This window comes from Intestinimonas sp. HCP28S3_D6 (assembly GCF_052065695.1).
Classification (GTDB): domain Bacteria; phylum Bacillota; class Clostridia; order Oscillospirales; family Oscillospiraceae; genus Intestinimonas.
Genome location: NZ_JBQHTM010000036.1, coordinates 1 through 41,567, shown reverse-complemented (window position 1 = coordinate 41,567; position 41,567 = coordinate 1). Strand labels below are relative to the sequence as shown.

Below are 41,567 nucleotides of genomic sequence, written 5' to 3'. Positions count from 1 at the left end.
TATCCGTAAATGTTTCCTGTTTCTTCATCCCCATACACCACCATTGCGTTGATAGTGTTATTATCCCACATCCGGAGCCTTTATGGTAGTGCGGATTAAATCAGAGATTCCATAGACTTCCTGGCCGAGGCCAGGCCGAAGGCCTGCTGCCCCAGGGGCTCACCCTGGACGCCACTGTGATGCCCCGCGGGGAGGCCTCCCTACTGCTGGACACTGCTCTCACCATCATCACCACCATGTACACCTCCAATATCCACGGCCACATGCCCCCCATACGCCCCCTCCGGCCTCGCCATCGAGGTGGGCGGTGTGGACATCGCCATCGTGGGTCTGACCGACGATGTCAGTAAGGCTACCACCCACTTCTCCAACACCCAGGACATCGAGTTCCACAGCCAGTGGGAGGCGTGCCAGGACGTGGTGGCCCAGACCGACGCTGAGTCCCTTTCCCCGTGTCTCTTTCAGGCGTGTCCGCTGTACAGTGGACACGCCTGTTTTTTATGAGAAATCCGTTGCTTTTTTGCCGAGGGCAGGGTAAAATATAGAATTGCATGAAAACTAAAGGAGTGACAAAACCATGACCGAGGAACACAAGTCCGCCACCGGAGCCGAGACTCCCGTAATGACCCAAAACTTCATCCATGATTTTATTGACGAGGACCTGGGGCAGGGTGGGCAGTTCCAAGGCATGACCGTCCACACCCGTTTCCCTCCGGAGCCCAACGGCTACCTGCACATTGGCCACGCCAAGGCCATCTTTATCGACTTCGGCACCGCCGAAAAGTACGGCGGCCTGTGCAACCTGCGCATGGACGACACCAACCCCACCAAAGAGGACGTGGAGTACGTGGAGGCCATCCAGGAGGACATCCACTGGCTGGGCTACGACTGGGGCGACCGGTTCTACTACGCCTCCGACTATTTTGAGAAGATGTACGAGTACGCCGTGGAGCTCATCAAGAAGGGCCTGGCCTACGTCTGTGAGCTCACCCCCGAGGAGTTCAAGGAGTACCGGGGCGACGTGAACACCCCCGCCCGCTCTCCCTGGCGGGACCGTCCCATCGAGGAGTCCCTGGATCTCTTCGCCCGGATGCGCGCCGGTGAGTTCCCCAACGGCAAGTACACCCTCCGGGCCAAGATCGACCTGGAGAGCGGCAACTTCAACATGCGGGACCCCGTCATCTACCGCATCAACCACATGCACCACCACCGCCAGGGGGACAAGTGGTGCATCTACCCCATGTATGACTTCGCCCACCCCATTGAGGACGCCCTGGAGGGGATCACCCACTCCCTGTGCTCCCTGGAGTTTGAGGACCACCGGCCCCTCTACGACTGGGTCATTGCCAACTGCCCCGTCCCCGCCAAGCCCCGCCAGATCGAGTTCGCCCGCCTGGGTATCAACTACACCGTCATGTCCAAGCGCAAGCTCCGCCAGCTGGTGGAGGAGGGCCGGGTCTCCGGTTGGGACGATCCCCGGATGCCCACCCTGTGCGGTCTGCGCCGCCGGGGCTACACCCCCCGCTCCATCCGCAACTTCTCCGAGCGCAACGGCGTGAGCAAGGCCGCCTCCACTGTGGAGTTCGCCTTCCTGGAGCACTGCCTCCGGGAGGACCTCAACGACGTGGCCCAGCGCCGGATGGCGGTCCTCCGCCCCGTGAAGCTGGTCATCACCAACTACCCCGAGGGACAGAGCGAGACCTTTGAGGTGGAAAACAACCCCAACCGGCCCGAGGACGGCACCCGTGAGGTCACCTTCTCCCGGGAGGTCTACGTGGAGTCCGAGGACTTCCTGGAGACCCCCGTGCCCAAGTACAAGCGCCTCTACCCCAACGGCCCCGAGTGCCGCCTGAAGGGTGCCTACCTGATCCAGTGCACCGGCTGCAAGAAGGATGAAAGCGGAAACGTGGTGGAGATCTACGCCACCTATGATCCCGACAGCCGCGGCGGCGATCCCGCCGACGGACGGAAGGTAAAGGGCGCCACTATTCACTGGGTGGACGCCGCCACCGCCGTGGACGCCGAGATCCGGCTCTACGACAACCTCTTCTCCGACGCCGACCCCGACGCCGGCGACAAGAACTTCCTGGACTGCCTGAACCCCAACTCCCTGGAGGTCCTCAGCGGCGCTAAGGTGGAGCGCTGCCTAGCCGACGCCCAGGCCCCCGCCTCCTTCCAGTTCCTGCGCCAGGGCTACTTCTGCGTGGACAACAAGGACTCCAAGCCCGGCCATCTGGTTTTCAACCGCTCTGTGAGCCTGAAGGATTCTTTCAAATTCTAAGCGGCAGCGAACGGCGGACGGCCAGAGGCCGCCCGCCGTTTTTATTCCGCACTTGGAGGTCATAAAAGATGAAGCAGTATCTCTTCCGCAACGACTACTCCTTCGGCGCCCATCCCAAGGTCCTCTCCGCTCTGGCCGAGACCAACCTGGAGGGCAACATCGGCTATGGAGATGACGCCTACTGTGATCGGGCCAAGTCTCTGATCCGGGACTTGTGCCAGTGCCCCCAGGCCGAGGTGCAGTTCCTCATCGGCGGCACCCAGACCAACTTTACCGCCATCGCCGCCTTCCTGCGGCCCTGGGAGGGCGTCATCGCCGCCGACTCCTCCCACATCAACGGCCACGAGGTGGGCGCTGTGGAGGCCACCGGCCACAAGATCCTCCAGATCCACACCGGTCCAGACGGCAAGATCACCCCGGCGCAGATCGCGCCCATCCTGGAACGGCACAAGGACGTACATCTGGTCAAGCCCCGGCTGGTGGAGATCGCCGACGCCACCGAGAGCGGCATGGTCTACACCAAGGCTGAACTCACCGCCCTCTCCGAGTACTGCCGGGCCAATGATCTGCTCCTCTTCCTGGACGGCGCCCGGCTAGGCTCTGCCCTGGCCTCCTCCCAAAATGACCTGACCCTCCCCGATCTGGCCCGGCTCACCGATGCCTTCTACATCGGCGGCACCAAGAACGGCGCCCTCATGGGCGAGGCCCTGGTCATCACCAACCCCGCCCTCCAGCCCGACTTCTTCCGCATCAAAAAGCAGTTGGGCGCGGTGCTGGCCAAGGGCTGGCTGCTGGGGGTCCAGTTTGAGGCCCTGCTGAAGGACGGCCTCTACTTTGAGATGGCCCGCCACGCCAATGCTATGGCCACCCGTCTCCAGGCCGGGCTGAAGTCTCTGGGCTGGACTCTGTGGGTGGACTCCCCCACCAACCAGGTTTTTGCCGTGGTGGATGACGCCACCAAAGCCAAACTTGACACTCTGTGCGCCTACGAAGACTGGTGCCCTGCCCAGGAGCCCGGCCACACTGTGATCCGCTTCGTTACCTGCTTCGCCACCGCCTCTGAGGACGTGGACGGCTTCCTGGCCGCCCTGCGCTGACAGACAGGAGGGACCCAACTGTGGATATTATGTACTATCTGAAGATCAAGATCCCAAACACCATCTACCGCATCGCCCAGCTACTGGAAATTCTGGTCAGCGTCCTGGTGATCCTCGCGATCCTGTTCTCCTTTGCCACCATCTTTCACCAGTTGGGCCTTATGGCCACAGATCCCAGCAGCGTGGACGGCCTTCAGTCGTTCCTGTCCACTACCTTTACCGTCGTCATCGGCATCGAGTTTCTGAAGATGCTCAGCCGGCACAACCTGAGCTCGGTAGTGGAGGTCCTCCTCTTCGCGATCTCTCGCCAGATGGTCATTGAGCACACCTCTCCTGCGGAAAATCTGCTGATGGTGGCCGCCATTGCCGCCCTCTTCCTCATCCGCAAATTCCTTTTCATCCCCGGATTGGACGATAAGCAGACCCTTACCGTTCCCCGCTCCGATGACCCCATAGAAGAACACATCGGCGCTGGTCGTCATTGAACAAAAGAGCACGCCCCATCACTCAGATGGGTCGTGCTCTTTTTCTGCTTCCTCCGGCGGAGTCTCCGGAGGGACAGACTCTCTTTTCTCCACTCTGGAGAACCGCACGCACTGGAGCAGCACCCACAGGGCACACAGCGCCGCCGCCGCCAGCGGCATGGCCCAGGAGGCCTGACCCAGGGGCTCATAGATGCTCCCCAGAGTGGTGGAATAGGGGATGAGCCGCTGGGTGACTGGCGACCAGGCGATCTTATATACTCGGAGGCCGATCATTCCCCAGCACAGGGCAGTCATGCACCACACCGCCGGAATCCACCGCCGGTGTCCTCGGCCCAGCAGGGGCAGAGACCCCAGCACTGCCAGGATGGCCAGATAGAGGGAGAAGGCCGACTCCTGCCCCTCGTAGAGCGCCACCGGCAGATCCGGCCGCTCATAGAAGAGCCAGAAGGCGGCCGCCAGCCAGGGAACCAGCCCCGGCAGCAGCCGGCGGATGGGTGGCCGGGCCAGTACAAGCCGCAGACGGCACGGATCGCCTCCGCTGCTCCAGCGGAAGACCAGGTGCTGAATCACGGCGGTCAGTCCCACGGCGCCCACCAGGATGGCCAGAACCCCAAACAGGACCGATCCACCCTTTCCGCTCAGTAACAGTCCCTGAACGGAGGCACCCAACATGGCCTGCGAGGAGCCAAACAGCGTCAATGCCACTGCGGCGATGACCGTCTTGGTCACAAAGGTGAGATTCACCGCCAGACACATCAGGGCATTGGAGATCTGAAACCAGCGGCTGTGATAGGTGTAATACTTTTGCAGGTAGACACCATAGGCCATGCAGCCCAGGTAGGCGCAGTAACACAGCACCATGGGCATAAAGAGATCCAGCAGATAGAAGAGAACGCCGCCGCCCAGGGCAAAGGCAAAGGACAGCAGGCTCTGCCAGTCGGCCCGGCTCAGGGACCGGATGGGCTTCTCCCCGTCCAGCAGGTCGTCCACCGCCACTCCCAGGGCCCGGGCCAGGGGTACCAGCAGCGGGACATCCGGATACCCGCTGCCGCTTTCTCACCGTGAGACCGTCTTGTTGCTCACCCCCAGCATGTCGGCCAGCTCCTGCTGGGTGAGGTTCTTATCCCGCCGGTACTGCTTCAATCGATCTGAAAAGCTCTGTTCCATTTGGGTCTCGCCCCCTTTCTTTGGCGTCATTGTACCATGGAATCGGCTCCCGACGCCACCCCACCGTCCGGGAATTCTGTCTCGCATACCGGGAATGGCCCTAAAAACACAAGACCCCGGGCCAAAGATACGGCCCGGGGTCACCGGTTCAAAACAGGTCCTTCTTCTTCAGGATCACGGCAATGACACCAATGATGACGCCGGTGATAATCAGCGGCACCCACCAGAACTGGTCCAACGGCAGCCCGCTACCGTTGATATTCATGCCATAGAAACCAAAGACAATGTTGGGGATGGTCAGCAGGATGGTGATGGAGGTCAGCACCTTCATGATGACGTTCAGGTTGTTGGAAATCACGCTGGCAAAGGCGTCCATCATACCCGAGATGATGGAGGAGTAAATGTTGGCCATCTCAATGGCCTGACGCACCTCAATGAGCACGTCCTCCAGCAGATCGTGGTCCTCCTCGTAGAGGGTGATGATGCGGCCGCGGAGGATCTTCTCCAGCGTCACCTCATTGGCCTTTAGTGACGTGTTGAAGTAGACCAGAGATTTTTCCAGGTCCAGGAGCTGGATGAGCTCCTTGTTCCGCTGGGACTTGTAGAGCTGGCGCTCCATATAGTTGTAGATCTTGTCGATCTGTTTCAGGTACTGGAGGAAGCGTTTGGCCACCTGCAGCAGCAGATAGAGAATGAAGCTGGTCTTCTTCTGGGTCTCCGCATTCTTCACCAGGCCGTCCTGGAAGTCCCGGATGATGGGGGTCTCCTTCAGGCAGACGGTGATGATGCACTTCTCCGCCACGATGATACCCAGGGGCAAGGTGGAGTAGACCACCGCGTCCCCCTTCTCCACCGCGGGGAGGTCAATGATGATGAGGGTCTGCCCGTCCTCGGTATCGATTCGGGAGGTCTCCTCCTCATCCAGTGCAGCTCTCAGAAAGCCTGGGTCAATGCCCAGCAGCGCGGTGACGGTGGACATCTCGTCCTCCGTGGGATAGGTGAGGTTCACCCAGCAGCCGTCCTCCGCCTTGTCCAGTTTGGTCATCTGACCGTTGATGGTCTTGTGAATGGTCAGCATTGGTATCACGCCTTTCCCGGTACGGGAAAATGGGTATAAAAATCCCGCACCGCCTCATTTTGCCGCCCCTGCGGGTCTCCCCGCCCGGGCTTGAACGGCGAATCAGGCGTGCGGTCCTCACCGGCTAAATCGGTCAGACGCAGAGCCAATACGCCGTGCTACGTACATGATGTCTTCGACTCAAAGGGTCACCGCTCACGGCGCATATCACTCCTTCGGTTTACGGATCGTCTTTCCCACAGTGGAAAGACATATTTATGCCAAATTGTGGGATATATGCCCACGAATAAACCATTTTACAGTTTATTCAGCAGGTATTATTATAAGCCCCTTTCCTTCGGATTGCAAGCCCTTTTGGATCTGATACCCTCCTTTCCCTAGCAAAATACTGCTGCTAGTGACAGCCGCGCGATTTTGACAGAAAAGGCCCGGAGCCATACGGCTCCGGGCCCTATTGATCCACTTTTTACTTGTCCCGGTTGAAGATCTTGAAGATATCCACAAAGGGGTCTTCCTCCGGCTCCTCAGAAAGGGGCTCCAGTGCGGGACGGTCGTTGGCTCCGCCCGGCGTCTTGGCCCCGCCTCCAGCCCGCTCCTTGCTGGCAGCATCACGGCCACTGGAGAACACATTGTTAGATAGACCACCAGCCCCCTCTTCAAAGCCGGTGGAGATGACGGTGACACGGATCTCATCCTCCAGCTCCTCGTCGAAGGCGGCGCCGAAGATGATGAGGGCGTCGGGGTGGGCGGCCTGCTGCACCAGGTTGGCAGCGGTCTCCACCTCCTCCAGGCCGATGTCCATGGAGCCGGTGACGTTGACCAACACACCGTGGGCGCCGTTGATGGAGGTCTCCAGCAGGGGGCTGGAAATAGCCATCTTGGCGGCCTCCTCGGCCTTGTTCTTGCCCGCGGCCCGGCCCACGCCCATGTGAGCCATGCCGGCATCCTTCATGACGGCGGTGACATCGGCGAAGTCCAGATTGATGAAGCCGGTGTTCTTGATGAGGTCGGAGATAGACTGCACCGCCTGGCGCAGCACATCGTCGGCAATTTCAAAGGCGTTCTGGAAGGTGATCTTCTGATCGGTGGCAAACTTCAGACGCTCATTGGGGATGATGACCAGGGAGTCCACCTTGCCCCGGAGCTCCTCGATGCCAGCCTCGGCCTGGAGCATCCGGCGGCGGCCCTCAAAGGCGAAGGGTTTGGTGACCACACCCACGGTGAGCAGTCCGGCCTCCTTGGCGATGTCGGCCACGATGGGTGCCGCGCCGGTACCGGTTCCACCGCCCATACCGGCGGTGATGAAGACCATGTCGGCGTCCTCCAGCGCCTTGGCGATCTGGCCCCGGCTCTCCTCGGCAGACTTGCGGCCCACCTCCGGATTGGAGCCGGCGCCCTGTCCGCCGGTGAGCTTCTCGCCGATCTGGATCTTATAGGTGGCGCTGGAAGTGGTCAGCGCCTGCTTGTCCGTATTGACCGCGATAAAATCTACGCCCTGTACGCCGGAGCGCACCATGCGATTGACAACGTTGCTGCCGCCGCCGCCCACACCGATGACCTTAATGGTGACGACGCTCTCAGGCCCTGTATCCAATCCAAAAGCCATGCCCGTTCCTCCTATGTAAACAACTAGTGATAGTAAAGCTATGCAGACTGATTCCAATATACTGTATTGTATCTCTCTTTCCCAGTTAGGTCAATAGCTTGCGCAAGATTTCGTTCCACTTTCCCCGTCAACTTCCGGCCGTTTTCGGGATAAATCGGGGCTGATCCAGGGTGAGATCCACCACTCCTGTCTCATTTGATTGAATGATGCCCTGAGCCAGGGATTCGGTGAGTACCCGGGTCTGCCACATGAAATCGTCGCTCATGCGCATCTTCACCGTGAGACGCCCATCATAGACCATGGAGATCTCGGCGGCGGAGGTGAGATCAATGGAGGATACCTCGCCCAGAATGTCCCGCTGCTCCAGAGCGGAGAGCAGGTCCATCAGGCTCTCCAGCTTGAGGCTCTCGGCATCCTCCACCGCCAGAGTGGTCCCTACAGCGGGGAGCAGGGCGGTGAGTCCAGAGACCTCCGCCACACCCGCCTGCTCCGGCTTAGAGACCTGCTCCAGAATCTTGCCCTTGGCGTCTATGATCCACCAGCCTTCATCCCCTTGAATGACGGCGGCCGGTGTACGCTCGGTGACGTTGATGACCAGTCCGTCGGGCAGGGCGTGGCGGATATTCACCTCATCCACATAGGGGAGGGTGGAATAAATCTTCTGCGCCGTCCGTGAGCTCCCCACCAGGAACAGATTATCCCCCTTCTCCACCCCGGAGGCATCGATGATCTCCTGGGCAGTGTACCGGCTCACGCCGGTGACAGTGATGTCCTCCACCCGGAAAAAGACCACACAGCCCGCAGCAATCACCACCAGGATGATGATGAGGGAGAGCACTTTATAGAGGAAACCGAAGCGTCCCCGGTTTCGCCGTTTTCTTTTGTTGGAACGCCGTGATGCCATGGGTCCGCCTCCGGATTCGTTCTCTTTCTTCCTTGTTGGGTCAGTATACCACACAAAGGTAAGGAAATCGTTAAGAAATCCTTACAACTTGGGCAAGCCTCCCCCGCCGTCCTCCAGACGGCGGATGCGGGCGCCCAGGCCCCACAGCGTCTCCTCCAGCCCGTGGTAGCCCCGGTCGATGTGGCTCAGGCCCTCGATGTGGCTCACACCCTCCGCTCCCAGGGCGGCCACCACCAGCGCAGCGCCGCCCCGCAGGTCGGCGGCCCGCAGCGGCGCTCCGTGGAGTCTCTCCACACCGCACACCACCGCCACCCGGCCCTCCACCCGGATCCGGGCACCCATGCGGCAGAGCTCATCCACATGGCGGTAGCGGCTTTCAAACATATTTTCTACAAAAACGGTGGTCCCCCGACTCCTACACAAGGCCGCCATCACCGGCGGCTGGGCGTCGGTGGGGAAGCCCGGGTAGGGGGCCGTGCGGATGGGCCGCACCCCCTGGAGAGGGCCGTCCCGGCGGATAGAGATCCGCTGTTCCCCGCTGCGGACCCGGCAGCCAGCCTCCGTCAGGATGGCGGTGACGGTGGAAAGCTGACGGTAATCGGTGCCCAGGATCTCCGCCTCTCCCCCAGCGGCCGCCACCGCTGAGAGGAGCGTGGCCGCCACGATCCGGTCAGGCATGACGGTATGTTCTCCGCCGTGAAGCGTCTTCCCGCCGGTGACGGTGACCGTGGAGGTCCCCGCCCCCCGGACGTCGGCCCCCAGAGCGCGCAGGAAGCCCTGGAGATCCACGATCTCCGGCTCCCGGGCAGCATTGTTGATGACGGTGGTCCCCGCCGCCCCGCAGGCGCAGAGCATGGCGTTCTCCGTGGCCCCCACGCTGGGGATGGAGAGGTCGATCTGACAGCCCCGAAGTCCGCATTTTGGCAGGGCGCAGTGGAGGGCGCCACCCTCCTCCCGGATCTCCGCTCCCAGGGCCCGGATGGCCGCCAGGTGCAGGTCGATGGGCCGGGGCCCCAGCTCACAGCCCCCGGGCATACTCAGCTCCGCCGCCCCGGTACGGGCCAGGATGGCCCCCAGAAAGATTACCGAGGAGCGCATCTCCCGCATAAGGGCATCGGGCACATCGTTCCGGGTGAGCCCGGAGGCATCCACTGTTACCGTGTCGCCGGAGCGCTCCACCTTGCAGCCCAGGTGCTCCAGGATGGCTATGGATGCCCGCACATCCGAGAGATCGGGACAATTATGTACCACACTGACGCCGGGGCACAACACCGCCGCCGCCAGAATGGGCAGGACGCTGTTTTTGGCCCCGTGGACTATGGCCGTCCCTTCCAGCGTTCTGCCGCCTTCCACTTGATAAATGCTCATGACCGTCCACCCTCCGCATGTTGATGGTTTCAGGCCATACTATGCGTCCGGGCGGACGGGTGACAGCAAAGGACGTTACTTCCCCTCTTTCATGAGGGACATCAGGGTCTGATAGATCTCCTCGGCGGCGTCGGTAACCGAAAGGTCGGTCAGGGCCTTGGACATGGCCGCGCGTTTTTCCGGGTCGGCCAGCAGATCCTTGACCTCCCGGTAGAGAGCGGCGCCATCAATCTCCGGCTCCAGCAGCACCACCGCCGCCCCGTGGTGCTCCAGCACCCGCGCGTTCTTCTCCTGGTGGTTGTTGGTCACGTTGGGAGAGGGCACCAGCACACAGGGCTTGGCGATGGCGGTGAGCTCCGAGATGGTGGAAGCGCCCGCCCGGCACACCACCAGATCGGCGGCGGCCATGACAAGGGGCATGTCATAGATATACTCCCGCACCTCCGCCCCGCCAGTGAGGTCCACCCCACGCTCCGCCAGAGCGGCGGTGAGGCTCTTATAGTTCCGCCCAGCGCCGTGAATGTGGTGGAAGAGGAAGCCCTCCGCCGCCTCCGCCTGGAGAAAGTCGGCCATATACCGGTTCATGACGTCGGCCCCCAGACTCCCCCAGTAGGAGAGGACCAGAGGTCGGTTGTCGGCCAGCCCCAGAGCCTCCCGGGCCTCCTTACGGGTGTGATCGAAGAAGTCCCGGCGCACCGGCGTTCCGGTAACCACTACCCGCTCCGGGTGTGGATAGTGCTTCCGGGAGTCCTCAAAGCCCACCATGACCCGGTCCACCACCTTGGACAGGAGCTTGGTGGTGAGGCCGGGCACAGCGTTGGACTCGTGGACGGCGGTGGGGATGCCCCGCCGGGCGGCCTCCTTCACCACGGGGTAGGAGGCGTAGCCACCGGTGCCCACCACCAGGTCGGGCTTGAAGTCGTCCAGGATGGCCCGGGCCTGCCGCCGGGCCTGGGGCAGGGTGACCACTGTCATAACATTGTGCTTGATGTCCTTCCACTTCCACGCCCGGTGGATGGTGTTCACGTGGACGGTACGCAGCTCATAGCCCTCGTGTGGCACCAGGGTCCGCTCCATGCCGTTGTCCGCCCCGGCGAAGAGGACCTGACAGTCCTGGTGCCGGGACTGAAAGAGCCGCGCCAGGGCGATGGCGGGGTTGATGTGGCCGGCTGTGCCGCCGCAGGTAAAGAGGATCTTCACTTCAACACCTTCTCATCCGGCTTTGGGAGCCGGGATCTGTCTGGATACGCTGAGGACAATGCCCATTTCCACCAGCTGAATCACCAGGGCGGTGCCGCCGTAGCTGAAAAACGGCAGGGAGATGCCGGTGGGGGGAATGAGGTTGGTGACCACGCCGATGTTCAAAAAGACCTGAACGGCCACCTGTGTGGTGATACCCACAATGAGGAGGGCGCCGAACCGGTCCCGGGCGTGGAGGGCCAGCCAGTAGCCCCGGATGATGAGCAGGGCAAAGAGGAGGAGGATCATGGCCGCGCCGATGAAGCCCAGCTCCTCACACACGATGGGAAATACATAGTCGTTCTGAAGTTCGGGCAGGTAGAGGAATTTTTGTCTTGAATTTCCAAGTCCAAGGCCCAACAGGCCACCGGAACCGATGGCATAGAGGGACTGGACGATCTGGTAGCCGTCTCCCTGGGTATCGGTCCAGGGGTTCTGCCAGATGGCAATACGGTCGGCCATGTAGTCGGTGGTGTTGACCACCAGCCACAGGGCGGCCGTCATAAAGACGCCGCCCGCCACAAACCAGCCCATCCGAATGCCGGCGGCAAAGAGGATGGAGGCGCCGATGGCCAAGATGAGGATGGTGGCGGAGAGGTGGGGCTGGAGGAGCAGCAGTCCGGCGATGATGACCAGCACCACACCGTAGGGCACCAGCTCCAGAAAGCCAATACGATCCAGCAGCTCCAGGAAGTGACCGGAGTAAGTCCGCTTATTGAAATGGCGCTTCTTCTCCGTATTTCGCTTGGAGAGCCGAGCGGAGAAATAGAGGATGACACCCAGCTTGGCGGCCTCGGAGGGCTGCCACCGGGGCAGCGGGCCGATGGCCCGAATCCAGCGGTTGGCACCGCCGCCGCTGGCGCCGATGCCGGGGATCTTCACCATGACAAGAAGTATGATGGAGCCCACCAGGGCAAAGACGGAGAGCCATCGTAGGGTCTGGTAGTTAATCTTGCTCATGATATACATGATGACTACGCCGCCAACGGCAAAGAGACCCTGGCGCATAAAATAATAGGTGGGGTCATCCATGTTGTAAAGGGCATCGGCGTAGGAGGCGGAGAACATCATGATGACGCCGATGGCGGTGAGCAGCAACACCAACATGAGAAAGGGCAGGTCCAGTGGGCCCCGTGCCAGCTGTTCCTCCACGGTGAGGTCACGTTTGAGTTTTCGGGCCATCGGATCTCCTGCCTTTCAGGGAAAATTGAGGATTTTAGAAGAGGGTTGCGTCCAGGAAAGCGGCGTACCGGTCCATCACGCCCACAAAGGCCAGGGCACAGAAGAGAAGGGACACCAGGGCAAAGACGGCCACTACCTTCTTCTCACTCCACCCACACATCTCGAAGTGGTGATGGAGGGGGGCCATCTTAAAGATACGCTTGCCGTGGGTGACCTTGAAATAGGTGATCTGGATGATGTCGGAGAGAGTCTCGGCGATATAGACAATGCCTACCAGGATGAGGACCAGAGGCATGTCGAAGGCAAAGGCCAGGCCGCACACGGCGCCGCCCAGGAAGAGGGAGCCCGTATCGCCCATAAAGACCTTGGCGGGGTAGTGGTTATAGATGAGGAAGGCGCACAGGCCGCCGAAGAGGGCGCCGCCGAAGACACCCAGGTCGGCCACACCCCAGTACCAGGCCACGGCGGAGAAGAAGGCGGCCACGGGCAGGGTAACGCTGGAGCTCAGTCCATCCACACCGTCGGTGATGTTGACGGCGTTGACAGTACCTACCATGACGAAGGCAGCAAAGGCCATGTAGACCACCCAGGGCAGCTCAATGGTGATCTGAAGGAAGGGGATATAGAGGTGGGGGGCCAGGTAGCCGAAGTACCGCAGCAGGGCAGTGAAGGCGATGGCCGCGGCCAGTTGGAGCAAGAACTTGGGACCGGCAGTGAGACCGGTGTTCTCCCGCTTCTTCACCTTCTCGTAGTCGTCCAGGTAGCCGATGACACCGAAGACCAGGGCAAAGCAGAAGACAAAGAGGGCCCGGAAGTCCCCCCGGAGCAGGTCGGACCAACCGATGAGGATGATGGTGGCCAGGATTCCGAAGATGAACATCAGTCCGCCCATGGTGGGGGTCCCCTGCTTGGACATGTGCCAGGTGGGGCCGTCTTCCTTGATAGACTGGCCGGCCTTCATCCGGCGCAGCACGGGGATGAGGAACTTGCCGGCCACGGCCGACAGCACAAAGGAACAGAGCGCGGCGATCAGAATTCTCATATTTTCAACCTCCTGGGGAAAGTCCCGAAAGGGGATTATATCACGGCCCACGGGAAACCACAACCGGAGAAATCCACAGATTGCGGACATAGAGCCTCATTTTTTCCCAAACAGCCTCTGCCGGGCGAAGTGATCGGCCACCACTTCCCGCTCATCCAGGTGGCGGTGCTCCTCCCCTACCTCCTGGTAGGTCTCGTGGCCTTTCCCCGCCAGCACCACCACGTCGCCGGTGGCAGCCAGGTCCAGGACCCGGTGGATGGCCTCCACCCGGTCAGGCTCCACTACCACGGGGGTGGTCGTCCCCTCCATGCCCCGGAGGATGTCGCCGATGATGGTCTCCGGGTCCTCGGTGCGGGGATTGTCGGAGGTCACCACCACCAGGTCGGCCAGGTCCGCCGCGATGGCCCCCATCACTGGCCGCTTGCTCCGGTCCCGGTCACCGCCGCAGCCGAAGAGGCAGAGTACCCGCCGGTCGGTGAGGTCCCGGACGGTGGTGAGGATGTTCTCCAGAGCGTCTGGAGTGTGGGCGTAGTCGATGATGACGGTATAGGCTGCCGGTACCGGCACCACCTCCACCCTGCCCTTGACCCCCGGGGCCGACCGGAGGGCAGTGACGATCGCCTCCATGCCGATGCCCAGGTTCAGGGCGCAGGCAATGACGCCCAGGGCGTTGTAGATGGAAAAGCCGCCGGGGATGGGTAAAAAGATCCGGCCGATGGTATTTTGGGCCACCGCCTCAAACTCCACATGGCTGGGATAGAGCCGCAGGTTCTTGGCCACCAGGTCGGCCCGGTCCTTCCGTTCGGAGTAGGTGAAGACGGGGCAGGGCACATGTCCGGCGTACCATCTCCCCGCCTCGTCGTCCAGATTGAGGATGGCCAGATCGGTCTGGCGAAACAGCAGGCCCTTGGCCGTCCGGTAGGCCTCCATAGTGCCGTGGTAGTCCAAGTGGTCCTCGGTGAGGTTGGTGAAGATCCCCACGGCGAAGCGGATGCCAAAGGTCCGCCGCTGGTCCAGGGCGATAGAGGAGGCCTCCATCACCACGTGGGTACAGCCGGCGTCGGCCATGGCCCGGAGGAGAGCCTGGAGCTCGTAGGACTCCGGGGTGGTGCGACTGGAGGGGAGCACCCGGTCCCCGATCAGGTTCTGGTTGGTGCCGATGAGGCCCACCCTGGCCCCTAGGGCGCTTTCCAGCACCGCCTTCAAAAGGTAGGTGGTGGTGGTCTTGCCGTTGGTGCCGGTAACGGCCACGCAGGTAAGCTTTTCCGCCGGATGGCCGAACCAGTTGGCCGAGATCAGCGCCAGGGCAGCCCGGGGGTCCTCCGCCACCAGCCAAGGGCCGGGGAAACCAGGGGCCCGGCGGCAGAGCACCACCGCCGCGCCTTTTTCTAGGGCCTCAGTGATGAAATCCTGACCGTCGGCCTTGTAGCCCGGCAGGGCCGCGAAGAGGTTCCCTGGCACCATGGTGCGGGTGTCGTAGCTGATGCCGGTGATCTCCGTGTCATCTTTCCACGTCCCGCCCGTCAGGGGCACTCCCTTCAACAGCTCCTCCAGTCGCATGACGCGCCTCCCTCACTTAATGGATGTTGGAGATATTTCCGTTGGCGGCGTAATCCTGCACCGCAGTATCCATGAAGTGGACCTCCACCACGGTGCCCGGGTCGACCATGGTCCCCGCCGCGATGGACTGCTCCGTGGCGATGGTGGTATCGGAATAGTCAGTGACGCCGATGGGCCGCATATACAGGCCCAGCTTTTCCAGTGCCTGCTCCGCCGCCGACGCTGTCATGCGGGTGAGGTCGGGGACGGAGACCTGCTCCGTGGGCTTTTCGGCGCCCAGGTAGAGGACCACCTCGCTCTTGCCCGGGATGGAGACGCCCTGTGCGGGGAGCTGGTCGGTAACGGCGGTGCCGTCGCCCACTACCCGGTAGCCTAGACCCTTGGACTGCAGGAGCTTGATGGCGTCGGCCTGGCTCAGGCCCACGGCGTTGGGCACCACCACATCGGCGTAGGAGCTGTCGCTGTATACCTTCTCCACACCCAGGTAGTCCAGGATGTCGGCGATAAGGGAGCCGGCGGACAGGGCTCCCATGTTGCCGCCGCTGATGTAGAAACCGTGGGAGGTATAGTCGCTGCCCGGAACCACGGGGGTGGGGCTGTCGAAAGCGATGAGGACCACGATCTGGGGGTCGTCGGCGGGAGCCACACCCAGGAAGGAGACGATGAGGTCGCCGGTGTCCTCGTCTCGCTTCTCGGAGGTACCCGTCTTGCCACCGATGCGGTAGCCCTCCACATTGGCGTTTTTACCGGTGCCGCCGTTGACCACGCCGTAGAGCATCTCCCGGACCATGGCGGAGGTGGATTCGCTGACCACCTGCCGGACCTCGGTGGGCTCGGTCTGCTCCACCACGTTGCCGTCCTGGTCGGTGAGGGCCTGCACCACATAGGGCTGCATCAGATGTCCGCCGTTGACGGCGGCGCTGGCGGCGGTGATGAGCTGGATGGGGGTGAGACGGAAGGTCTGGCCGAAGGAGGCGGTAGCCAGGGAGACCTCGCCGTAGATGCCGGTGAAGTAGTCGTGGGTCCACACCAGGTTGGTGTTGTCGGCCTCCCCCTGGATGTCGATGCCCGTCTTGCCGATGATGCCGAAGTCCAGCAGGTACTGGTAGAACTTCTCCGCCCCCAGGGCCTGCCCGATCTCGATGAAGGCGGGGTTGCAGGAGTTGGCCACCGCCTGGGCCAGAGTCTGGTCCCCGTGGCCCTCGTGCTTGGAACAGCTGATGCGCCGGTCAGCCACGATCTTATAGCCTGGGCAATAAAAGTGAGAATTCTGGTTGACCACGCCCTCCTCCAGGGCGGCGGCCAGGACCATGATCTTGAAGGTGGAGCCGGGCTCGTAGGTGTCGGTGACCACCCGATTGGTCCACTGGGTGTACTGGGCCTCCTGAAGTGCCTCGGCATAGGCGTCCTCATTGGCGGAGGGATCGTTCTTGACCTTTTCCAGATAGGCCGCCAGGACGGGATCGGTGACGCTCCTGGGTTGGTTGAGGTCGTAGTTGGGGGAAGAGGCCATAGCCAGGATGGCCCCCGTCTTGGGGTTCATGACAATGCAGAAGCCACCGTTTCGGACCTCATAGGAGGTGATACCGTCGGCCAGGGCCTTTTCACAGTAGCTCTGAATGGTGGCGTCAATGGTGAGCTGGACGTTGAGGCCGGGCTGGGCATCCACATAGCTCTCGTAGCTGGAGAGCATCTCAGTGCCGTCGTTTTTCTTGGCGGTGACCACCCGGCCCGGCTCCCCCGCCAACAGGTCCTCATACTTGGCCTCGATGCCGTAGGCGCCCCGGTTTCCATCATTGACATTGACCCAGCCGATGACCTGGGCGGCCAGGGAGCTGTAAGGATATACCCGCTTGGTATCGGGTAGGAGATAGACGCCGGGATAGAGGCCATTTTCCTCCTGGAAGGTGCGCACGGCAGTGGAGATATCGTCGTCCACCCGCCACTGGAGCACCTCATACTGAGAGCCGGTGTTCTCCATGCGCTTGAGGATGGTATCGGTCTCCACCCCCAGGATCTCCGCCAGGCCCTCGGCCACGAACTCCTGATAGCGACCGGCCATGGCGGCACTCTCGGCATCGGTGAGCTCGTCGCCCTTGGCGGCCTTCTTCTCCCCCGACTCGGCCTTGGTCTCCTCTGCTGCCAGGATGTCCTTCGGGGAGATGACCACATTGTAAACGTCGGTGGACACCGCCAGGATATTCCCCTGGGAGTCATAGATGGTACCTCTGGGGGCGGTGACCAGCATATCCCTGGTCTGCTGGCTGATGGCCTTCTCCTGGTAGAAGCGGTAATCCACGATCTGGATCTGCCACAGCTTCCATAGCAGGGGAACAAAGGCCAGCACCCCGAACACCGCCATCAGGAAGATGGTGCGCCCCAGGATGGTGCGATTCTGGCGGCGGTCGGCGCCGCCTGTGCTGTTTTTGCGCTCTTTCTGTGCCATGCTGGTCTCCTTATCCTCCGGATGATGAACAAGGGCGTAAGAAAAGCTCTGTTTTCTTACGCCCTTTTGTTCTCTCTATGGCCCGCTTCTCTCCCACTGTATGCGTGGGCTCAGCGGAAATATGACAGTGCGCTGTCGATCATCCCCTGCACCGTAGCCAGGAAACCCGTGCCCGTGCTTTCCTGGTCGTAGTGGACCACACTGTCGGCTTCGGAGAGATCCAGGGTATAGATCTGTCCCGCCGCAGGCTTGACCATGCTCCCGTCAGCGGTCACCTTTTCCTCAATGGTACTGGGGTCAAAGGCCAGCTCGTACTGGGCCATGAGCTTGGCCTCCTCACTCTGGAGGTCGGAGAGCTCGCTCCGCAGGGAGACCACCTCGTCGCTGACCATGGTGAGCTGCACGGTGCTGAGCATGAGCAGCACGGCAAAAACGCCCACCGCCAAGAAGCCCACCACCGCGAAGACGGAGATCTGCCCCGCCTCCCGGACCCGTACCTTGGGCCGGGTGAGGGCCCGCTCTCTGGGACGGACCTTGGGCTGGGGGCGAAGGACCTCGGACCCGCCCCGCTCCTGAGGACGGGCGGCGGGCTGGGCATAGGCCAGGTTTCCATAGGTACCACGCGGGTGGTCATATCTGCTTTTTCTCCTGGCCGCAGCGCTCGCCATGCAGGTCACTCCAATCTCTTTCGTGTTGGGAGCGCAGCGCTCCCTCCCGCCCCTTCAGGGGCGCCTCTCTATCGCTTCTCCGCCACCCGCAGCTTGGCACTGCGGGCGCGGGGATTTTCCTCAATCTCTTCCGCCGTGGGCAATATGGGCTTCCGGGGCGTCAGCGTGATCTGCGGCTTCTTGCCGCACACGCACACTGGGAAGTCCGGGGGGCAGGTACAACCCTTGGCGAATTCCGCCAGGGCGTTTTTCACGATACGGTCCTCCAGGGAGTGGAAGGAGATGACGCACAGCCGGCCTCCCGTGGAGAGCCGGGGCACCGCCGCCCGGAGCATCCGGTCCACCGAGGCCAGCTCATCGTTGACGGCAATGCGGATGGCCTGAAAGCTCCGCTTGGCCGGGTGCTGCTTTTCCCGCAGGGCCTGGGCAGGCATGGCGCTGCGGATCACATCCACCAGCTCCAGTGTGGTACTGATGGGCGCCTCTGTCCGCCGGCGCACGATAGCAGCAGAAATTTGAGGGGCATACCGCTCCTCACCATACTGCCACAAAATCCGTCTTAACTCTTCCTGAGACCACTCATTCACCACCGTGTGGGCAGTGAGGGTCTCTGAACGATCCATCCGCATGTCCAGCGGCGCGTCGTGCATATAGGAAAAGCCCCGCTCCGGGTCGTCCAGCTGAGGGGAGGACACCCCAAGATCGAAGAGCATGCCGTCCACTCCGGAGATTCCCCGCTCGTCCAGCAGTTCGGCCAGATCGCCGAAGTTGCCATGGATGAGGGTCACCTTGTCCATGTGGCCGGCCAGCCTGTCCTGCGCTGCATCCAGAGCCGCCTGGTCCCGGTCGATGCAGATCAGCCGGCCGGTAGTGAGGCGGGAAACGATCTCCCGGGAGTGACCTGCCCGACCCAGGGTCCCGTCCACATAGGTCCCCTCGGGGCGGATCTTCAGCCCCTCCAGACACTCCTGTAAGAGCACTGGCTTATGGATATAGGTCACGGCGGCACGCCTCCCTCTGTCTTACAGCTCCAGGGAATCCATGAGCGCCGCCATCTTCTCGGGCGTCATTTCCTCCTCCTCGGCGTTCCAGCGCTCCGCGCTCCAAATCTCCGCCCGGTCGTGGACGCCGATGATCACCACTTCCTTCCCCAGGTCAGCGTACATCCGCAGCCTCTGGGGGATGACAATGCGTCCCTGGCTGTCCGGAACGCATTTCACCGCGTTGGCAAACAGAGAGCGCATGGCTTTTGACTTGCTAATGGGGAGGGAGGAGAATTTCTCCGTAAAGCGGTCCCAGCTCTCCTGAGGATAGATGGCCAGGCAGGTATCCACCCCCATGGCCAGATAGAAGGTCTCGCCCAGCTCCTCCCGGAGCTTGGCAGGGATAAACAGCCGGCCCTTGGCGTCGACACTGTGTTCATAGGTGCCGGTCACGCTGCCCAAGCTGTGCCCCTCCCCCCATTTCGCTCTACTTTACTCCATTTCGCTCCACCAGTAGTTTCAGTATAATGGTTCCGCCCTAAAATTGCAAGGGTTTATTCCCTCTTTTTTCTCCGAATATCCCAGATATTTCGGGAAAAACCGACCATTTTTTGTAATAAAACATTTGTTCTATTGCGGTTTTGAGCCTGCTCTTTCAGGTCCTTTTTTTGGCATCATTTTGAAAAAGGGTCCGTTCTTTTCCAGAGCGGTGGTTTCTCGGTACATTTTTGCACCGTTTGTGGAAAACTTTTTCCCATCACAGAAGAGGGCAAAAAAGCGGCAGGGCAAATCCACAGATTTGTCCTGCCGCCGTTGATGGAAAATTTTTTATATAAAACGGGACAGGTCCTCGGACCTGTCCCGCTGCAAAGTGCTCTTATTTACTCATCGGCCTCGGCGTCGTAGACGGTGCGGCCACCCTGAGCGGGGGCGCCGCCTCCGGCGGCAGGCTGCTGCACACCAGCCGCCGCCGCCCGGAACCGGGCACGGGAACGCTTGATCTCGTCATAGGCTTCGCTGACGGCCTCCTCGGTACGGCGGAGGGCATCTTCACAGTACTCGTTGGCGGCCCGGCGCAGCTCCCGGCTGCGGTCCTCGGCCACCTTGATCATCTCGTTGGCCTTCTGCTTGGCCTGGGCGGTGAGCTCGTCCTCAGCCAGCATCTGCCGGGCCTTCTCCTCAGCCTGCTTGCGGATGAGCTCTCCCTCCCGCTTGGCGGAGGCGATATAGTCCGCCCGGGCGGCCAGGAGCTTCTTGGCCTCACCCAGCTCCACAGGGAACTGAGCCTTGATCTCATCCAGCAGGTCCAGAGCCTTGTCCCGTTCAATGATGCACTTATCACTGCTCAGGGGCACACCCTTCGCCTCGTCGATCATGGAAAAGAGCATATCCACCAATTCTTCTACGCCGGTCGCCATCAGACGTCCCTCCTGCTGTCGTTCATTTTCTTTTTCACGTCCTCGATGATCTCCCGCGGGATAAAGTCGGACAGCTCTACACCGTAACGCACCATCTCTTTCACCACGGTGGAGCTCAGGTAGGTATACTTCTCGTTGGAGGGCAGGAACATGGTGTCCACATTGGGGTTGAGCTTCCGGTTTACCACCGCCATCTGTACCTCGCTCTCAAAGTCGGACACGGCCCGGAGCCCCTTGACGATGACCCTGGCCCGGCGCTGCCTGGCGTACTCGGCCAGGAGTACGGAGGATGCATCCACCTCCACATTGGGCAGCTGGGAGACCACCCGCCGGATGAGTTCCACCCGTTCATCCGGAGTGAAAAGCCCATTCTTCTGGGAATTGACCATAACACAGACAATAAGCTTGTCAAAACACAGCGCCGCACGCTTGATGATATTCAAATGCCCCAGAGTGATGGGGTCGAAGCTGCCGGGGTAAATGGCGGTCTTCATGTCGTTTGCCCCCTAATGCGGGAATGGGCTCACACGTCCCTGCGGTAAACGGTGAGCTTGATCTTGCCATAGCGGTAGTCCTTCCCCTTCCGATAGGGCTCAGAAAGCGTGGGCAGGATGGTTTCCGCGGCACTTTCGCAGACCATTATACCATTTTCCGACAAGATGTCAATTCCCGCCGCCGTCTCCAGGGCTTTTTCCAGCAATCCACTGGCATAGGGCGGGTCCAGGAGAATGAGGTCGAATTTCTCCCGGCAGCCAGTGAGGAAAGAGAGGTAGTCCCCCTGGATCACCTTGGCCTGGTCGGTGAAGCCGCATAGGGCCACGTTATCCCGGATGAGGAAAGCGGCCTCCTTTCGCAGGTCCACAAAGGTACAGCTGGCCGCGCCCCGGCTCAGGCACTCGATGCCCAGCTGGCCGGTGCCGCCGAAGAGGTCCAGCACCTTCCGTCCCTCGATGTCAAACTGGATGATATTGAAGAGAGACTCCTTCACCTTGTCGGTGGTGGGGCGGGTCTCCCTGCCCTGGAGCTCCTTGAGCTTCCGGCCCCGGGCCGTTCCTGTGATGACGCGCATGGCGTTCACCCTCCTTTTCGATGCTTCATTGCGGCAGCGGCCCCGCGCCGTCCCAGCGGTAGTGGGTGGCGGTGGCCTCCGGCACATACAGATAGTCCCACTGGTGGTCGGTCTCCCGCATGTGCTCACTCGTCACGTTGAAATAGCGGTGGTGGCCCACCGAGTTGATGTTCCCGTTGCCCACGGTGGGGTCATCCCAGGTCACATCTACGCAGTACCACTCCCCGTCCAGCTTGACCATGTTCCACGCATGGCTCTCCAGGGAGTCAAAAGCAGCCCCCACCACGGTAATGCACTCCACATCACACAAATCCATGAGAAGCTGGAAGGTGGTGGAGTAGCCTAGGCAGTTGCCATAGCCCCCCACCAGGATGCCATAGGGGTCCCGGTAGCCGGTACGGCCGCTGTGGACCGGGTTGTTGTGCACCGTCTGGTCATAGCTGCCCTGCTCCACGATCCAGTCATGGACGGCCAGCTCCTTCTCAAAGTCGGTCATGCCCTCGGTGATGAGTTCCCCCAGTACCTCCCGGCATTTTTCCAGAATGACGGCGTCCTTGTCAGAGAGTCCGTCCGCGTCCCCGATCTCCCAGGCCGCCTTGATGGCGGAGGTGTCGTAGATCTCCATATTGGTGTCATTGGGTTCCATGAAGGGAACAAAACCGCTGGTATCCAGGTCTGGATTCAGGATGGGCCGCCCGGTCTCTGCCGGCGTCTCCGGGGGCGCCGGCGTGGGGTCGGGTTCCGGCGTCGGGGTGGGCTCCGCCAGCTTCTCGGTCTCCGGCGCCATCACCGCCGTGGCCTCCGGCTCCTCAGAGGACACGGGCAGGGCGGTCTCCTCTTCCACCGGCAGTGGAAATTCCCCCGCCAGGCAGGCGTCAAAGCTCTCTTTTGCCGCCTCCGGGTCGTCGCAGACCAACAGGGCGGCATAGCTCCCCCGCTGGAGGACCACCGCCCGCTCCAACCGGTCGGCCTCCTCGGGGGCATAGCCGAAGAAATCCCCCTGCCGCTCCAGCCGGTAGTTTTCCAACGTGTCCGCCGCCGTCTCCGCCGATGCCTCGTCGGCGAGCCGCACCACGGTGACCTCCCGGGCGTCCATCCCCCCGGCGGCATACACCGCCCCCTCTTTCCAGGTCTCCAGTCCGCAGAAGGCGGAGAGGTGGTCGGTGAGATCCTCTCCCTCCAGAACGGGCAGCCCGACCAGGTCATCCTGGCTTTCCACCACCGCACGGGCCAGCTCCGCCACCGTGACATCGGCGGAGACGGGGGTGGCCACCTCCTGTCCGCCGCAGGCGGTGAGGGCAAGGCACAGGCACAGGGCCGGCCAGAGGGCTTTTTTTCCAGCTATGCTCATGGGATGTTCCCCCCTGTTTCTGCCGCCGTTTGGGGATGAAAATGGTCGTAGACCGCCCGGGCGGTATTTTTGGGCACCGCCTCCTCCAGCGCCGCCAGTGAGGCCGCCTTGATGTTTTTGAGGCTCTTGAAGTGCCGCAGGAGCTCATTGCGCCGCTTCTCCCCCACCCCGGGAATCTGGTCCAGGGCGGAGCCCTTCACCCCCTTGGACTGCTGGAGGCGCTGGAACTCGATGGCAAAGCGGTGGGTCTCCTCCTGGATGCGGCCCACCAGTGCAAAGACCGCTGGGATCTGCTGGATGCCGATCTCGCTGCCTGCTGGATCCACCAGGGCCCGGGTGCGGTGGCGGTCGTCCTTCACCATACCAAAGACGGGGATGGAGAGCCCCACCTCCTCCAGCACCCGGACGGCCACCTTGGCGTGGTTCTCGCCGCCGTCGATGAAGAGGAGGTCGGGCAGGTCGCCGAACTTCTCGTCTCCGTCCAGGTACCGGCGGAACCGGCGGGTGAGGACCTGCTCCATGGAGCCGTAGTCGTCGGCGTGGACCATATCCTTGAGCTTGAAGTGGCGGTAGTCCCGCTTCAGGGGCCGTCCATCGATAAAGACGGTCATAGAGGCCACAATGTTGGTGTCCCCGGTGTTGGAGATGTCATAGGCCTCGATCCGTTTGGGCGGCTGGGATAGGCCCAGCATCTTCCCCAGGGCCTCCATGAGCTTGGACTGCCGCTCCTCACGGGAGGTGGCCCGCTCCACCTCCTCCACGGCATTCTTGTTGGCCAGGCGGATGAGGTCCATCTTGGCCCCCCTCTGGGGCGTCATGAGGGCTACCCGGTGGCCGCAGGCCTCGGAGAGCATCCTCGTCACCGGCACCTCGTCCTCAATATCGCAGGGGAGTAAAATCTGCCTGGGCAGGGCGCCCCGCCCGCCGTAGTACTGCTTGACCAGGGCGGAGACGGTGTCCTCCTTGGCCTCCTCCACCGGGGTCTCAATGAGGTCCATGTCCTTGGCAGCCAGGGCGCCGTCCACAAAGTGGAGGACCACAAAGCAGCTTTTGGCCTCCCCCCGGTGGAAGCCCACCACGTCGGTGTCGGACAGGCTCCCCGCCACCACCTTCTGCCGCTTGCCCAGCAGCTCCATGGCGGCGATGCGGTCCCGGAGCTCGGCGGCCCGCTCGAAGCGCAGCTCCTCGGCGGCCTGCTCCATCTCGGCCCGGAGGTCGTCGCAGACCTCCTCGTACTTCCCCTCCAGGAGGCGGACAGCCTGGTCGATGTTCTCCCTGTAACGGCTTTGGTCCATCTCCGGGCGGCAGTAGCCGTCGCACTGGCCCATGCGGTAGTAGAGGCAGGGCCGCTCCTTGCCGATGTCCCGTGGGAACTTCTTGCGGCACTTGGGCAGGCGCAGGGCGGACTGGATGGCCTCAATGATGTCCTGGGTGGCCCCCCGGCTGCCGTAGGGGCCAAAGTACCGGGCGCCGTCCTCCGCCGGCCGGTTTGCCAGGGAAAACTTGGGGTACTCCTCCTGGACGGTAAGCCGGATATAGGGGTAGCCCTTGTCGTCTTTCAGGAGGATATTGTACCGGGGCTGGTGGCGCTTGATGAGGGAGCACTCCAGCACCAGGGCCTCGAACTCGCTATCGGCGATGATGACGTCGAAGTGGTCGATCTGGCTCACCATGGTCCGGGTCTTCTCCGTGTGAGAGGCCAGATCGGCAAAGTACTGGCTCACCCGGTTCTTGAGGGCCTTGGCCTTGCCCACGTAGATGACCTCGTTTTTGGCGTCCTGCATGATGTAGACGCCGGGCTTCAGCGGCAGGCTGTGCGCCTTTTCTTTCAGTTCTTCAAAGGTCAAAGGATAATCACCGCCTTGGGCTAAATCATGGTTTGGATAGCCTGCCGCGCGAGCAGCAGCGAGCCGCGCCGTCAGGCGCGCACAAGTGTTTTGGGCTCTGCCTAAAACCTTGCCGCAGGGGCAATTCACTTGCCCCGAGGATGTGAAATCGCCCCCCAGGGACCCAAAAGCGCCTGCGCTTTTGGGAACAGGCTGTGAGCCTTTTCTTTCAGTTCGTCAAAGGTCAAAGGAAAATCACCGCCTTGGGGCTAAATCATGGTCGGGACAGCCTGCCGCGCGAGCGGCAGTATCAGGATCGTGTCAGCTTGCGGCGCTTCTTTTCCCAGAACCGCCGCTGGTACTTCAGGTTTGCCATCTCGGTCACCCGCCGGCTGGTGGAGAAGTTGCTGGCGCCGCCTACCACGCCGATGAGGGTCATGCCCTGGAGAAACTTGGGCACCAACATGGCGCCAGCCAGGGCCTTGGCCGCCTCCCGCATCTGGGCCTCCAGGTCCACCCAGGGGAACTGATCCCGATCCAGACGCCTTCCCAGCTCGTCTGCCCGGGCGCTGTACGACTGCCGGTCCGGACCGTCAGCTAAGGCGGCACACAGGACTAGCAGGATATAGGAACGCTCCCCTTTGGTGTCATAGGCAAACCCATACCGCACCGCCGTGTGGTAGATGGCCCGGAGCAGAATAGACATGAGAATTGGTATGTCGGGCAGGCCCATCCCCAGCAGCCCTAGCACGCACCCCTCCGCCGTCGCCGCCGCCGTGGTCAGTGTCCCGCTGAGAACGGCGCTCCGGTGAAAGGCGCCCATGCTTCTGGCCCCCGGCGCCTTTTTGATGGCGTACTCCTTGAGATACCGCTCTCCCAACAGCTTTCGGGTCGGGATGGTCCGCCCTAGCAGGCCGGTCCCTCGCTGAAACAGCACCTGGAAAGCGGTATAAAAGGCGATATCCATGGTCTGGATCAGCTTATCCGGCACCCGCTTTTCCGCCCAGGACATGATACGCCCCTTCCGCCGGGCCGCATCCCGCCGGAACATCTGCTCCTCCCGGCGCCGGAGCCGCTCCAGCTGCCGGTCATATTCCCGTGACAGCTCACCCAATGGTATCACTTCCATAAGATCAAAAAAAGCGCCGCATTGCGGCGCTTTTTCTGCAGAGATCGGGTTACTCCGAGAAGTTACTGGAGATCAGCTCGATGAGCGCCTCGACGGCTTCCTTCTCGTCGGGACCGTCCGCGATCAGGTTGATGGCGGTGCCCTTCACGATGCCCAGAGAGAGGACACCCAGCAGGCTCTTGGCATTCACCCTGCGCTCGTCCTTCTCCACCCAGATGGAACTCTTGAACTCATTGGCCTTCTGGATGAAAAACGTAGCCGGCCTAGCGTGGAGACCCACCTGATTGTTCACAACAGCCTCTTTGATATACAATTTGTGTTCCCCCCTCAAACAATGCAATGTTTGCATATCTAGCATACCAAATTTCGGTGAAACCGTCAATGACATTTTGCACAAATTCACGGAGATTCGCAAGAAAAATTCGCTCTTGTGCTCAGTGCGCCGTCAAAATAGACTCATTTTCCCCATTTCCCAGAAAAAACATGGCACTTTTATCCAACTTTAGTCCTTCTCTCTCAAAAAGTCCTTTTTTGGAGAAACATTCAGCGCAGTTCCACCACAGTCACGCCGTCCTCGCCCTCACCGAACCGGCCGGGACGGAAGGATTTGACGTACTTGCTCCGCTTCAGGTGGTCCCGCACCGCCTTGCGAACGGCGCCGGTGCCCTTGCCGTGGATGACCGTCACAGTGTCCAGCCTGCCCATGACGGCGCTGTCCAGAAAGCGGTCCAGCACTAGCAGGGCCTCGTCGGTCATCATGCCCCGCAGGTCCACCTCGGGGGAGGCCCCCAGAGAGCGCAGCTTGTGCTCGGCCCGCTGGGCGATCTGGACGGCCTGCTTCTTGCCGCCGTCGGCGTCCTCCACTACCCGGACCTCCTCTTGCTTGGCGGTGATCTTCAAAATGCCCGCCTGGAGCTGGAGGGAACCGTCCTTGCTAACGGAGATGACGCTGGCCCGGGTGCCCATCTTTACCAGCTCCACCGTGTCCCCCGCCTTGGCGGGCCGGGTGGGTGGCGGTGCGGGCAGGTCCTCGTGGGACCCCAGGGCGTCCTCGGCCTCGTTGAGCTGACGGCGCAGATCGGACCGCCGCTGGTTCTGCTCCAGCCAGTCGGCCTCCTTCTCCTGGCGGCGGCGCATCTCGTTGAGCTCGGCAAAGACCTTGTCAGCGGTGTCCCGGGCCTCCTGGATGATGGCCCGGGCCTCGGCCTGGGCCTTCTCCACCGCCTTGGCCTTCTCCTTCTCCAGCTTCTCCCGGTACTCACGGGCGGTCTTGGCCGACTCCTCCATCTCCCGGCGGAGCTTTCGGGCCTCGTCCTTCTCCTTCTCCATCTGCTGGCGCTGCCGGTCCAGCTGGGTGAGGACGTCCTCAAAGCGGACATTCTCGGCGTCGATGCGGGCGGCGGCCTTGTCGATGATGGCCTGGGGCAACCCCAGGCGGCGGGAGATGGCAAAGGCGTTGGACTTGCCCGGCACCCCGATGAGGAGCTTATAGGTGGGGGCCAGGGTCTCCACATTGAACTCGCAGGAGGCGTTCTCCACTCCCTTGGTGGTCATGGCGTACACCTTCAGCTCGGCGTAGTGGGTGGTGGCGCACACCAGGGCCCCCCGCTCCCGGGCCGACTCGATGATGGCGGCGGCCAGGGCAGCGCCCTCCACCGGGTCGGTACCCGCCCCCAGCTCGTCGAAGAGGATGAGGGAACCAGGGCCGCACTCCTCCAGAATGCCCACTATGTTCACCATGTGGGAAGAGAAGGTGGACAAACTCTGGGCAATGGACTGCTCGTCGCCGATGTCGGAGAGGACGTGGTCAAAGACCACCACGGTGCTGTCATCGTCGGCAGGGATGTGGAGGCCGCACTGGGCCATGAGGGTCAGCAGGCCGATGGTCTTGAGGGTCACCGTCTTGCCGCCGGTGTTTGGGCCGGTGATGACCAGGGTGTCAAATTGGTCCCCCAGGTAGAGGTCATTGGGCACCGCCTTCTTGGGGTCCAGCAGGGGGTGGCGGGCCTTCCGCAGAGTGATGCCCTTCTTGGCCAGCTTGGGTTCGGTACAGCGCAGCTTGTCCGAGAGCCGGGCCCGGGCGAAGATACAGTCGATGAGGATGAGAAGGTCGTAGTCCTGGGCGATGTCCTCCTTGTGGGCAGCGCACTCGGCAGAGAGTTCTCGGAGGATGCGCTCGATTTCCTTCTCCTCCCGGGACTGGAGCTCCCGCAGCTCGTTGTTGGTCTTGACCACCGCCATGGGCTCGATGAAGAAGGTGCCGCCGGAGCCGGACACGTCGTGGACCAGGCCGGGGATCTCGTTCTTGCACTCCGACTTCACCGGCACCACGTACCGTCCGGAGCGCATGGTGATGATGGACTCCTGGAGATACTTAGCCTGGGAGGAGGAGATGAGCTTTTGGAGGATGTCCCGGACCTTGGAGGAGGAGGCCCGGATGTGTCGCCGGATATCGGCCAGCTCGGGGCTGGCAGCATCGGCGATCTCCTCCTCGGAGAGAATGGACCCGCTGATTCGGTCCTCCAAATACCGGTTGGCCTGGAGGGAGGAGAAGAGGTGGTCGATGCAGGTCTTGGCATTTCCCTCCCCGGTGGCGTACTCCTTGGCGGAGCGGGCGCAGCGCAGGAGGGCGGCGATATCCAGCAGCTTCCGGGTGTTGAGGGCGCCCCCCATGTCGGCCCGCTGGAGGGAGGCCGCCACCGGCCGGATGCCGGAGAGGGGCGGAGTGCCCCTGAGGACGATCATGGAGCAGGCGGCGGAGGTCTCCTTCTGGAGGCGCTGGACGTCATCTGGGTCGGTGGAGGGCCGCAGGGCCCGGCACCGGTCCTTACCCTCCTCGGAGGCCGCCTGGGCGGCCAGCAACTCCAGCACCCTGGGCAACTCCAAGGTCTGAATGGATTTTTCAAACAGATCGGTCATGGATGGTTCTCCTTGCAGGTTTTACGATGTATCAGAGCAGCTGGGCCCGGAGGGTCAGCACCGCCCGTCCCCCCACCCGGACCCGGACCCCGTCCGGCCCTTCGGTGAGATGGCTCAAGATCTCAGAGGGCTTGCCCATCTTCTCCCCCTGGACAAAGCGGTTCTCCGCCCCGGCGGCGAGCTTCCCACGGCGGTAGAGGTAGTAGGTCAGGGCGCCGTTGGAGGTGCCGGTGGCGGCCTCCTCGGGGATGGCGTAGAGGGGGGCGAAGTTCCGGCAGTGGGCGGTGGCCTCCTCATTGAGGCAGGGCCAGAACATGTGTACCCCCACCACACCGTACCGCTTGGACAGCTCGGTGACGGCTCCCTCGTCCTGCTGTGCCTTTTCAAGGGCCTCCATGCTGCTCACGGGCAGCAGAATGTCCTGGAGGCCGGTGCTCACCACCATGGGGGCAAAGCCCTCCGGACAGTCCGCCGTGCTCAGGCCGTAGGCAGCGTAGAGCTCCGCCGTCTCCTCAGGGGAGAAGTTCCGGCCCTCCTCCGGCGGCGCCATGTCCATCCACACCGCCTGGTCGGAGACCTGGATGCTCAGCTCCCCCGCCAGGGTGGAGGCCCGGTAGGTGCCCGGCGCCAGGCCCCCGGCCTCTCGCAGGGTGGTGAAGGCGGCGATGGTGGCGTGGCCGCACAGGTCCACCTCCCCCTCGGGGGTGAAGTAGCGCAGGCGGAAGGAATCCGGCTCCACGGGCCGGACAAAGGCGGTCTCAGAGTGCTTGAGCTCGGCGGCCAGGGCCTGACAGAAGGCGTCGGTGAGTTCCGGCTCCTCCGGAGTCAGCAGGACCACCCCCGCCTGGTTGCCGGAAAAGCGCTGGGTGGTAAAGGCGTCCAAGATGTAGAGTTTCACGGCACAGCACCTCCTGGTTGTGGTTGGGCCGCCGGAGCGGCGTCGGTAAGTTGATGATAAAAGTCCAGGGTGCGGAAGCCTCTGTCCAGCTGGGTGCGGAGAAAATCTTCACAGGCGGTGGACATTTTGGCCATGCCGGGGGCGTCCATGGGGAAGGAGAAGAGCCGCTTTGGGTCGCCGTACACCACATGGCGCATGGCGGCCAGACTGGTGGTGTCCAGGGTACGGCTGGCGCCGTCCCCCAGGCCGCAGGCGGCGCAGTGGAGGACCCCTTCTTCAATGTCCAGACGGGGGTCCGCCGGTTCCTCCTCGCCGCAGACGGCACAGGCGTCCAGCAGGGGCTCATAGCCCGCCACACAGAGGAGCTTGAGCTCGAAGGCCGCCTTCACCAGAGGGAGGGCCTTTTTCAGCTTGTCCAGGGCGTAGAGGGAATTGAGCACCAGGGAAAGGAGGGCCTGGTCGGGCCGCCCCTCCTCGGCCACCGCCTCGGCCACCTCGGCGAAGTAGGAGCCCAGGGCCAGCTTGTCCACATCGGAGCGCACCCCCCAGAAGAGCTCCAGAGGCTCGGCCTCATTGAGGGTGAGCCTGTCCCGGTAGTCGAAGAGGGTCATGTCCGACCACACCAGCAGCTGGGCGGAGGCGGCCAGAGGGCTATTCTTCCGGCGGCAGCCCCGGGCCTTCACCGTCCGCCTGCCCCCCTCCCGGGTGAGCACGGTAAGGATCTTGTCCGCCTCTTTGTAGTTGGTCTCCCGGAGGATGAGCCCCTGGGTCTTGATGTGCATAGCATCACCTGTATGTAAGGGGCGCTGAACGCGCCCCTATGCGGTCTTTTCCGCCGCCTCTGCTTCCAGCAGGAGGCGGTAGAGCGAATAGGCCTCCGGCAATCCGGTGGCCAGAAAGAGTTCCCAAAGCATCTGACTGTTCACGATCCATCAGGCCCCCTTTGGGTTTAGGTTGCCTGATGCGCGGACGGTTATGAGCGGTAAATTTTTGTTGGCCGCCGCATCCCCTATTGGAACACATATCGCGGGTCCATTATAGCATCAAGCGCCCCCATCCGCAAGGTGCAATGCACCCCGGTCCGCCGCAATCATCGGTCTTCACGCCGTCTCCGGTCCGGTATTGACATCCTGCTGGACGTATCGTATAACTGGGTTATAAAAAGCCGAGATTTCTGTGAGATTACCGCGCCGATGCCGTGTATATGGATAGAAGGGCCCATCCGAAAAGGAGGGCGCTTATGGAGGACAGCCGGATCGTACAGCTGTACTGGGACAGAGACCAGAAGGCCATTCCGGCCATATCGGAGAAGTATGGAAATTACTGCGGAGCCATTGCCTGGAACATCCTGGGCAGCCGGGAGGATGCCGAAGAGTGCGTCAACGACACCTGGCTGAGGGCGTGGAACGCCATGCCGCCCCACAGGCCGTCGCTCCTCTCCGCCTTTCTGGGCAAGATCACGCGGAACCTGGCCTTTGACCGATACTCCTATCTTCGTGCGGAAAAGCGAGGCGGCGGCGAGCTGCCCGCCATTCTGGAGGAGCTGGGAGAGTGCGCTTCCGGGGCTGGCGACGTGGAGCGGGCCGTGGATGAGCTGGAGCTGGCACGGGCCATTGACGACTTCCTAGCCGCCCTGCCGGCAGCCAAGCGAGATGTCTTCATCCGCCGGTACTGGTACACGGAGCCCATCTCCTCCATCGGCAGGCGCTATGGCATGCGGGACGGCGCCGTGTCCATGACCCTCAGCCGCCTGCGTCAGAAGCTGCGCATCCACCTCATGGAAAGGGGGTTTGAACCGTGAAAAGGGAAAAGCTCTACCGGGCCATCGGAGATATTGACATGAGGTGGGTGGCAGAGTCGGAGCACCCTCGGAAGAAGAAACGCGCCCGGGCCAGGTGGGGCGCTCTGGCCGCCTGTCTCTGCCTCATGGCCGCGGCGCCCCTTCTCCTTTGGGCGCTGAACACCTTCCCGTTTTCTTCCTTCCCAACAGGGGGCGGGAGCGGTCCGCCGAACATCACCATCGACGGCAGGACATTTTGCGTCTCTTCCCATGTGTCCGTCTCCTCCGAGCTGCCCGACGGTTTCGCGCTTGCAGGGGAGACCACTGTGGCGGATTCGGGTCTTGGAGATTGTCCGTACTATTTGAACCCGGACATCCCGGAGTGGGTGTATGTGTACCATGAGGTCAACACCGACGGAACTCTTGACGCTTTGGGACACTTGAATCGGACAGAGCCCCATAAGGCCTATGTGCGCTATGTTGACCGGCAGCTGCGGGGCAAGGACCTGCTCTGCTATCAGGGGGATCTCTATATCTCCATGTGGAGTGCGGACTACTATGGGGACGATCCCGACGTCTCCGAAGCGTATCACGATGAAATGGAGGAAAGATTCGGGGCCAGAATTGAAGGCGACGCTTCGGACGGCTTTGTATCCGTCGGGATCGCAACCTTCTCCGGCGATGACACCATCCCCACCGGGACCCTCTCCAGCAACCAAGGCCAGGCGGAGGTGTATTGTTCCCCCAACGAGCCGGACGTGGCTCTGGTCAGGACCCATTGGTTCACCTCTACAAAGGAGGAGAGCGGAGAGACCAGACACGAGGGATTTGACGTCTATATCCGCTATGACGCGCCCTTGAATGATGCCCCACATTTCCGTCCCCATAAACAAGGAAGGAGCTCTGGCACTGGCACGGCCAAGGCTCCTTCCCTATTTTTTGCGAGAAAACTGGCTCCAAGCGGCGTCTGTGCCCGGTCAGTCCTCCCGGTAACCCACGTCGTGGATGAAGTTCAGGTTATCACGCCAGTTTGCCCCACGGAATGTCCCATTCCGCGGGGACCCCGGATCTGATTTCACTTCCTCGGGGCAAATGAATTGCCCCTGCGGCAAGGTCCGGGCCATGTGGCCCGGACACTTGGACGCGCCGGACGGCGCGGCGCGCCTGCGCGCGCAGGAAAACTGGCCCAAAGGCTGTCTCCGCCCCGGTCAGTCCTCCCGATAACCCACGTCGTGGATGAAATTCAGGTTATCCCTCCAATTTTCTTTGACCTTCACCCAGGTCTCCAAGTAGACCTTGGCTCCCATGAAGGCCTCGATGTCCTTCCGGGCCAGGGAGGAAATTTTTTTCAGCATGGCGCCGTTCTTGCCGATGATGATGCCCTTGTGGCTGGCCTTCTCACAGAAGATGGTGGCGTCGATGTCGATGATACCGCTGTCGATGCGCTCGGAGAACTTGGTGAGCTCCACCGCCGTGCCGTGGGGGATCTCCTTGTCCAGACACAGGAGGAGCTTCTCCCGGATGATCTCGGCGCACACCTGCCGCTCGGGCTGATCAGTGACCATGTCCTCGGGAAAGAGCTGGGGGCCTTCGGGCAGATAGGCCGACAGGAGGTCCAGCAGCTCCTCCACTCCCTCGCCGGTCTTGGCGGAGATGGGGACGATGGCCTGGAAGTCGTGGGCGGCCTGGTAGGTCTGCATGACGGCCAGAAGCTTCTCCTTCTCCACCGTGTCAATCTTGTTGATGACCAGCACGGCGGGGACGCCCAGGGCCTTGATGCGCTCGATGAGCTCGGCCTCGGGGGCACCCACATTGGGGATAGGCTCCACCAGCAGGAGCACGGCGTCCACATCGGCCACACTCTCCTTCACCACTCCCACCATATACTCGCCCAGCCGGGTCCGGGCCCTGTGGAGGCCGGGAGTATCCATAAACACATACTGACACTCCCCCCGGTTGACGATGGCGCAGATGCGGTTCCGGGTGGTCTGGGGCTTGTTGGTGACGATGGCGATCTTCTCCCCCACCAGGGCGTTGGTCAGGGTGGACTTGCCCACATTGGGCCGGCCCACAATAGAGATCATGCCGGATTTTTTGATTTCCATAGGTGATCCTCAACTTTCTTGAGCATTTTAGCTATTTGCTTGTAGTACTGTTTCAGTCCCGGGAGATCCCCAGGGTGTTCAAAATGGCCTCTTCCCGCTCCCGCATCTGGCGTTTCTGCGGGCCCTCGTCCATGTGGTCGTAGCCCAGCAGGTGGAGCACCGAATGGACAGCCAGATAGGCCACCTCCCGCTCGGTGCCGTGGCCGTACTCCTCCCCCTGGGCCCTGGCCCGCTCCAGGGAGATCACCATGTCTCCCAGAGGCACCAGACCGGTCTCCGGGTCGGCATCGGCGTCGTCGGTGGGCGGCTCGCCGGGGGTGAACTCAAACATGGGGAAGCTGAGCACGTCGGTGGGGCGATCCACCTCACGCTGCTCCAGATTGATCTGGTGGATGCCCGCGTCGTCGGTGAGGAGCACATCCACCTCACAGGGGATGGTCACCCCCTCGGCCTCCAGGGCCGCCGGGATGACCCGGCCCAGCAGTTTCTCCCAAACGCCGGTGTCCTCCTCCAGCTCCGATTCGATGATGATGCTGTGCTCCGTGCTCACGGGTCTTCTCTCCTCTCTTGCGGTCACTTCCGCTTGCCCTCTTCGGACTTACGGCGGTGCTCATCCTCCTCATAGGCCTTGATGATGCGCTGGACGATGACGTGGCGGACCACGTCGGCGCCGCTGAGCTTGCAGATGGCGATGTCCTCCACGCCGTTGAGCACCCGCATGGCCTCCTTCAGGCCGGAGATGGTGTCCTTGGGCAGGTCGATCTGGGTGACGTCGCCGGTGATGACGATCTTGGAGCCGAAGCCCATGCGGGTGAGGAACATCTTCATCTGCTCCCGTGAGGTGTTCTGGGCCTCGTCCAGGATGATGAAGGAGTCGTCCAAGGTGCGGCCACGCATATAGGCCAGGGGCGCCACCTCGATGTTGCCCCGCTCCAGGTATTTGTTATAGGTCTCCGCCCCCAACATATCGAAGAGGGCGTCGTAGAGGGGCCGCAGATAGGGGTCCACCTTGCTCTGGAGGTCACCGGGCAGAAATCCCAACCGCTCCCCCGCCTCTACGGCGGGCCGGGTGAGGATGATACGGTTGACCTGCCCCGCCCGGAAGGCGGCCACGGCGGCGGCCACCGCCAGGTAGGTCTTGCCGGTGCCCGCCGGGCCGATGCCCAGGGTGATGGTGTTCTCCTTGATGGCGTCTACATACCGCTTCTGGCCCAAAGTCTTGGGCTTGATGGGCTTGCCCTTGGCGGTGACGCAGAGCACGTCCCGGGCCATCTGGCCGATCTTGTCCTCCTGGCCGGCCTTCACCAGCTGGAGGATATAGCGCACGTTCTGCTCATTGATGGGCTCCCCCCGACCGGCAAGCTCCAGCAGGCCCTGGATGGCCTTGACGGCGTACATCACCGCCTCGGCCTCGCCGGACACCTTCAGGCTGCCGTCTCGGTTCACCACCGACACATCCAGCTCCCGCTCAATGATACGGATATTCTCGTCAAAGGAGCCGAAGAGGGCCGCAGCCTCCTCCAGACGCTCCACGTTGATGGTCTGTTCGATCAAATTCCTTCGCTCCTTGCACGTCCCCGGGGTCTACCCCTGCTGGGTCCCCGGGATGATCTCCCCCACCTGGCCGGCAAAGGTCACCTCACGGCCGATCTGCTCCCGGCACCGGGCCTTCAGGGTCACGGTGAGCAGGCCGCCCCCCTCCCGGACAGAAAAGGAAGTGGACAGGACGCTGCCGTCTTCCCCGATGAGCTCCTCCAGCCGCTCCAATAGCCGCTCCTCCAGCAACGCCTGAGCGGCGGCCGTCTGAATGGCGGTGGGCTGGGTCTCATAGGCCCGATATTCCGTCTTCACCAGGGCCAGGGGCATCTCCCGGCCGCCGGGAAGGGTGAGGATGTGGGTCGTAGTCATTTTATCATAACCAGCTGTGGAAATACTACCCTTTCCAAAAAAATTCACCGTGTGGCCCAGGAGCGTGAGGCTCCACGCCGTCTCCTCCTCACCGGTATAGACCTTGGTGTGGGCCTCCAGGGGGATGCAGGCCTCCAGGGTGCGGTAGGTGGAGGCCCAGACATTTCCCCGGGCGTGGACCAGCCGTTGCCCGGCGTCCACGGTGGCATATTTGGGCTCCTTCAGGTCCACCACTCCACTGATGACCACCTCCCCCGCCAGCACCGCCTGCCCCTCCTGGAAGAGAGCCTGTCCTTCCAGTACCTCCACGTCCTCCAGGACGCCGTCGGCGGCGGCCACGATGTGGGCGGGGGTGGTCTCGTCCCGGAGCTCCGGCGCCGGGCTGCGCTCCCGGACCAGCACCTCCGCCCTGGTGCCGTGGAGGTTCACCGACATCCAGGAGAGGCCCTCAATGCGGCTGAGGGCCTCCTGGCTGATCCGCCGCAGGTCCAGCCCCGGGCCGTAGGCCCCGGGGCGCACCCCCTGCCGGGAGAGCTCCGCCAGGATGACGGCGGAGGGGACGGTCTCATTGCCGGAGACCTCCACGGTGAGGATAAACTGGGAGAGAATACATACCGCCGTCAGAGAGACGGCTAGGCCGATGAGCAGGGCGTACCGATGCCGGAAACCGGCCAGAAAGAAGGGCATTCCCTTCCGCCCCTTGGCCCTGGCCTCACACTGGACCTTCTCCGCCAGTTCCCGCACCCGTCGTGCGTCCCGTCGGGCCACCTTCAGCTCCAGGGTCTGGCTGTCCAGCCAGACCAGGCCCCAGAAGCCCACTCCGTTCTGGGCGCAAAGGTTCAAAAACCGCTCGGGGAAGGGCCCGCAGACGGTGAAGCACACGCTGCCCCGAAGAAAATTGACGATAAACTGCATGCTCGCTCCCCCATTTTCAGGTCAGATCCACCCCGGTGATCTCCCCGGTGATGAGGAGCTCCGAGGCGTTCATGGCCCGCAGGGTCAGGCCGCTCCCCCGGACCTTGATGATGAGCTTCCCTCCGCTGATGTGTATCTCGTCGGTGCCGTAGGCCAGGATGCCCCGGTGGTTCTCCATCCGCAGCTGGTGGTCCCCCAGCAGCTCCACCCGGGGCAGCCCCGCCACCACATCCCCGGGTAGGTCAAAGACCTCCGCCGTCTTTTCCAGCAGGCTCTCCCTGCGCTTCTTCTCCATGGCGCCTCCCCCTTTTGGGGTTATCTATATGAAAAAAGACCGCCCACCTTGCCTGTCCCAGGCAAAGTAAGCGATCCCTTTTCCATTACACCGGCCGTTCCAGGGTATAGCGCCGCAGGGCCCTCCGCCGGGTCTGCCAGTCGGGCATGAGGGCGTCCATGACAGCGTAGAACCCCGGACCGTGGTTGGGGTGGAGGAAGTGGACTAGCTCGTGGAGGGCCACATAGTCCTGGAGCCCCTCCTCCACCGCCGCCAGGGCGGTGTTGAGGGTGACCACTCCCTTGATCCAATGGCAGCTCCCCCACCGGCTGGTCATGAACCGGACCTTCAGTACCGGCTTTTTCACCCCCAAAGGCACCGTCAGGGGATACACCCGCTCCAGGGCGGCGGTCAGCACCGGCAGGGCCTCCCCCTTCTCCGGCGGGACCAGGGGCGTCCCCAGCTCCGTCCGCCGGCGCTGATGCCCCAGTACCCAGGCCGCCCGGCTGCGGACGAAGTCGTCCGCCCTGGCTTTGGACACCCGCCGGGGCACCGACACCGCCGCCGTGCCATCGGACCGGATGCGGAGATTGATGTTTTTGACGCTCTTCACCGTCAGGAAATATTCAATGGGCCCCAGAGGGGTGTCCACCCGGCGCAGTTCCTCAGCCATGGGTCTTTATCCTCCTTTTTCTCGCATGGGACAGGCCCAGTCCCGCATAGTCTCTTCTCTGCGGAGGTGATGTCCCATGTCCAAGCTGCTCTCCCGGCAGGGGGTGCGGGATCTGTGTCTGGGGCTGGGGCTGCTGTGCGCCACCCTGGCCCTCATGTTCTGGCCCCAGGAGTCCATGGAGGCGGCCCGGGAGGGGTTAAGGCTGTGCTACAACGTGATCCTGCCCTCCCTCTTCCCCTTCTTCGTCCTCTCCGCCCTGGTGGTGGACCTGGGGCTGGCAGGCTACATCGGCCGGGCCCTGGAGGGGCTCATGCGCCCCCTCTTCAACGTCCCCGGCGCCTGCGCTTCCGCCTTCGCCCTGGGCTTCGTGGGGGGCTATCCCGTGGGCGCCCGCACCGCCCTCTCCCTCTACCAGAAGGGCATGTGCACCAAGACAGAGGCGGAGCGGCTCCTGGCCTTCTGCAACAACTCGGGCCCCGCCTTCATCCTGGGGGTGGTGGGGGCCGGGGTCTTTGCCAGCAGTAAGGTGGGTCTCCTCCTCTATCTGGCCCACGCCGCCGCCTCGGTGTGCGTTGGGCTCCTCTTCCGCTTCTACAAGCGGGAGGGAAAATGCAGGGAGCGGCGGGCCTCTCCCACCTTCGAGGCGGAGCGGATTACCACCGCCTTCACCGGCGCCATCAAAAATTCCTTCCTCTCCACCCTGAACATCTGCGCCTTCGTGGTCTTTTTCACGGTGGTCATCAAGCTGCTCTTTCTCTCCGGGCTGCTGTCCGGCCTGGCCGGGGTACTGGGCGCACTCCTCTCCCCCCTGGGCTTTTCCACCCGGTGGGCGGAGCGGCTCCTCACCGGCTTTATCGAGCTCACCAGCGGGGTGTGGACCCTCACCGGCGACGGGTCCACATCGGGGAAGCTGTCTATGGCCGCCTTCCTCCTGGGCTGGGCGGGCCTCTCCGTCCACTGCCAGGTCCTCTCCTTCATCGGGGGCAGCGGCCTCTCCGTCAAGACCTACATCGGCGGCAAGCTCCTCCACGGCGGCCTCTCTGCCCTCTTCATCGGGCTACTGCTGCGGTTTTTCCCCCTGGAGGAGCCGGTGGCTGCCTACCTGGCCGAGCAGGTGGAGGGCATTGCCGGGGTGGATTTCTCCAGCGCCCTCACCATCTCCCTGGCCGCTGCCTGGATCATGTGGCTCCTCTTTTTCCTGGCCGCTGCGGCGGCCGTGGGAAAAACCAGTAGAAAAAGGCGCAAAGGCGTAGTATAATGTCCTTTAGCCAGGTTCCCTTTCGGACCCGGCCTATTGGATCAGAGGGGAGCCTTTTGTGATGCTGTTTGAAAAGAAGATCGAACCCCGGTGCGCCTACTGTACCCGCTGCGCTCCCCTGGATGAGGAGACCGTCATGTGCCTGAAAAAGGGCGTCATGCCCGCCGCCTCCCACTGCCGCGCCTTCCGGTACGACCCCCTCAAGCGGGTGCCGCCCCGGCCCAACGCCCCGGACTTCTCTCGGCTGCGGGATGAAGATTTTGTCCTGTAAGTCAGCTTAGCCGTAAAACAGAGGGATCTTCACGATCCCTCTGTTTTTTGTTACAGGAGCCGGGCAGCAAAGGTCTCTGCCGTCTCCAGCTGACCGGGGAGGAGGGGCACCGCCACAGGCGTGCCCAGGGTGGTCTCCAGCACCAGGGCGGGGCGCCGCCGGGGTCCCGGCCCCCGGAAGGCCGCCTCCTTCACCGAGGCCTCCTTCAGCCGATCCCAGGTGAGGTAGACCGTTCGCCGGGCGTAGAAATCAGTGTGGATGGCCACCACGCCCCGGTCCATTTTCCCCACAAAATACTCCGGCTTCTGCTTGCGGAAGGTCTGAAGGCCGTAGTTCCGGCCGGGCACCCACAGGCTGTCCCGGATATTTTCTCCAAAGCGGTAGCAGAGCTTGGAGTTATTATACATGGCGTAGCTGTCTGCCCGAAGCTGCTCCAGAGCCGGGGCGACAGGGTGGCTCGTTCGGGGCCGGTGGTCGGGCGCGTTGCCCAGCAGCAGGTTCAAAACAGGGAACAGCTGGTCCTCCTTGGTCCGGTTATAGGAAAAGCCCGCCGTTAGGGTCTCCCCGCCCCGGTCCAGCAGCACCTCCACGGAGCATTTGAGGAGCTGAATGGTATAGGTCATCCGGGCCACATCCCCGGACCGGACCAGGATGGATTCCACCCCCTGGTCGCCGCCCGCCAGCAGGAGGACCTCCTCCCCCAGCCAGGCCGTCACATATTCCATGCCCTTTTTGTACTGGTGAACTCTTGGGATATAGGTCACGTTCCCCGGCGGCAGTCCTCGGGTCCGCCACACCTCCAAGGCCGGTCGGAACCGCTCCGGTAGCTCCTCCCAGTCATAGATGCGTTTGGGCCAGGACGCTAGCGTGGGGCGTCTGTCCTCTCTGATCGCCATAGATCCTCCTCCTCTCCTCCACATCATACCACAAAAAGACGGCGGACACAGGCCTTTTTCAGGTCGGTGTCCGCCGTCCTATTCATGTGGAATCAGTCCACCAGCTTGTCCAGCTCTTTGATGTGCTCGGTCTGGCTGGCGATCTTATGTCCAGCCTGCTTGGCATAGATACCCACCATGGTCTGGGACTTCTTGATGGCCTGCATGGTGCCGGCGCCGGCCACGCAGCCGCCAGGACAGGCCATGCCCTCCAGCAGGTAGCCGGGATATTTTCCGGCCACGGCGTCCTGGAGCATCTTGCGGCACTCCCGCAGGCCCTCGGCGCCGGTGACCTTGACCTCTTTATCGGGGTAGCGGTCCTTGATGACGTTCACCACGGCCTTGGCCACACCACCGGAGACGGCGAAGTTCCGGCCATCGGTGGAGGCGTCGTTGACGCCGTTGGGGTCCTCTTCGATGTTCTCCAAGTCCACGTGCTTGGCGTCAAAGATGCCGTCCATCTCCTCGAAGGTGAGGACAAAGTCCACCTCGCTGCGGACGCTCTTACGCATGGCCTCCAGCTTCTTGGCGGCGCAGGGCCCGATGAATACTACCTTGGCATTGGGGTACTCATGCTTGATAAGCCGGGCGGTGAGGGTCATGGGGGTGAGGGCCATGGAGATGCAGTTGGCGTGGTCGGGGAAGAGCTTCTTGGCCATCACCGACCAGGCAGGGCAGCAGGAGGTACCCATAAAGGGCAGCTTTTCCGGTACCTCGGCGATGAAGTCCTCGGCCTCCTGGGTGGCGCACAGGTCGGCGCCGATGGCCACCTCAAAGACGTCGGCAAAGCCCAGCTGCTTCATGGCGGCACGGAGCTTGCCCGGGGTGACCTTGGGGCCGAACTGGCCCACGAAGGCGGGGGCCACAGCGGCGTAGACCCGCTCTCCGGACTGGATGGCCCGGATGACCTGGAAGATCTGAGACTTATCGGCGATGGCGCCGAAGGGGCAGTTCACCAGGCACATGCCGCAGGAGACACACTTGTCGTAGTCGATGTCGGCCTTGCCGTTGGCGTCGGTGTGGATGGCATCCATGCCGCAGGCGGTGGCACAGGGCCGGGTCTGGGTGATGATGGCGTGGTAGGCACACACGTCGGCGCAGCGGCCGCACTTGATGCACTTCTCCTGGTCGATGACCGACCGGCCGTTGTAGCGGTCCAGCTTAATGGCATCCTTGGGACAGACCTCCACGCAGGGGTGGGCCAGGCAGCCCTGGCATCCCTCGGTCACCAGCACCCGCTTCTCGGTGCAGCCGTTGCAGGCAAACTTGATGACGTTGATAAGGGGCGGGGTGTAGTAGGTCTCTGGCCGGTCCGCCGCCTCGATGTTGTCGGAAAGGGGGGCGTGCTCCGCCGCGCTCCGGCAAGGCAGGCCCATGGCCAGCCGCAGCCGCTCGCCCACGATGGCGCGCTCCAGAAATACGTCGTTGCGGAAGTTGCCCACCTCGCCGGGGATGATCTTGTAGGGCAGGGCCTCGATCCGCTTGTCTACCGGCCACTCTGTATGGTAGGCCATCCGGGCCACCTCCCGGAAGATCCGATGCCGGATCTCCTGGATCCGGGTCTCTACTCCTCTCATGAAACCTTCGTCCCTTTCACTTTTAATTGGCACTACCAGCATACCGCAAATCGCTTTTCTTGTAAAGCACCTGAATATGAAAATCTTGCCCCGTTTCCTGCGGCATTCATACGAAGGCTCCCCGGGGCGGCTGTTGCGGGCGGGGGGGGCGGTTT

General features: G+C 62.5%; 40 protein-coding genes. 8 read left to right on the top strand and 32 right to left on the bottom strand.

The window, feature by feature from the left end:
• Window positions 1-309: 309 nt before the first annotated feature.
• The 4 genes from ACTNBK_RS12125 to ACTNBK_RS12110 all read left to right on the top strand — a co-directional run bounded on the left by ACTNBK_RS12125 (window position 310) and on the right by ACTNBK_RS12110 (window position 3,863).
• Window positions 310-504: a hypothetical protein gene (locus ACTNBK_RS12125; protein WP_441146422.1), complete on the top strand. Its 195-nt coding sequence runs from the start codon at window positions 310-312 to the stop codon at window positions 502-504.
• A gap of 73 nt (window positions 505-577) precedes the next feature.
• Entirely contained in the window at window positions 578-2,281 is a 1,704-nt protein-coding gene (locus ACTNBK_RS12120; RefSeq protein ID WP_441146420.1) for a glutamine--tRNA ligase/YqeY domain fusion protein, read from the top strand.
• A gap of 68 nt (window positions 2,282-2,349) precedes the next feature.
• A complete protein-coding gene (locus ACTNBK_RS12115) occupies window positions 2,350-3,378 on the top strand; it encodes a threonine aldolase family protein (RefSeq protein ID WP_441146418.1) in 1,029 nt (342 codons plus the stop codon).
• Between the two features lie 29 nt (window positions 3,379-3,407).
• Window positions 3,408-3,863 (top strand): phosphate-starvation-inducible PsiE family protein, encoded by a 456-nt coding sequence (locus ACTNBK_RS12110; protein WP_294512604.1) that lies wholly within the window; start codon window positions 3,408-3,410, stop codon window positions 3,861-3,863.
• A gap of 18 nt (window positions 3,864-3,881) precedes the next feature.
• Here ACTNBK_RS12110 and ACTNBK_RS12105 read toward each other — a convergent pair whose 3' ends face one another.
• The 24 genes from ACTNBK_RS12105 to recO form a co-directional block, all read right to left on the bottom strand.
• Window positions 3,882-4,853 carry a hypothetical protein gene (locus ACTNBK_RS12105; RefSeq protein ID WP_441146416.1) on the bottom strand — a complete coding sequence of 324 codons (972 nt, stop codon included), beginning with the start codon at window positions 4,851-4,853 and terminating at the stop codon, window positions 3,882-3,884.
• Window positions 4,854-4,919: 66 nt separating this feature from the next.
• Window positions 4,920-5,030 (bottom strand): helix-turn-helix transcriptional regulator, encoded by a 111-nt coding sequence (locus ACTNBK_RS12100; protein ID WP_441146414.1) that lies wholly within the window; start codon window positions 5,028-5,030, stop codon window positions 4,920-4,922.
• A gap of 148 nt (window positions 5,031-5,178) precedes the next feature.
• Window positions 5,179-6,108, bottom strand: coding sequence for a magnesium transporter CorA family protein (locus ACTNBK_RS12095; RefSeq protein ID WP_294512490.1), 930 nt, complete (start codon window positions 6,106-6,108; stop codon window positions 5,179-5,181).
• Between the two features lie 466 nt (window positions 6,109-6,574).
• The gene (ftsZ, locus tag ACTNBK_RS12090; RefSeq protein WP_441146411.1) at window positions 6,575-7,714 is read right to left on the bottom strand and encodes a cell division protein FtsZ; all 1,140 of its coding nucleotides are present in this window, start codon (window positions 7,712-7,714) and stop codon (window positions 6,575-6,577) included.
• A gap of 127 nt (window positions 7,715-7,841) precedes the next feature.
• The gene (locus ACTNBK_RS12085) at window positions 7,842-8,618 is read right to left on the bottom strand and encodes a cell division protein FtsQ/DivIB (protein WP_441146409.1); all 777 of its coding nucleotides are present in this window, start codon (window positions 8,616-8,618) and stop codon (window positions 7,842-7,844) included.
• Window positions 8,619-8,699: 81 nt separating this feature from the next.
• Window positions 8,700-9,986, bottom strand: coding sequence for a UDP-N-acetylglucosamine 1-carboxyvinyltransferase (gene murA, locus ACTNBK_RS12080; RefSeq protein WP_441146407.1), 1,287 nt, complete (start codon window positions 9,984-9,986; stop codon window positions 8,700-8,702).
• A gap of 75 nt (window positions 9,987-10,061) precedes the next feature.
• Entirely contained in the window at window positions 10,062-11,186 is a 1,125-nt protein-coding gene (murG, locus tag ACTNBK_RS12075; RefSeq protein ID WP_441146405.1) for an undecaprenyldiphospho-muramoylpentapeptide beta-N-acetylglucosaminyltransferase, read from the bottom strand.
• Window positions 11,187-11,198: 12 nt separating this feature from the next.
• Entirely contained in the window at window positions 11,199-12,407 is a 1,209-nt protein-coding gene (gene ftsW, locus ACTNBK_RS12070; protein WP_441146403.1) for a putative lipid II flippase FtsW, read from the bottom strand.
• A 34-nt stretch (window positions 12,408-12,441) separates the two neighbouring features.
• Window positions 12,442-13,449 (bottom strand): phospho-N-acetylmuramoyl-pentapeptide-transferase, encoded by a 1,008-nt coding sequence (gene mraY, locus ACTNBK_RS12065; RefSeq protein WP_441146401.1) that lies wholly within the window; start codon window positions 13,447-13,449, stop codon window positions 12,442-12,444.
• A gap of 96 nt (window positions 13,450-13,545) precedes the next feature.
• A complete protein-coding gene (locus ACTNBK_RS12060; RefSeq protein ID WP_441146399.1) occupies window positions 13,546-15,009 on the bottom strand; it encodes a UDP-N-acetylmuramoyl-L-alanyl-D-glutamate--2,6-diaminopimelate ligase in 1,464 nt (487 codons plus the stop codon).
• Between the two features lie 16 nt (window positions 15,010-15,025).
• Window positions 15,026-17,455 carry a penicillin-binding transpeptidase domain-containing protein gene (locus ACTNBK_RS12055; protein ID WP_441146397.1) on the bottom strand — a complete coding sequence of 810 codons (2,430 nt, stop codon included), beginning with the start codon at window positions 17,453-17,455 and terminating at the stop codon, window positions 15,026-15,028.
• Between the two features lie 110 nt (window positions 17,456-17,565).
• Window positions 17,566-18,123: a hypothetical protein gene (locus ACTNBK_RS12050; protein WP_294512520.1), complete on the bottom strand. Its 558-nt coding sequence runs from the start codon at window positions 18,121-18,123 to the stop codon at window positions 17,566-17,568.
• Between the two features lie 68 nt (window positions 18,124-18,191).
• Window positions 18,192-19,124 (bottom strand): 16S rRNA (cytosine(1402)-N(4))-methyltransferase RsmH, encoded by a 933-nt coding sequence (gene rsmH / locus ACTNBK_RS12045; protein ID WP_441146395.1) that lies wholly within the window; start codon window positions 19,122-19,124, stop codon window positions 18,192-18,194.
• Window positions 19,125-19,145: 21 nt separating this feature from the next.
• Window positions 19,146-19,559 carry a division/cell wall cluster transcriptional repressor MraZ gene (gene mraZ, locus ACTNBK_RS12040; protein WP_441146424.1) on the bottom strand — a complete coding sequence of 138 codons (414 nt, stop codon included), beginning with the start codon at window positions 19,557-19,559 and terminating at the stop codon, window positions 19,146-19,148.
• A gap of 428 nt (window positions 19,560-19,987) precedes the next feature.
• The gene (locus tag ACTNBK_RS12035) at window positions 19,988-20,524 is read right to left on the bottom strand and encodes a hypothetical protein (protein WP_441146393.1); all 537 of its coding nucleotides are present in this window, start codon (window positions 20,522-20,524) and stop codon (window positions 19,988-19,990) included.
• Entirely contained in the window at window positions 20,524-21,018 is a 495-nt protein-coding gene (coaD, locus tag ACTNBK_RS12030; RefSeq protein ID WP_130849334.1) for a pantetheine-phosphate adenylyltransferase, read from the bottom strand. The genes ACTNBK_RS12035 and coaD overlap by 1 nt, the downstream gene beginning before the upstream one ends.
• A gap of 29 nt (window positions 21,019-21,047) precedes the next feature.
• Window positions 21,048-21,593, bottom strand: a complete 546-nt coding sequence (rsmD, locus tag ACTNBK_RS12025; RefSeq protein ID WP_441146391.1) for a 16S rRNA (guanine(966)-N(2))-methyltransferase RsmD — start codon at window positions 21,591-21,593, stop codon at window positions 21,048-21,050.
• Window positions 21,594-21,618: 25 nt separating this feature from the next.
• On the bottom strand, window positions 21,619-22,944 hold the full coding sequence (locus tag ACTNBK_RS12020; RefSeq protein WP_441146389.1) for a DUF4358 domain-containing protein: 1,326 nt from the start codon (window positions 22,942-22,944) through the stop codon (window positions 21,619-21,621).
• Complete coding sequence (gene uvrC / locus ACTNBK_RS12015) at window positions 22,941-24,791, bottom strand: excinuclease ABC subunit UvrC (RefSeq protein WP_441146387.1); 1,851 nt, start codon at window positions 24,789-24,791, stop codon at window positions 22,941-22,943. The genes ACTNBK_RS12020 and uvrC overlap by 4 nt, the downstream gene beginning before the upstream one ends.
• Before the next feature lie 289 nt (window positions 24,792-25,080).
• Window positions 25,081-25,884 (bottom strand): EcsC family protein, encoded by an 804-nt coding sequence (locus ACTNBK_RS12010; protein ID WP_441146385.1) that lies wholly within the window; start codon window positions 25,882-25,884, stop codon window positions 25,081-25,083.
• 64 nt (window positions 25,885-25,948) lie between these two features.
• Window positions 25,949-26,212, bottom strand: coding sequence for an HPr family phosphocarrier protein (locus tag ACTNBK_RS12005; RefSeq protein ID WP_033116234.1), 264 nt, complete (start codon window positions 26,210-26,212; stop codon window positions 25,949-25,951).
• A 230-nt stretch (window positions 26,213-26,442) separates the two neighbouring features.
• A complete protein-coding gene (locus ACTNBK_RS12000) occupies window positions 26,443-28,818 on the bottom strand; it encodes an endonuclease MutS2 (RefSeq protein ID WP_441146383.1) in 2,376 nt (791 codons plus the stop codon).
• A 31-nt stretch (window positions 28,819-28,849) separates the two neighbouring features.
• Entirely contained in the window at window positions 28,850-29,716 is an 867-nt protein-coding gene (locus ACTNBK_RS11995) for a PhzF family phenazine biosynthesis protein (RefSeq protein WP_441146381.1), read from the bottom strand.
• A complete protein-coding gene (gene recO, locus ACTNBK_RS11990; RefSeq protein ID WP_441146379.1) occupies window positions 29,713-30,498 on the bottom strand; it encodes a DNA repair protein RecO in 786 nt (261 codons plus the stop codon). The genes ACTNBK_RS11995 and recO overlap by 4 nt, the downstream gene beginning before the upstream one ends.
• Window positions 30,499-30,956: 458 nt before the next feature.
• Here recO and ACTNBK_RS11985 point away from each other — a divergent pair, with 458 nt between their 5' ends.
• Window positions 30,957-31,517, top strand: a complete 561-nt coding sequence (locus ACTNBK_RS11985) for an RNA polymerase sigma factor (RefSeq protein ID WP_441146377.1) — start codon at window positions 30,957-30,959, stop codon at window positions 31,515-31,517.
• Window positions 31,514-32,569, top strand: coding sequence for a hypothetical protein (locus ACTNBK_RS11980; protein WP_441146375.1), 1,056 nt, complete (start codon window positions 31,514-31,516; stop codon window positions 32,567-32,569). Before ACTNBK_RS11985 ends, ACTNBK_RS11980 begins: the two co-directional genes overlap by 4 nt.
• Before the next feature lie 135 nt (window positions 32,570-32,704).
• Here the strand turns inward: ACTNBK_RS11980 and era are convergent, their stop codons facing one another.
• From era to ACTNBK_RS11950, 6 genes are all read right to left on the bottom strand, one after another.
• The gene (era, locus tag ACTNBK_RS11975; protein WP_441146373.1) at window positions 32,705-33,601 is read right to left on the bottom strand and encodes a GTPase Era; all 897 of its coding nucleotides are present in this window, start codon (window positions 33,599-33,601) and stop codon (window positions 32,705-32,707) included.
• Between the two features lie 52 nt (window positions 33,602-33,653).
• Window positions 33,654-34,151, bottom strand: a complete 498-nt coding sequence (gene ybeY, locus ACTNBK_RS11970; RefSeq protein ID WP_441146371.1) for an rRNA maturation RNase YbeY — start codon at window positions 34,149-34,151, stop codon at window positions 33,654-33,656.
• A gap of 23 nt (window positions 34,152-34,174) precedes the next feature.
• Window positions 34,175-35,155 carry a PhoH family protein gene (locus ACTNBK_RS11965; protein ID WP_441146369.1) on the bottom strand — a complete coding sequence of 327 codons (981 nt, stop codon included), beginning with the start codon at window positions 35,153-35,155 and terminating at the stop codon, window positions 34,175-34,177.
• Between the two features lie 30 nt (window positions 35,156-35,185).
• On the bottom strand, window positions 35,186-36,424 hold the full coding sequence (locus ACTNBK_RS11960; protein WP_441146367.1) for a sporulation protein YqfD: 1,239 nt from the start codon (window positions 36,422-36,424) through the stop codon (window positions 35,186-35,188).
• Window positions 36,425-36,440: 16 nt separating this feature from the next.
• Window positions 36,441-36,719: a YabP/YqfC family sporulation protein gene (locus ACTNBK_RS11955; RefSeq protein ID WP_227602996.1), complete on the bottom strand. Its 279-nt coding sequence runs from the start codon at window positions 36,717-36,719 to the stop codon at window positions 36,441-36,443.
• An 85-nt stretch (window positions 36,720-36,804) separates the two neighbouring features.
• Window positions 36,805-37,371 carry a M48 family metallopeptidase gene (locus tag ACTNBK_RS11950; RefSeq protein ID WP_441146365.1) on the bottom strand — a complete coding sequence of 189 codons (567 nt, stop codon included), beginning with the start codon at window positions 37,369-37,371 and terminating at the stop codon, window positions 36,805-36,807.
• Between the two features lie 76 nt (window positions 37,372-37,447).
• Here ACTNBK_RS11950 and ACTNBK_RS11945 point away from each other — a divergent pair, with 76 nt between their 5' ends.
• Both ACTNBK_RS11945 and ACTNBK_RS11940 read left to right on the top strand, forming a co-directional pair.
• Entirely contained in the window at window positions 37,448-38,629 is a 1,182-nt protein-coding gene (locus ACTNBK_RS11945; protein WP_441146363.1) for a nucleoside recognition domain-containing protein, read from the top strand.
• Window positions 38,630-38,690: 61 nt separating this feature from the next.
• Entirely contained in the window at window positions 38,691-38,900 is a 210-nt protein-coding gene (locus tag ACTNBK_RS11940) for a hypothetical protein (protein ID WP_130849319.1), read from the top strand.
• 50 nt (window positions 38,901-38,950) lie between these two features.
• Here ACTNBK_RS11940 and ACTNBK_RS11935 read toward each other — a convergent pair whose 3' ends face one another.
• Window positions 38,951-39,796, bottom strand: a complete 846-nt coding sequence (locus ACTNBK_RS11935) for a hypothetical protein (RefSeq protein WP_441146361.1) — start codon at window positions 39,794-39,796, stop codon at window positions 38,951-38,953.
• Between the two features lie 92 nt (window positions 39,797-39,888).
• Complete coding sequence (locus ACTNBK_RS11930) at window positions 39,889-41,412, bottom strand: 4Fe-4S dicluster domain-containing protein (protein ID WP_441146359.1); 1,524 nt, start codon at window positions 41,410-41,412, stop codon at window positions 39,889-39,891.
• Window positions 41,413-41,567 lie beyond the last annotated feature (155 nt).

Coding starts and splice junctions, on each gene's coding strand:
- ACTNBK_RS12120 (WP_441146420.1), top strand. CDS start 578: ATGACCGAGGAACACAAGTCCGCCACCGGAGCCGAGACTCCCGTAATG.
- ACTNBK_RS12115 (WP_441146418.1), top strand. CDS start 2,350: ATGAAGCAGTATCTCTTCCGCAACGACTACTCCTTCGGCGCCCATCCC.
- ACTNBK_RS12110 (WP_294512604.1), top strand. CDS start 3,408: ATGTACTATCTGAAGATCAAGATCCCAAACACCATCTACCGCATCGCC.
- ACTNBK_RS12100 (WP_441146414.1), bottom strand. CDS start 5,030: ATGGAACAGAGCTTTTCAGATCGATTGAAGCAGTACCGGCGGGATAAG.
- ACTNBK_RS12095 (WP_294512490.1), bottom strand. CDS start 6,108: ATGCTGACCATTCACAAGACCATCAACGGTCAGATGACCAAACTGGAC.
- ftsZ (WP_441146411.1), bottom strand. CDS start 7,714: ATGGCTTTTGGATTGGATACAGGGCCTGAGAGCGTCGTCACCATTAAG.
- ACTNBK_RS12085 (WP_441146409.1), bottom strand. CDS start 8,618: ATGGCATCACGGCGTTCCAACAAAAGAAAACGGCGAAACCGGGGACGC.
- murA (WP_441146407.1), bottom strand. CDS start 9,986: ATGAGCATTTATCAAGTGGAAGGCGGCAGAACGCTGGAAGGGACGGCC.
- ftsW (WP_441146403.1), bottom strand. CDS start 12,407: ATGGCCCGAAAACTCAAACGTGACCTCACCGTGGAGGAACAGCTGGCA.
- mraY (WP_441146401.1), bottom strand. CDS start 13,449: ATGAGAATTCTGATCGCCGCGCTCTGTTCCTTTGTGCTGTCGGCCGTG.
- ACTNBK_RS12060 (WP_441146399.1), bottom strand. CDS start 15,009: ATGCGACTGGAGGAGCTGTTGAAGGGAGTGCCCCTGACGGGCGGGACG.
- ACTNBK_RS12055 (WP_441146397.1), bottom strand. CDS start 17,455: ATGGCACAGAAAGAGCGCAAAAACAGCACAGGCGGCGCCGACCGCCGC.
- ACTNBK_RS12050 (WP_294512520.1), bottom strand. CDS start 18,123: ATGGCGAGCGCTGCGGCCAGGAGAAAAAGCAGATATGACCACCCGCGT.
- ACTNBK_RS12035 (WP_441146393.1), bottom strand. CDS start 20,524: ATGGCGACCGGCGTAGAAGAATTGGTGGATATGCTCTTTTCCATGATC.
- coaD (WP_130849334.1), bottom strand. CDS start 21,018: ATGAAGACCGCCATTTACCCCGGCAGCTTCGACCCCATCACTCTGGGG.
- rsmD (WP_441146391.1), bottom strand. CDS start 21,593: ATGCGCGTCATCACAGGAACGGCCCGGGGCCGGAAGCTCAAGGAGCTC.
- ACTNBK_RS12020 (WP_441146389.1), bottom strand. CDS start 22,944: ATGAGCATAGCTGGAAAAAAAGCCCTCTGGCCGGCCCTGTGCCTGTGC.
- ACTNBK_RS12000 (WP_441146383.1), bottom strand. CDS start 28,818: ATGACCGATCTGTTTGAAAAATCCATTCAGACCTTGGAGTTGCCCAGG.
- recO (WP_441146379.1), bottom strand. CDS start 30,498: ATGCACATCAAGACCCAGGGGCTCATCCTCCGGGAGACCAACTACAAA.
- ACTNBK_RS11985 (WP_441146377.1), top strand. CDS start 30,957: ATGGAGGACAGCCGGATCGTACAGCTGTACTGGGACAGAGACCAGAAG.
- era (WP_441146373.1), bottom strand. CDS start 33,601: ATGGAAATCAAAAAATCCGGCATGATCTCTATTGTGGGCCGGCCCAAT.
- ACTNBK_RS11960 (WP_441146367.1), bottom strand. CDS start 36,424: ATGCAGTTTATCGTCAATTTTCTTCGGGGCAGCGTGTGCTTCACCGTC.
- ACTNBK_RS11955 (WP_227602996.1), bottom strand. CDS start 36,719: ATGGAGAAGAAGCGCAGGGAGAGCCTGCTGGAAAAGACGGCGGAGGTC.
- ACTNBK_RS11950 (WP_441146365.1), bottom strand. CDS start 37,371: ATGGCTGAGGAACTGCGCCGGGTGGACACCCCTCTGGGGCCCATTGAA.
- ACTNBK_RS11945 (WP_441146363.1), top strand. CDS start 37,448: ATGTCCAAGCTGCTCTCCCGGCAGGGGGTGCGGGATCTGTGTCTGGGG.
- ACTNBK_RS11940 (WP_130849319.1), top strand. CDS start 38,691: ATGCTGTTTGAAAAGAAGATCGAACCCCGGTGCGCCTACTGTACCCGC.
- ACTNBK_RS11935 (WP_441146361.1), bottom strand. CDS start 39,796: ATGGCGATCAGAGAGGACAGACGCCCCACGCTAGCGTCCTGGCCCAAA.
- ACTNBK_RS11930 (WP_441146359.1), bottom strand. CDS start 41,412: ATGAGAGGAGTAGAGACCCGGATCCAGGAGATCCGGCATCGGATCTTC.